We start from the raw sequence: 40,464 nt of genomic DNA, 5'->3' as shown, positions 1-40,464 counted from the left end.
GTCATTGTGTTTGCGTGGGCTGGGTACGGGTGAGTTTGGGGTGTCGGCTGGCTGGCTCGGTGGCCAGTCTTCTGTTCACCGGCCTGTGCCGGCGCTGCGAGCCGGTATTCGCAGCTGCCGCTCGCAGGGCGCAAAACCACCCCCAATCGTCGCATCCCCAACCCGGCAAGGACGTGCGCAAGACAGCCCGACCTAACCCACCTCCTCGTGCCACAGCGCAGTGCCAGGCGCCGGACGGGACTGGGGGCCGACCGCGTCCGTCGGCGCGCCCGGCCCCCAGTCCCGTCCGGCGCCGTCCCCGATCAAACAGCCCGAACGCTGGCGGCCGTCTGCCCGAACAGCAGCTTCTTGCCCTCCTCCGTCACCGCCGGCCGCTTGAACTCGTCGCCGCGCGCATAGGCGCGCACCGTCGCCGGCCGCGCCGCGATCGCGTCGAGCCAGCGCTTGAGATGCGGGAAATCGGCCAGCTCCTGCTGCTGCTGCTTCCAGGGCACGACCCAGGGATAGGCCGCCATGTCGGCGACGGAATAGTCGGCGCCGGCCAGGAATTCGCTCTCGGCCAGGCGCCGGTCCATCACGCCGTAGAGGCGGTTGGTTTCCTTCACATAGCGCTCGATGGCGTAGGGCAGCTTCTCGGGCGCGTACAGGCCGAAATGATGGTTCTGTCCGGCCATCGGCCCGAGCCCGCCCACCTGCCAGAACAGCCACTCCAGCACCGTCTTGCGGCCGCGCACATCGGCCGGCAGAAAGCGCCCGATCTTCTCGGCCAGATAGACCAGGATCGCGCCCGACTCGAACACGGTGATCGGTGCGCCGCCATCGGCCGGCGCGTGATCGACGATGGCCGGCATGCGGTTGTTGGGGCTGAAGGCGAGGAACTCGGGCTTGAACTGGTCGCCCTTGCTGATGTCGACCGGGACGATGGTGTAGTCGAGCCCGGCTTCTTCGAGGAACAGGGTGATCTTGTGGCCGTTGGGTGTCGGCCAGTAGTACAGGTCAATCATCGAGGCGCTCCGTGGTTGCGACCGGCGCGGCAGGCACGCCGGCGCGGGTTTCGGAACGATCGTACTAAAACCCGCGCGACCGCGTGCGCTCAGTGCACGGTGCAGACCATGCAGGGGTCGAAGGAGCGCACCACATGCTGCACGCGCACCGGCACCTCGTCGCCGGGCGCGACCTCCACGCCTTCGAGTGCGGCCTCGAGCGCGCCGGGCGTGCCGGCGGCGTCGCGCGGCGAGAAGTTCCAGGTGGTCGGCGCCACGATCTGCCAGTTGGCGATGCGTCCGCCGCGCAGCTCGGCAAAGTGCAGCAGGCTGCCGCGCGCGGCTTCCATGCGGCCAATGGCGCGGCCGTCGGCGGCGGGCGCATGCGGCGCGTGGAAGGGCTCGCCGGGGCGGATCTGGCGCAGCCAGCCTTCGGCCGCGATGACGATGCGCGCCATCTCGATCAGCCGCGCCAGCACCCGCGTGTACACATTGCCGCCCGAGCGCGCGACTTCGGCGCAGATGAGCGGCTGGCCGTCGACCAGCTGCCGCGCGAGCGCGCCGGTTTCGAGCGTGTGGCCGGCATAGCGCGGCGCCTTGGCCCAGCTGTAGGCGCCGGGCCGGTCGGCATCGGGCAGGGTGCGGGCATCGGCCGGCGCCTGCGCCAGCCGGTCCGACGCGCCGGCATACCAGGCGTGGCTGATGTCCTCGGTGACGGCGGCCGGATCGGGCGCGGTCTGGCGCCAGGGCCGGGGCGCGGTGCTGAGCGGCCGGCCGGGCAGCTGGGCCGCCGGGTCGGTCGGCACATGGTGGGTGTCGAGGAAGCCGGCGCCGAACACCTCGCCGCCGTCGGCGCGCGGATAGGCGCCGAGGCTGAGGTAGCGGCCCGGGCCGGGCCCGAGCGCATCGAGCGCGAGCGCATCGGCCAGCCGCGCGAAGAAGCCGAGATCGCTCGCGCCGGCGCGCGTGGCCAGCAGCGCATCGAGCGCGGCGCGCGAATCGAGCGCAGCCACGGCTTCGAGCGGCGCGCCGAAAGTGGTGGCCTCAAGAAAGCGCCGCAGCTCGCGCACCTGGGCCAGCAGCCGGGTGCGCTCGATGGCATCGACGGCGCGCGTGCTGCCGCCGGGCACGATCGATTGCGTGTGCGGCCACTTGCCGCCGAGCGTGCCGAGCAGCGTGAACCAGCGCTGCCGCGCCGCCAGCGCCGCGCGCGCATGCTCGCCGGCCAGCGCCGCAAAGCGCCGTTCGGCCTCGGCAAACCAGGGCGCGCCGGCGTACACCGGCCGCGCAAAGTCGGGCATGAAGAACAGATAGAAGTGCGACAGGTGATCGGCCAGATTCTCGACCGCGCACATCAGGTTGATGGCATGCAGCCCGTTGGCCGGCGGCTCGATGCCCGCCAGCTGGCCCAGCGCGCGCGCCGCCGCCACGCCCTGCGCCACCGAGCAGATGCCGCAGATGCGCGGCACGATCACCAGCGCATCGGCGGCCTCGCGGCCTTCCAGCATCTGCTCGAAGCCGCGGTACATCGGCGAGTTCACCTCGGCGCGGCGCACCCGGCCGGCGCCGATGTCGAGCCGCACTTCGAGATCGCCCTCGACGCGGTTGAAGGGGCCGAGCACGAGGCGGCGGTCGGGGATGAGGGGCATGAGGACAGCTGCGGCGGGAGGAGGTCGGCCAATACTCGCCCGGGCCGGTGGCGACGGGCAACCCGCTCACTCCATCAGGGGACGCTGGCCGGATCGGGAGTTACAGCGCCCGGGAAGCGTGAACTGCGTCACGCGGCGCAAGAAAGGGAACGGTGAACCTCGCTGGCCCGACCGGCGCGGGTGCATCTGGCGCCGGCGCTCCTCCCCCATCCACCGAGGCCCTTCCATGCCCGTCTTTTCCCCTGCAAAACGCCCGCGCGCGTCGCTCGGACGACAGCTTGTGCCCGTGGCGCTCGCGCTCGCCACCGGCAGCAGCCTTGCCGCGCCAGCCACCGTTGCGGTCGACCCGCCCGTGCTCACCAATGTGCTCGGCACGGCAAGGTCGCCGTCGCTCCAGGCCCGCGCCACCACGCGCGGCCCGCTGAGCGAGCAGGTACTGGATCTGAGCATCGCCTACGGCACCGGCGTGCTGCGCAACCCCGGCGCCACCAGCCCCGCCACGGCCTATCAGACGGTGCATCTGCGCAGCTACCAGGACTTGAACCGCAAGCGCGATGCCAACGCGCCGGTCTTCATCGCGCCGACGATCGAGATGCAGCCGGCGCAGACCGTGCGCATCACGCTGCACAACGACCTGCCCGCCGAGCCGGGCTGCGGCGCCGGCGAGCATCCCGGCGACATCAACACGCCGCACTGCTTCAACAACACCAACCTGCACTCGCACGGCCTGTGGGTGAGCCCCACCGGCAACAGCGACAACGTGCTGCTCAACCTCCGGTCCAACGAGCGGTTCCAGTACGAATACAACGTGCCGGCCGACCATCCCGCCGGCACCTTCTGGTACCACACGCATGTGCACGGCTCGACCGCGCTCCAGGTGTCGAGCGGCATGGCCGGCGCATTGATCGTGCGCGGCAATCGCCAGCCGATCCTGGCCGCGCCGGGCGTCGCGCCGCGCAACGGCGACCTCGACGTGCTGCTCAAGGACCCGAGCGGCAAGCTCGCCTTCGAGCGCGTGGTGCTGCTCCAGCAGATCGCCTACGCCTGCCCGCACGACCCGGCCGACAAGACGCCGGACGCGGCACCGTGGAGCTGGGACTGCAAGCCGGGCCAGACCGGCGAGATCGAGAGCTACAAGGGACCGGTCTCGGGCGGCGTGTCCGCCGATGTCAAGACGACGGAACAGTTCGGCCCCGGCACCTGGGCCCAGTCGGGCCGCTACACCAGCATCAACGGCGTGGTGTGGCCGTGGTTCGAGGGCGCGATCGCCGGCCGGCTCGAACGCTGGCGCGTGATCCACGGCGGCGTGCGCGACTCCATCGGCGTCGAATTCCGCCGCGCCCGGCCCGGCCTGCGCCAGCTGCTCGCCGATCCGGCACGCCTGCCCGACAGCGACAAGCTCATCGCCGACGCCTGCACCGACACGCCGCTGCGCAACCACGCCGCCGCGTCGGACGGCCTGACGATGGCCGCCGCCAGCCCGCGCCTGCGCACGGTGCTGCAACCGGGCTACCGCAGCGACCTGCTCGTCACCTTCCCCGAGGAAGGCGACTACTGCGTGCTCGACATCAAGCCGGCCAACGGCACGGTGGACCGCGTCGACTTCAAGGACCCGGCGCTCAACCCGGTCGATGTGGCGAAGGATCGCCGCGCCGTGCTCGGCTTCGTGCACGTCGGCAAGGCCGCGCCGGGCAGCCTCACCGCCGGCAGCGCTGGCCCCGACGGCGCCGACAAGGACAACGAACGCCGCCTCATCGCCGATTCGCGCCTGCAGGCCCAGCTCATCCGGCTGGCCCGGCTCAACCTCCCCGACCCTGCGGTGCGCAAGGCGGTGATCGACGACATCGAGCACGGCCTGAAGCTCAGCCACTTCATCCCGCACCCCACGGTGACCGATGCCGAAGTGAACGGCCGCAAGAAGGAAAAGCTCGCCTTCCTCATCCAGGGCAAGCAGGACGGCTCCGGCTTCCTGTTCCAGGTCGGCGGCACCAGCACCGATCCCAAGGCGCCGCCCGAGGCCTATGTGCCCACCGCCATCCCGCGCCAGCTCGAACTGGGCACGGCGCAGGAATGGCAGCTGGAGTCGTGGTTCGTGGGCCATCCCTTCCACATCCACGTCAACCCGTTCCAGATCGTCGAGGTGCTCAACCCCGATGGCGTGGACGTGAGCGCGCCCGACACCAGCGACTGCCCCAAGGGCACGCCGTGGCCGGAATGCCCGTCGCCCGCCGCCAACCAGTACGCGGGCCTCAAGGGCGTGTGGAAGGACACGATCTGGCTGGAGAACTCGAACCCGCCGTCGGCCCCGCCCGCCTACAACGCCAATCCGCAGCCGCCCGCCACCGGCGTGTACCGCATCCGCGTGCGCACCCGCTACGAGCGCTACATCGGCGAGTTCGTGCTGCACTGCCACATCCTCGACCACGAGGACCAGGGAATGATGCAGAACGTGAGCATCGGGCTGCCGGGCAGCGCGGCGCCGACCGTGGTCCACGGCCACCACTGACGAGCCGAACCCGCCAGTGACGGCGCCGGATCGCGACAGCGGCCGGCGCCGTTTTTCATGCGGCGCCGCCGCTACTTCAGCGTCGTCTTGCGGATGGCCGGTGCCACCACGCGATGGTCGGCGACGGCGTTCTTCTTGACGCGCGGCGGCGTCGCCGACTTGCTCAGCGAGGCCAGTGCCACGAACCAGGCCTTCGGCATGTCGGTCGGCAGGCCGATGGGAATGCCGGCGATCTTGGGCGTGGTGTCGAAGGCATGGCCGGGGTTCTGGAAGCCCGGCTCGGTGCAGCTGATGCAGGCATAGCCGCCGCGCGTGCAGCTGCCCTGCCCGTTCCACAGCCGCGTGTTGCAGTCGGCGTGCGCCTGGGTGCCCTTGCAGCCCTGGTGTTCCATCATGCAGCCGAGGTCGCCGGGCTTTTCGGCGCTGGCCTTGAACTCGTAGAACTCGTTGCGCGTGCAGCCGTGATGCACGAGCTGGTCGGCGTAAAAGCGCGGCCGCCCGAGCGCATCGAGGTCGCCCGGCGCGAGATCGCCGGCCGCCAGTTGCGCGAGCGTGCCCGTCACCCAGTCGGGATGCGTCGGGCAGCCGGCGATATTCACCACCGGAAACCCCGCCGCCGAGCGCCAGTCGGCGCCGAGCAGGCCGCCGGGCCGCGCGCCCTCGTATTGCAGGCCGCAGGCTTCGGTCGGATTGCTGCCGCTGGCGCTGAAGCCGCCATAGGTGGCGCAGGTGCCGACCGCCACCACATGCCGCGCTAGCGCCGCCAGCTCGCGCAGCCAGTCGGCCATCGGGCGGCCGGTGCCGGCAAGAATGTGGAAGCGGCCCGTGCCGTTGGGGCCGCGCAGCGCCGCGCCTTCCACGCACAGCGCATCGAGCCGGCGGCGGCCGGCGCGGATGTCGTCGAGCAGCGCGATCAGCTCGGCGCCGGTGGCCTGCGACAGCGACGGATGCCAGAGCAGCTCGATGCCGAGATCGGGCCACAGCGCCGCGAAGTCGGGCGTGTCGGCGCACAGCAGCGACATGCTGCAACCACCGCAGCCGCCCGATTGCAGCCACAGCACGGTGAAACGGTCGTTCGTGTCGGCGGCAGCCATCACTTCTCCTCCAGCCCGAAGCGCACGAGCTTCTGCTTGAGCCCCACGCGCGACAGGCCCAGCGCCTTGGCCGCGCGCGTCTTGTTCCAGCGGTGTTGCAGCAGCGCCTCCTTGAGGATGGCGACCTCGATCGCGCCGAGCCGCTCGACCAGCGTGCCGGCCTCGGGCACGCGCATGCCGTCGCTGCCGTCGCGCGCGCTGCCGTTCATTTCGTTGACCGCCTGGCCGCGCAGCAGCTTGGGGCTCAGCGCGTCGGCCGGAATGACGAGGTCGTCGCAGAGCGCCACCGCGCGATAGATCTCGTTGCGCAGCTCACGGATGTTGCCGGGCCAGCCGTAGGTGAGCAGGCAGGCCATCGCCTCGGGCGCAAAGCCGCGCACCGGCTTGGCCAGATCGGTCGCGGCCTGGGCGAGGATGCTTTCGACGATCACGCCGATGTCCATCGTGCGTTCGCGCAGCGCCGGCAGCGTCACCGTCACGCCGGCCAGCCGGTAGTACAGGTCTTCGCGAAAGCGCCCGGCGCGCACCTCGGCTTCGAGATCGCGGTGGGTGGCGGCCAGCACGCGCACATCCACGCGGATGGACTGCGTCGCGCCGACCGGCCGCACTTCGCCCTCCTGCAGCACGCGCAGCAGCTTGACCTGCATGGTCAGCGAGGTGTCGCCGATCTCGTCGAGGAACACCGTGCCGCCGTTGGCGCGCTGGAACAGCCCGACATGATCGGCATGCGCGCCGGTGAAGGCGCCGCGCCGGTGGCCGAACAGCTCGCTTTCGAGCAGCGAGTCGGGAATGGCGGCGCAGTTCTCCATCACGAACGGGTCGGTGGTGCGCGGGCTGGCGTAGTGGATGGCGCGCGCCAGCAGCTCCTTGCCGGTGCCCGATTCGCCCTGGATGAGCACGCTCAGGTCGTAGCGCGCGATCTTCTGCGCGGTCTTGCACACCTCGTCGAGCGGACTGCCGGGGCCGCGCACCAGCCGGTCGAATTCATGATGCAGCGCCACCGCCGCCTGCTTGCCGCGCGCGCGGGCGCGCAGCGCGCTGGCGCCGGCGCGCAGCTCCATGTCGAGCCGGCGCACGTCGCGGTTGAGGCGGCGCGCTTCGAGCGCGTCGGACACTAGCGCCACGAGGTGATCGGGCAGCCAGGGCTTGAGCACGTACTGATAGATGCCGGCCTCGTTGATGCCCGCGATGATGTCCTCGGCATCGGTATGGCCCGAGATGATGACGCGGACGATTTCGGGCCAGCGCTCGCGCACGCCCTTGAGGAAGGCAATGCCGGTGGTGCCGGGCATGCGCTGGTCGCAGAGGATGAGGTCGACCGGCGTGTCGGGATTGCCGATGCGCGCCTCGGATTCCAGTACCTGCAATGCCTCTTCGGCCGAGCCGGCGGTGCGGATGTCGAAGTCGTCCTCGAGCGTGCGGCGGATGGCTTCGACCGAGTGGCGTTCGTCATCGATGACGAGGACTGTGGGCTGGAGCGATGGCATCCGGCGGAGTTTAGTTGTGCCGCGCTGGCGCCGAGGGTGGGGAGCGGATGGGCGGCGCCGACTGGCTGCGGCCCCGCGTTGCGGGGCTTCCCTCGCGGGCCGGTTGCGGCGGGGTCGGCGTGACAACTCGGCCTGCGGCCTCAGACAGTCACGCCTGAGCGCCTGCGGCGCTCCCCCCGCCGCAACCGGCCCGCGAAGCTTGCCAGAAGGCGCCGCCCATCCGCTCCCCACCCTCGGCGCGTCGGGCATCATCCACGCCGGACGAAAATCGTTTATCGAGTCAATATTTTTTTTGAATTACTCAATCGACCCAAAGTTGCAATTGACCAATATACTTTTAGCCACCCACCCCATTTAAATAGAAATGGCACCGCCATCAAACAATTCAATTGCCAACAATTGTCCTTTCATTTTAGTCCCAATTTGGCGCACCACCACTTGAATCCACGCATCCGACTCAAATGCATCGTATACATCATCGTAATGCTCTTCGCCGAATGAGCATACCAACCCCTCACTATCTGGATCGGCATTTCGAAGAATAAATGTCAAGTTATCTTTGTCAAACTCCCGAACTCTGCCAGTCCAATCACGCAGCAGTTTATTGTCAGCCTTACATGCTCGAATAGCAGATGTCACCGCGCTTCGGTCGTCCCGCGTTAAGGTTATCGATTCCCGCCCTATCAAGCGACCACTCAACTCCACCATCTCCACTTGCCCATGCGAGGGCGGCATTAAGTCTTTCAAAACTTCCAACAACTCAATTCCAATTTTTTGCTGCACTGTGGCGGCACCCAGCCAAATTAAAGCAGTTCGTAGCTTTTCAGCCCCATCACTGTAAAGCCCCCAATCCATACCCAACAAATCAGACGCGACCGGGACCCCGAATGAAACCTCGAAACTATTAAAAGCAAAACGCATTGCTGGCAAATCATAAGCCATCCGCAACGATTCGCGTGGACGACCAACGGAGACACTCCCCACGGTCATTTCCAACAATTTCTTTAATGCTGATATTGGCTGCTCAACCGCCCTAGCTATTACACTTGCAGGAACCCGCCCTTCAGCCAAGCCATTACCAATTAATCGACACGAAAGAAGTGGTTCCAAATCGGGCCAAAGCAACACGTTTTTATGTGGCCTAGCCATCTGTGGCACATCATCGAAGGAAAACAATGCCCACGACTGGCAAACTTTGTCATTTTCATTGACGTCAACAGCCCAAACCCATGGCTGACTCAATGCTTCATAGACACTTTTAATTCCAGACTTCAATTGATCAATAATGATATTGCTGGTTGGCACAACCAAAAATCGACGAAGATTACTTTCAAAGTCATCCCCAGATGCATACCACAACTGCATACGCCCATGACTCATCACAGTGAAAATTTGTGGGCCATTAAACTCATACAATATTTCAGCAAGCGTTGACATATCAAAACTATCGCTCGGGCACTCACTCCCATTAACGGCCCAAAGCATTTCCGACCTCACAATCAACTACAACTGCAAACAAAGAATGACGCTGCACATCTTGATATGGCCACCAAGTAATATGAGCAGGACTTTTTCTACTTGGAGTCGGCACAATACGGCCATGCTTTTCAGCATTCAGATAAGCTACCCCGATATAACGCCCCAAATGCGGCAATAATTTCTGCTGATGCAAACAACTTTCAACATCAGGAAAAATTGAGAGCCCATGCCTATTACATGCAGCGGGTCCAACCGCATTTATTGCGCGACCCTTTTCTGCTTGACTAAGGCAGTCATGCGTCGACACAACAGAATCCCTGAATATCATATAAGCAGATACCCCTGCAAGATCACTTTCTGGCGGACAACCATTAGGCAAGCCGTTCAGAAAGATCTTGTTAGCAGCGCCGTCTGAACTTTGCGATTCATCCGACAAACCCATTGAATCCATTCTACCCCCTACAAAACCAGCATAGATTAGTGACACACGCACAGAATGCCCTTGCTATGTGCAATTGAATACTATGACAAAAGCACCCAGTCAATTCCCACATTGATATATATTCAACACGCTATTGCTCCCATTTATTGTTTGGGATTTTTTCATTGCGCTCATAACAATTTTGTTTATTGCACGTATTGGATTATGCGTGCAATATTGAAACCATTTTGGTTCCATTTCAACACCACCATGCCCACCACCCTCACCCTCAAGAACATCCCCGACGAGGTCTACGCCCGTCTCAAGTCGTCGGCCGAGCTGCATCGCCGCAGCCTGAACAGCGAGGTCATCGTCTGTCTTGAGTCGGTGCTGATGCCGGGCCGGCAGTCGCCGGCGGAGCGGCTGGCGCGGGCGCGCGAGCTGCGCGCTGCCTTGCCGGCCGATGCCTTCCGCGCCGCCGACATCGATGCCGCCAAGCGCGAAGGCCGCAAGTGATCGTCGTCGACACCAACGTGCTCGCCTATCTCTACCTGCCCGGCGAGTTCACGGCCGCCGCCGAGGCGCTGCTCGAAAGCGATCCCGACTGGGTGGCGCCGGTGCTGTGGCGCAGCGAGTTCCGCAACATCCTCGCGGGCTATCTGCGGCGCGGCACGCTGTCGTTCGAGCAGGCGGTGGCGCTTCAGCGCGAGGCGGAAAGCCTGCTGGCCGGTGCCGAGCACGAGGTGGAGTCGCGCGCGGTGCTGGCGCTGGTGCGTGACAGCGATTGCACCGCCTACGACTGCGAGTTCATCGCGCTCGCCGAGCAACTCGGCACACGGCTGGTGACGATGGACAAGAAGCTGCTGCGCGCCTTTCCGGCGCGGGCGGTGGCGCTGGGCGCGGTGCAGTAGCTGCGGTGTGGCGGTCGCAGCTCAGGCCGCGCCGCCGCCGCGTGCCGCCTTGCGCAGCTGCTTGAATTCCTCGACCGCCGCGTCGACATCGACCGCGCGCTCGGCGATCTGCCGGTCGATGCGCTCGCCGATGGCCTTGAGCGCTGCGAGTTCGGCCTCGGTCGGCCCCTGCACCGGGATGAAGTAGCCGACCGTCTGCCCGTGGCGCGTGACGGCGACCGGTGCGCCGGCGGCGATGTACTCGGCCAGACCGGCGCGGAATTCGCGGATGCCGACTTGGGTGATTTCCATGGCGAGGCTCGATGGTGGGATTGCGTGGAGTGTGCCGAATTGTGTACACAAATTCAGCCCAGCACCTCCGCCACCACCACCTCCCACCGCTCGCACTTCACCCGCGCCAGATAGCGCGCATCGGTCTGCGCGCGGCTGAACGCGGCAATCGCGCCGACCCGCGCCGCGCGAATCTCGCGCCCGGCATCGAAGCCCGCCGCAATCGCACCGACCTCATTCCCGGCCGCATCGAGCAGCAGGCGCCGCTTGCCGCGCAGCTCCACCGTCAGCGGATCGCCCACGCGCAACGCGGCAATCGCGGCATGCACCGGCGCGCCGTCCTCGGCCTGACCGGCGAAGCCCCAATGCACCTCGGCCGGCTCCAGCAGCCGCCATTCGGGCGCGGGCGCCACGAGCGCGCGGGCCGACAGCGGCGCCCGACGCGCGAGCACGCAGTCGCCGGCGGCGTCGAGCGCGGCATCCCAGGCGTTGGCGGTGACGCCGCCCGCCTCGGGCCGGTTGGCCGCGCCGCCCGCGCGCAGCAGCGTCAGCGTGTGCCGCGCCCGCGTCATCGCCACGTAGAACAGCCGCCGCGCGGCGTCCGCATCGTCGCCGTCGCCCGCGCGCCCCCAGCCGTCGTCGAGCACGACGACATGGTCGAACTCCAGCCCCTTGGCGCCGTGGGCGGTGGTCAGCAGCAGGCCGCGCTGGCGCCGGCGCGCGGCGCGGCCCCAGTCGGCGAGCCATTCGACGACATGGGCCGACGGCAGCAGCGCGGTGCCGGCCTCGTCGGCGAGGTCGTCGAGCGCTTCGCCGAGCCAGTCGCGCCAGACGCTCGGCGGTTCGGCGCCGAGCCAGTCGCGCAGCTCGGGCAGGCTTGCGGCCGAGGTGGCGCGCAGCCGGGCGACGAGCTGGCGCGTCTCGCGCAGGCTCCAGAACGGCGGCGCGGGTTCATCGCCGAGCTGGGCCGCGATGCCGGCGCCGGCGCACAGCGCGCGCAGGCCGTCGAAGCTTTTCCAGTGCCGGGCGATGACGGCGCAGCGGCTCCAGTCCCAGCCGGGGTCGAGCGCGGCGAGGCGCGCGAGCTCGTCGATGGCGGCGGATTGCTGCACGCGCAGCGCGAGCGCGGCTCGGCGGGCGGCCGGCGCGACGGGCTGGGGCGCGACGCCCGCCTCGGCTGCCCCGCCGCCGCTGGCAGCCGCCGCGCCGCGCGCCCCCACGCCGGCCTCGCGCAGCCGGGCCAGCGCCTTGCCCGCGCTGCCGTCGTCGCGCGCGGCCAGCGCCGGCGCCTCGACGGTGACGGCGCGCGCACCCGGCGCCGTGGCATTCCATGCCTGCGCCGCGCCGGTTCTGCCGCCCGGCGCGGTCGCATCCCAGGCCGGCGTTCGGCCCGGCATCGTCGCCTCGCGCAACTGCGCCGCTGCCTGCGCCGCGATCCGCCCCTCCGCCATCGCCAGCGCCGGCACGCAATCCAGCAGCGCCACCCGCCCCTGCCCGACCGTGTCGCGCGCGGCCCAGGCGCCACCGGCCGCCTGCGCCTTGCGCTGGCGGTCGATCCGGATCGGATGCCCGGCCTTCATCCGCGCCGCCGCGCCGGCGATCACCACATTGGCCGCCGCCACGATGTGCGCCGTCGAGCGATGGTTCTCCACCAGGTAGGCCGGCCGCGCCTTGTAGTCGGCCTCGAAGCGCCGGATGAACTCGACCGACGCGCCGTTGAAGCCGTAGATGTTCTGGTCGTCGTCGCCGACCGCGAACAGCGTCAGCCGCCGGTCCTCGTCCTGCTCCTTGCGGCCGGCCAGCGCGGCGATCAGCTCGTACTGCTCGGGGCCGATGTCCTGGTACTCGTCGACCAGAATCCAGCGGAAGCCCGCCAGCAGCCGGTCGCGCGATTCGTCGGCGTCGCCCTCGGGCTGGTCGTCGCCGCGCAGCAGCGCGGTGGCGCGCCGCAGGATGTCGCGGAAGCGCTCGTCGTCGCTGCGGTCGCCGTGGTCCAGGCTCACGCCGGCCAGGCGCATGGCCAGCGCGTGGCAGGTCATCACGGTCACGCCGAGCGCGTCGTCGCCGATCAGCGCGCGCAGCCGGCGCCGGATTTCGGCCGCGGCGTGGCGGTTGTAGGCCAGCGCGATGATGCTGCCGGCCGGCTCGCGCCGCGCCCGCACGAGGAAGGCGATGCGATGCACCAGCACCCGCGTCTTGCCGGCGCCGGGGCCGGCGAGCACCAGCACATTGGTCGCCTCGCGGTCGTCGGCGACGATGCGCTGCTGCTCGGCATTGCGCAGGTCCTCGACGATCTCGCGCCAGGCTTGCGGCGTGGTCTGGCGCTCCAGCTCCTTCTCGCGGCCGGGCAGCCAGCGCTGCACAAAGCCGTCGCGCGGCTGGCTGAAGTAGTCGAGCGCGAGTTGCAGCGCGTCGGTCATCGCCTCCAGGCCGCGCGCCACGTACTCGGCCATCACATGGATTTGCAGCGTCTTCTCGCGGTAGTGCTGGGCCAGCGGCTCGAAGTCGGCGCCCGCGAACCGGCGGCTGCGGTCGCGCTCGACGCGCAGCGTCATCGCGCTGCGGAACACCGCCAGCCCCTTGTTGAGCCGCAGGATGTCCTGCTCATGCAGCCACAGCAGCGCGCGGTCGAGCAGGCGCGGCAGGTCTTTCGACGCGGCCTTGAGCGCGAGGTCGGCATCGAGCGCGGCGAGCAGCTGGCCGAGCGTGGTCGCGGCGAGCCGGTCGTTGCCGCGCGTGCCGGGTGGCAGGCAGGCGATGAGATGTTCGAGCAGCAGGCCGGCGGCGGCGATGCGGCGGCGCGCGATGTCTTCCACCGCCGACCACGGCCGGTTCAGGCGCAGCGACAGGCATTCGCTGTCGAGCCGGCCGAGCGCGATGCTGCCGCGCGCGGCGCCGTCGTCCTCGTCGCGGCCGTCGCCGGCCAGCGCGTCGAGCGTGCGCAGCAGCGCGTCGGGCGCGAGGTCGATGCCGTCGCTGTCGCGCAGGGTCTGGCACAGCCGGCGGATGTGCAGCGGCGCCGAGTCGCCCCGGCCGAGGTCGGGCGCGGCTTCGCGCAGCCGGGCGATGACGGCCAGCTCGGCCGCGCGGGCGCGCTCCAGCCGGTCGCGCGAGGCGTGCTGCACGGCGACGTGAACCCAGGCGGTCAGCGCGGTGTCGTTGCTGGCGATGCCGAGCGCCTCCAGCTCGTGCAGCGCGCGGCGCAGCGCGGCGGTGCTCAGGCCCGCGACGCCGGCCAGGCGGTCGGTGGTCACGCCTTCGTCGGCGCTGGCCTGCATCAGCTCGCTGACGATGGCGAGCAGCGCGCGGCGGCGCTCGGCGAGGTCGGTGGCGGCGTCGATGCGCCGGCGCGCGTCGTCGAGCGTGGCGATGCGCAGCGACGACGGGAAGACTTCGGTGACGTTCTCGTCGCGCAGCAGCAGTTCGGCTTCCTCCAGCCAGGCGAGCGCGGTGCGCAGGCGGGTGTCGTCGGTGCCGTCGTCGCGCTCGAAGATGTCGCGGTCCTCGTAGGCGAGCAGTTCGCCGGCGGTGGCGATGACGGGTGGCGTGGCGTCGGGGGCGGTGTCGGCGCTGGCGGTCGCCGAGGCGGTGGCGCTGGCCTGGGCCGCGCCGGCGGGCGCATGGGCTGCGGCGTCCGCGCCGCCGTCGCCGCGCCTGCGCGCCTCGCCGCGCGCGCTCATGCGGCGCAGCGCGCGCAGCACGGCGGCGATCTCGCGCTGCGTGAGCCGCGAGCGCGCCGACATGCCGAATTGCCGCTCCACATCCTCCACGGCGTAGAGCAGCACGCAGCGCGCGGCCCCGCGATCGCGCCCGGCGCGGCCGGCTTCCTGAAGATAGTTTTCGAGCGAGCCCGGAATGTCGGCATGCACGACGAGCCGCACATCCGGCTTGTCGATGCCCATGCCGAAGGCGTTGGTCGCGGCAATCACGCGCAGCGCGCCGCCCACGAAGGCGTCCTGCACCTGCTGCTTGCGCGACGGCGCGAGGCCGGCGTGGAAGTACTCGGCATCGCAGCCCTGGGCGCGCAGAAAGTCGGTCAGCTCCTCGCAGCGCTTGCGCGTGGCGCAATAGACGATGGCGCCGCCGTCGCTGCCCGGCGGCAGGTCGTGGTTGAGCAGGTCGAGCACCTGGGCGAAGCGCGTCGCCTCGCTGGTCGGCAGCACCGCAAATTGGAGGTTGTCGCGCCGCGCGCCGCCGTCGAACACGTCGAGCGCGATGCCGAGCTTGGCCGCGAAGTAGCCGACGATGTCGGCCACCACGTCGGGCTTGGCGGTGGCGGTCAGGCAGAGCACCGGCGGGATCGGCCCTGCGCCGGCCGATTCGCGGATGAAGCGCGCGACGTAGCGGTAGTCGGGCCGGAAGTCCTGGCCCCATTTGCTCAGGCAATGCGCCTCATCGAGCACCCAAGCGCCGATCTCGCGCTGGGCCACGGTGCGGCGGAACGTGCGGCTGCGCAGCTGCTCGGGCGACACGATGAGGATGCTCACGTCGCCGAGCCGCACGCGGTCGAGCACCTCGACCCGCTCGGGCAGCGTGAGCATGCCGTTGAGCGTGGCGGCGCTGGCGATGCCGCGTGCGCGCAGGCCGTTCATCTGGTCGGCCATCAGCGCCACCAGCGGCGAGATCACCAGCGTGAGCGTGCCGGTGCGCGCATGCCGCGACAGCGCCGGCAGCTGGTAGCAGACCGATTTGCCGGTGCCCGTGGGCAGCACGCCGAGCGCATGGCGGCCGGCCAGTGCGGCCTCGACGATGGCCTGCTGCATCGGGCGGCCGTCGGCCGTGGCGGGCTCGGGGCGGAAACCGGGCATGGCCGGAAACCAGTGCGCGAGCTGGCGCGTGGCGCTGAACTGCTCGCGGCACCAGTCGCAGGCCGGGTCGGCGCAGGCGCTATCGCGCAGTTCGCGCACGCGGGCGGCGCTTTCCGGGAACTGGTGCACGACCCAGGGCGGCAGCACGGAATTGCCGCCGGCGACGGAGAGCCAGCCGAGGGTGTAGGCGAGCGTCCAGCCGGTGCGGGCGAAGGCGGGTTCGGCGAGCGGCGCGGCGACGACGGTGGCATCGACCGCCGCGGCGTGGGCGCCCTCGCCGCCCGGCGCCGCCAGCGATGCGAGCCGCGCGGTCTCGTCCAGCGCCGCGATTTCGGCGAGCCAGCGCGCCGCCGTCGTGCGGCAGCCGGCGCCATCGAGCCGGGCCGCGATGGCGGCGAGCGCGGCCTCCGCATCGGGCCGCAGCTTGCGTCGCGCCCGCGTGAAGAAGCGGTCGAGCGCGCCATTGCCGTCGAGCGTGACCAGCCAGTGGAAGGCCGCCGCCAGATCGGGCGCCTCGGCTTGCAGCGCGGCGAAGGCGGCGTGCTGGTCGTCGAACAGCTCAAGCGCCAGCCGCGCGTCCAGCTCCGGATCGTTGCGGCGCGCGTGTTGCAGGGCGCCGTCCTGGTAGTGCTTGACCAGCCGGTGATACGGATTGCGCGGAAAGGCGAGCGGCCCGAGCCGCAGCGTGTCGAACGGCGGCAGGCGCAGCAGCCGCAGGCCGGGCCGCAGCGCCGCGAGCTGCGGCAGGTCGAAGGCGACGAGGTTGTGGCCAAGCACGAAGCTCGCGCCGTCGGCGAGCGCATCGAGGCCGTCGAGCGCTGCGGGCAGCTCGGCGCCGCTCGCGACCAGGCTGGCGCCGGTATCGGCCCGCAGCGCGGCCAGGCTCAGGAGCCGGCCGGACGTGGGGCTGATTTCAAGATCGAGCGAGACGCAGCGGGGAAGGAAGGCAGGTGATGCAGGCATGGCGCCGGAGTGTGCGGCAAGCGCCGCCCCGGCGCCGAGGCACTAAGGCGCCGCGGGCTTACGCGCCTTCCTCGTCGGGGTCGAGGTTCTTCATCAGCACCCGGCCGTCGGGAAAGACCTGGAAGCGCATGCCCGAATCGCAGTCCTCGAACACCGCGTCCCACAGGCGATAGAAGGTGTAGCTGTCGTCGCCCTTGCCGCCCTGGCCCAGCGGCGGCAGCGTGCCGGTGATGCGCACGTCGTTGCCCTGATCGTCGAAGGCGAGGCCGTTGGCCACGGCCTGGACGATTTCCTTGGGGGCGTCTGCAAGTTGCATGAGGTTCTCCGAGAGAGGTCGGGGACAGGTGCCGCCGATGGAATTGAAGGAAACACGACCAAAACTCCGTGAGCGAAGCAACCTGCGGACCACCGCCGGGCGGCGGGCGATCAGCGGTGCGGTTCGGGCAGCGCCGTCCACGCAAACCGGCAGATCGGCACGCGCGAGCCGTCGGGCGCATCCCACAGGTCGGAGCCGGCATCGCTCGCCCCGAGCGCGCGGTAGAAGGCCTGGGCACGCAGGTTGTCGCGCAGCACCCAGAGGAAGAGTCCGGCGCCGGGCGTCTCGGCCTGGCAGACGCGCGCCGCCGCCTCCATCAGCGCCCGGCCGATGCCCTGGCGCCGGCAGCGCTCGGCGACATGCAGGTTGTCGAGCAGCGCGCCCCAGTGCGCATCGGCGCCGGGCTGGACGCAGACGAAGCCGGCGAGCGCGCCGGACGCTTCATGCGCGAGCAACACGCGGCGCGCGGCCGGCGATTCGCCCAGACGCGCGCGCCAGAGCGCACGGCGGTCGGCCGCCGCATGGTCGGCGAGCCAGTCGGCGCGCAATGCAGCGCGGTAGGCGTCGCGCCAGCTGGCGGTGTGCAGGTCGGCGATGGCGTCGGCATCGGCGGGGCCGGCGGCGCGCAGTCGCATCGGTGCGGTACGCGGGTCAGCCGGCGGCGCCCGCCAGCGTGTCGTCGCCCAGATCGTCGACCTCGGCCACGACCACGCGGTAGCCGTCGAGGTCGCTGCCCTGGGCGGCTTCGGCGGCGCGCTGGGCCGGATGGTTGAGCAGCAGTTCGAGCGCGTCGATGCTCGACCAGTAGAAGACGCGCGAGTCGAGCCCGGTGGCCGGATTGGCCCAGGCCTGCTCGCCGATGAAGCCCGGAATCGCGCGCGCGGCGGCGGCGATGTCGTCTGCAAACGCATGCGGCGAGGTCTGCAAGCCGTGGCCGATGAAGATGAAGGTGGTCGAGTACTTGCTGGGCGCGGGCTCGGCGACGGGCCGCTGGGCGCGCGCGGCGGCGCGCAGGCTGCCGGAGCTGAAGACGGTGGTGGAAGTGGTGGCAAGCGCTTGCATGAAGGCCGGTCCTGGCTGGGAGATGGCGGAGCATCGCGCTGGCGGCCGGCGCCGGAAGTGCGTCCGGTCAACTCGGCGCACCGGGTGTTGCAGCGCCGACGCCCGATGCGCGCGCGCTGTGTTGCCGGTCACGGCGCGCCCGCAGCCGGCGCCGGCGATGGCCCGTACCGGCCCGAATCGTGACGCACGCCCGCGACGACCGGCCGACGGCGCTACTCGCCGTGCCGCCAGGAGCGCCACAGGATGCGCAGCGCCTGGAGCAGCGCCATCAGCAGGCAGCAGCAGGCGCCCACGCCCGCCGCCAGCCCGAGCAGCAACGGCAGCAGCGCGGCGTAATCGCCCTTGTGATTGCCCACAAACATCACGCCCCAGGCCGCCACCAGCCCCAGCAGCACGGCGCCCACCAGCAGCAGGCCGATGACGCGCGGGTCGGGCGGCGGCGCCGGCTGGCCGCGACTGCGCAGGCGCAGCCGGTAGACGGCATAGGGCAGCAGCACGAATGCCGCGATATTGAGCACTTCCTTCACCACGTCCATCGGCGCCATGCCTGTCGTCCCTGTGGGTTCGCCGCTCAGCAGATGCGCGGCAGCGGCTCGCCGCTGAGCCAGTCGACCACGCGCTGGCCGCCCATGCGCGTGCGCATCCGCACGAAGCCGTGGGCGTCTTCCACCACCGTGCCGACGCGCGCGGCCTGGGCGCCGAGCGGATGCGCGCGCAGCGCCGCCAGCGCCGCGTCGGCCGCCTCGGGCGCGACGATGGCGATCAGTTTGCCCTCGTTGGCGAGATAGAGCGCATCGAGGCCGAGCAGCTCGCAGGCGGCGGCGACCTGCGGCTCGAACGGGATCGCGGCCTCGTCCAGCTCGACGCCGCAGCCGCTCTGGCCGGCGATCTCGTTGAGCGTGGTGGCCAGGCCGCCGCGCGTGGGATCGCGCAGCACGCGCACCGCCTCGGCCGGCACGGCGGCGAACAGCGCCTCGACCAGGCCGTTGAGCGCGGCGGTGTCGGAGCGGATCTCGGTCTCGAAGCTCAGCGATTCGCGCTCGGACAGGATGGCGACGCCGTGGTCGCCGATGCTGCCGGACACCAGCACCACATCGCCCGGCCGGGCATTGGCGCCGCCGGTATCGCGCCCGGCCGGCAGCGCGCCGACGCCGGTGGTGGCGATGAACACGCCGTCGCCCTTGCCGCGCTCGACCACCTTGGTATCGCCCGCGACGACCGCCACGCCGGCCTCGCGCGCGGCGGCGGCCATCGACTCTGCGATGCGCTTGAGGTCGGCGAGCGGGAAGCCTTCTTCGAGGATGAAGCTGGCCGTGAGGTAGAGCGGGCGCGCGCCGGTCATCGCCACATCGTTGACGGTGCCGTGCACCGACAGGCAGCCGATGTCGCCGCCCGGAAAGAACAGCGGGCTGATGACATGGCCGTCGGTCGCGACGACGAGGCGCTCGCCGGGCGCGGGCGCCGGCAGCACGGTGCCGTCATTGCCCTGGGCCAGCAGCGGATTGGCGAAGGCCCGCGCGAACACCTCGCCGATGAGCTGGTGGCTGGCGCGGCCGCCGGCGCCGTGGGCCATGTCGATGCGGCCGGTCTTGAGGTCCAGGGGGCGGACGTAGGTGGGCTTCTTCTGGGTCATCGGAGTACAGGGGTTGAGTTGCTGTGCGGGGCTTGCGCTTGGGCGGCGCGGGTGGGGATCGGGGTGGCGGGCCGGCTGGCTGCGCCCGCCTGCTTCGCAGGCGGGTTCCCTCGCGGCACGGGCGGGACGGGGCCGGTCCGCCAACTCGCGGCCTGCGGCCGCTCAAACATGCGGACCTGGGCGCCACAGGCGCCCTCCCCGTCCCGCCCGCGCCGCGAGGCTTGCCAGAAGGCCCGCCACCCCGATCCCCACCCACGCCGCCCGCCCGTTCCCCTCGACGATTGGGGGATCAGGGCTTGTTCGACGAGTCGGCGGCCTTGGCCGCAGACAGATTGGAGCTTGCGGCCGAAGCGAACCGGCCAGACGGAATCGCAGGCGGGCGCCAGCCCGCCAAGCGCCACCGGCCAAACCGTGACGCCGCCTCCGCCCGCCCAATCCCCCTCAGCCCCAAAGCGGTGCTGCTCGGTGCCGGGGGTGGCGGGTGCGGGTCGGGCGGCTTCTGGCGCGCCGGGCGCGGGGCTTGCGGCGGGGTGAACGCCTTCGGCGTTCAGGCGTGCCTGTCTGAGCGGGCAACGCCCGCGAGTTGGCACGCCGCCCCCGCCGCAAGCCCCGCGCCCGGGAACCCGCCTGCCACGCAGGCGGGCGCAACCAGTCGCCGCCCGTACCGCACCGCCCACCCTCGGCACAAAACGAGGCACGCCCTCAAGCGCCACGAAAACGCCCATACGTGTAGTGCGCCGCACAAGCCCCCTCGCTGCTGACCATGCACGACCCCATCGGCGACTCCGGCGTGCACACCGTGCCGAACAGCTTGCAATCCACCGGCCGCTTCACGCCGCGCAAAATCGCGCCGCACTCGCACTGCTTGTGATCCGCCACCGGCTTGTAGCTCAGGTCGTAGCGCGCCTCCGCATCGAACTCCTCGAACTTCGGCCGAATGCGCAGCGCGCTCCACGGCACCTCGCCCAAGCCCCGCCATTCAAAGCTCTCGCGCTTCTCGAACACCTGATCGACCAGCGCCTGCGCGGCCTGGTTGCCGTCGCGGTCGACCGCGCGCACGAACTCGTTCTCGACCACGGCACGGTCCTCGTTCACCTGCCGCACCAGCATCAGCACCGCCTGCATCACGTCGAGCGGCTCGAAGCCGGCGATGACGACCGGCTTGTGATGGCTGGCGGCAAACGGCTCGTAGGGCCGCGAGCCGATCAGGATCGACACATGCGCCGGCCCGACGAAACCGTCGAGCACCACGCCCTCGCCGGCCGCCGCCGAGTCGAGGATGTGGGCGATGGCCGGCGGCGTGAGCACATGGCAGCACAGCACGCTGAAGTTGCGCAGCTCGCGCCTGGCGGCGTCGCGGATGACCAGCGCGGTCGGCGGCGTGGTGGTCTCGAAGCCGATGGCGAAGAACACCACCTCGCGCTCCGGCTCCTTCGCGGCCAGCTCCAGCGCGTCGGCGGCGCTGTAGACCATGCGGATGTCGGCGCCCTGGGCCTTGGCCTTGATGAGCGACATGCCGTTGGAGGCCGGCACGCGCATCGTGTCGCCGTAGGTGCAGAGCGTGACCTTGTGCCGCAGCGCGAGGTCGATGGCCTGATCGACGCGGCCGATCGGCAGCACGCAGACCGGGCAGCCGGGGCCGTGGATCATGCGCACGTTGGCCGGCAGCAGGTCGGTCACGCCGTAGCGCGAGATGGCATGGGTGTGGCCGCCGCAGAACTCCATGAAGGCGTAGTTGCGGTTGGGGTCGGCCTCGCTCGCGAGGCGCGCGGCGACGCGCTGGCCCAGGTCGGCATCGCGGAATTCATCGACGTATTTCATGCGCGGGCTCCGGGTGCGGTGGTGGCGCCGGCAGCCGGCGCGGCGTCGGCCGGTTCGGCATCGGCGAGGCCGGCGCGATTGGCCTCGAAGGCCGAGTCGAGCAGGCCGCCTTCGGCAAAGATCGCCAGCGTCCGTTCGGCTTCTTCCGGGTCGATGCGGCCGATGGCGTAGCCGACATGGACGATGACGTAATCGCCCGCGACCGCATCGGGCACGAGGGCGATGGAAATGCGCTTGCGCACGCCGCCGAGGTCGACGACGGCCTGCTCGGAGTCGACCGAGATGACGCGGGCGGGGATGGCGAGGCACATGTTTGAAGCTCCGTGATGCTGTGCGTGAAGCCGGCCGAAGCGGGCGGGTGGTGCGGGATTGCAGTGTGCCGGGCGCGCGCCCCCGACTGCGATGAACGACGCCTGAGCGCCGACCGCGCGACTCAGGCCGAGCCGCCGGGCAGCAGATCGCGGCAGGCCAGCATCTGGCGCGCGACCCAGGCCTGGCCGAGCGCAAGGCCCGAATCGCCGAGGCCGGCCCGGGCCGAATCGATCACCTCATGGCCGGCCTCGGCGAGGCGTCGGCCCAGGTCGACGCGCAGCAGGCGGTTGAAGAAGCAGCCGCCCGACAGCGCGATCAGGCTCAGCCCCTGACGCTGCGCGGCGGCGCCGGCCCAGTCGGCGAGGCCGGCGGCCAGCGTGGCATGGAAGGCGGCGGCCCAGCTCGCGACCAGCGCTGACGGCGCCGGCGCGGCGGCGGCGTCTGGCGCAGGCAGCACCGGTGCCGGCGCACTGCCATCCGGCCCGCGCCCGGCGTCGATGCCGTCGAGCAGCGCCTGCGCGAACGGCCGCAGGTCGAGCGCGACGAAGCAGCTGCCGGCGCCGGCCGGCCCTTCGACCAGCTGCCAGCCGTCGGCCAGCGCGCAATCGGCCAGCGCCAGCCCGCTGCGCTCCAGATGGGCGCGCGCCGCCGCTTCGAGCGCGATGGCGGCTTCGGCTTCCTCGGTCTGGCGGTCGCTCAGGCCGAGCAGGCCGGCGATGGCGTCGAACCAGCGACCGGCGCCGGTGGCGCGCGGGCAGTTGAAGTCGCGCGCCAGCAGGGTGGCGACGGTACGCGCGGCGGTCGCGCCGACGCGCGGCGCGAGGCGCGGCACGATCTGGTCGGCGCGGCCGAGCGCATGCAGCAGCGCGGCGGCCATGCGCCAGGGCTCGCGCGCGGCCACGTCGGCGCCGGGCAGCGCCAGCGGATGCAGCGCGCCCAGGCGCAGCCAGTCGTCGCGCTCCACCAGCAGCAGCTCGCCGCCCCAGGCGCCGCCGTCGCTGCCCAGGCCCACGCCGTCGAGCGCCAGACCGATGGCCGGGCCGTCGCTGCGGTACTCGGCCAGCGCCGCGCCGATGTGGGCATGGTGATGCTGCACCGCGACCGGCGGCACGCCGAGCCGGTCGGCGATGCGCAGCGCGAGCTGGCTGCTGAAGAAGTCGGGATGCAGGTCGTGCGCGATCACGCCGATCTCGATGCCGGCGCGCTCGGCCTCGGCCAGCAGCGCCTCGGCCGAGGCTTCGAGCGCTTCGCAGGCGGCGGGATCGCCGAGGTCGCCGTGCAGCGCCGACCAGCGCTGGCCGGCGTCGCTCACCAGACAGATGCGGTTCTTGAGCCAGGCGCCGAAAGCGAGGCAGGCAGCCTGCCCGGCCAGCGACGGCGCCGGACTCATGCGGCCTTGCCGAGCTGGGCGCGCAGCGCGGCGAGTTCGGCTTCGATGGCGGCAAGGCGGTCACGCACGGCGGTGGCGGCCGGAGCGTGGTCATGCGCGTGGTCATGGCCGTGGTCATGGCCGTGGTCGTGGCTGTGCGCATGGTCGTGCGCATGCGAATGCGCGTGGGCATGCGGCTGGCCATCGCCGTGGTCGTGCGCGTGGTCATGCTCGTGGTCGTGCTCGTGCTCGTACTCGTGCGCATGCCCATGGTCGTGCGCGCTGCCGGTCGCATGCGCCAGCTCATGCGCGAGCCACGCGGCCCAGGCCTCCATGCCCTCGCCGGTGCGCGCCGACACCTGCAGCACCTCGATGCGCGGATTGACGCGGCGCGCATGCGCGATCGCCTGCGCCACGTCGAAGTCGAGATGCGGCAGCAGATCGGTCTTGTTCAGCAGCATCAGGCTGGCCGCCGCGAACATGTCGGGGTACTTGATCGGCTTGTCCTCGCCCTCGGTCACGCTGAGGATCGCGACCTTGGCGCGCTCGCCAAGGTCCCACATCGCCGGGCAGACGAGGTTGCCGACGTTCTCGATGAACAGCAGTCCGCCGTCATGCAGCGGCAGCCGCGCGAACGCGGCCTCAACCATTTCGGCGTCGAGGTGGCAGCCCTTGCCGGTGTTGACCTGGATCGCTGGCGCGCCGGTCGCGCGGATGCGGTCGGCATCGTTGGCGGTCTGCTGATCGCCCTCGATCACGGCCACGGCCAGCGCCGGTTGCGTGCGGCGCAGATGCTCGATGGTGGCGCAGAGCAGCGTGGTCTTGCCCGAGCCGGGGCTGGACACGAGGTTGAGCGCGAGCACGCCATGCGCCGCGAAATGCTGGCGGTTGCGCGCGGCGACCGCATTGTTGGCGCCGAGCACATCCAGCTCCAGCTTGATCGCGCGCTCCTGGCTCATGCCCGGCACCGACACCCGCGCCGAGCCGGCGCCGTAGTGCAGATCGCCGCTGGCCGCGTCGGCATGGACGTGGTCGTGCGCATGGCCGTGACCGTGGTCGTGCGAATGCGCATGGCCGTGATCGTGCTCATGCGCCGCGCCGGTCTTCCCCGGCTCCCCGCTCGAACATCCGCAAACGACGCACATGGCTTACTCCTCGGTGGTGATGGCGGGCGGCGCCGCGTCGCGGACGATCAGGTCCGTCACGCGCAGCTCGGTGCCGCCGGTGGGTTGCAGGCGATGGCTGCCGCAGTTCGGGCAGGCATCGAGGCGCGACGCGATGGCCACGCTGCTGTCGCAGCCGAGGCACCAGGCGCGCGCCGGTTCTTCTTCGATGACGATGGTGGCGCCGTCGAGCACGGTGCCGGGCGCGAGGCCGTCGAGCGCGAAGCGCAGCGCGCGCACTTCCACGCCGGCCAGCACGCCGACGCCGAGCGTGAGCCGCGTGACGCTCGCAAAACCCTCGCGCGCCTGCGCATCCTCGACGATGGTCAGGATGCCGCCGGCCAGACTCACTTCATGCATCGGCGTCCTCCACGACATAGGCCACGCAGGGGTCGAAGGCGGCGGCCAGCAGCGCGCAATCGCGCGCCGCCACGGTGGCGTCGGGTGCCAGCAGCGCCAGCGCCCGCGCCGCTGCGCCTTCGGGATGAAAGTTCCATTCGGTCGGCGAGACGATGTCGTAGGCCAGCACGCGGCCGGCGCTGTCGGTCTCGGCGATGTGGGCGAGCACGCCGCGCGCGGTCTCGACCCAGGCCACGCCGATGCCGGGCGCGACCGCATGGCCGGCCGCCGCGAGCAGGCCGGGCGCGGCCGCGAGCCGGGCGATCTCCTCCAGCTTGGCGAGGATGCGGTCGAAGGCGCTTACGCCCGGCGGCGCGCCGACGTCGTGGCCGCCGGCGGCGCGGGCATGGCTGGCGCGGGCGCGGTTGGCCTGGGCGTGGGCGCCGTCGGCGCGGGTCCAGCAGCCGGTTTCGCGCGGGCCGCCGCGCCACTGCGCCTCGGGCAGCTGGCGCGCGTCGCGCCAGTCGCCGAGCCAGTGCGCGAGCGCGGTGGCATCGACGCTGGCCGGCAGCGCCGGGTCGGCATCGCAGGCCAGTTCGTCGGCGCGGTCGCGGCAGGCGGCGAGCCAGCGCGCCGGGCCGGTGGCGCCACGGTCGAGCCAGTCGCGCAGGCGGCCGGCGCGGTCGGACGCGATGCGGTCGAGCCAGTGGTCGGGCGCCACGCCGAACACATGCTGCGCGAGCCAGCCGCGCAGCAGCCGGGCCTGCTCGGCGCTGTCGGCGCCGGCCTGCTGGCGCCACAGGTCGCGCAGCGGCCCGAGCGTGTCGGCGGTGATGTCGGATTCGGCGCCGAGCAGGCGCGGCCAGTCGAGCCAGACGCGGCGCAGATGTTCGCGCTGGGCTTGCAGGCCGAGCGCGCTGCGCTGGGCGCCGTTGGCGCTGGCCGCCTCGCCGCGCGCCGCATCGAGCGCGAGCCGGGCGGCCAGCTCATGCGCGCCGCCGCACAGCGCATGCAGCTGGCCGAGCAGGCGCGGCACCAGATCGACGCCCAGGCCGCGCAGCAGCGAGCGCGCCACCGCCGGCCGGGTGCTGACGATGTTGGGCAGCGGCGCGCCGGGGCGCAGCCGCAGTTCGCCGGCCGGGTCGCCGCGCGGGCTCATCGGAATTCCCCGCGCAGGAAGGCGCGGCGCGCCGGGCGCGGCTCGGTGGCGCCACGGGCGGCAGGGCCGGTGCCGGCCGGCGCCCCGGGCACTTCGGCAGCGGCTTCGGCGGCTGCGGGCGCGAGCTGGCGCAGCACTTCCTCGGCCACCGCGACCGCTGCCGCCTGCCCGTCGAAGTCGAACATCGGCGAGAACAGCGAGCAGGCTTCATGCGCGCCGGCAGTCGCATCCGCGCCGCCGATGAAGGCGTAGTCGGCATCGCCGAGCCGGTGCATGCGCGTGGCGCCGGGCGCGGCGATGCAGGCGGCGGCGTCGGGCAGCCAGACCAGATTCATCGACCACGGCGTGATGAGGATGCCGAGCAGGCCGGCATCGGCGTCGGGCTGCGAAGCCGCGCCGCCGCCCGCCACGCGCACGCGCGCCGCGAAGCCCACCGCCTGCACGCGCAGCGCGACGTTGACCACCGGCATGCCGAGCATCCGCGTGGCGGCAATCGCCGCGTAGGCGGCTTCGAGCCGCGCCACGCGCGCGTCGGCCGGCGCTGGCGCATTCATGCGTCGATCACCATGAACTGCTCGGCCTCGCCGTCGCAGCGCGGGCAGCGCCAGTGCGCGGGCAGATCGGAAAAGGCGGTGCCGGCCGGCACCTGCCACACCTCGTCGCCGAGCGCCGGGTCGTAGACCCACCAGCAGATCTTGCATTCGAGCTTCGTCGCCGGATCGAGCCGGGCACGGTCGCCGAGATAGCTGCCCTCGAAGCGCGGCTGGTCGTGGAAGGCCATGTCAGCTGCCACCGCCGCAAAGCCACTCGACGACTTCGCCGAGGCGTTCGTCGGAGTCGGCCAGATCCTCGGCGGCGGCGAGCGCGGCCTCGGGCATGGCGGTGATTTCGAGCGTGTCGAGAATCACCGCGTCCTGCGAGTTGTAGTACGTGACCCGCCACAGCCCCGGCCACAGCGTGCTGCCGATGCGGCAGTTGCCGTAGCCGCGCGACAGCAGCACCAGCGCGCCGGCGCCCACGCGCTCATCCAGAAACGCGCGGTCGGCCGGGTTGAGCGGCAGCAGCGTCATGTTGATGACGTGGGCCAGCGTGCCGGCGCGGTGCAGCAGCAGCTGGTCGGCCAGCTCGGCCAGGATCGACGGCGCGTTCATCAAATGGCCGCGATACATCGGCGCCGGCTCGGCATTGAGCGTGGCCACGGCCGCGCGGTCGAGCGGCGCGGCTTCGCGCAGCGCGGCCGGGATGGCGCCCAGCTCGATCCAGTCGCTGCCGTCGTCGCCGAGCACGCGCCACACGCCGGCAAACACCGATTCCTGCACGCGCAGGCCGATGACATCGCCGGCCGGCTCGCGCCGCGCGCTGACCTCGCCTTCGCCGAGCACCTGATTGACCAGCGCGCGGTTGGCGGCGTCGAGCCCGGCCAGTTCGATGCGGCGGGTGCTGTCGGCCGGCGCGCCGCCGGCGATCGCCGCGAGCAGCTCGGTCATGCCGGCGCGGGTCGCGCGCAGCACCTCGTGGGCGGCGGACAGGCCGGCGACTTCCTCGGGCTCGGGCAGCGCGGGCGGCTGGTAGGTGTCCATGCCGCGCGGCATTTCCAGGTAGTCGAGCACGTCGTCTTCCTGCTGCGAGCCGGGGCCGATCACGCGGACGGGAATGGGGATGGACTTGAAGATGTCGTTCATGGCGGGCTCGGTTGGCTTGCGTTCGGGCGAAGGAGATTGGCGCTCAATGGCAGGCGCTGGCGCCGAGCACCGGGATGCCGATGCCGGGCGCGCGGCCCGGCGCGGTGGCGATCAGGCGGCGCGCCTCGTCGGCGAATTCGCTCCAGTCGAGCATGCCGCCGATCACGCCCTGCCAGCCGCCGTCGCGCACGAACACCACCGACGGCCGCTTGAGCGCGCCCTGCTTCTCGGCCACGGCGCGCTCGCTGGCCAGGCCCACGACGCCGATGCGGAACATGGCCTCGGGCGCGACGCCGGCTTCGGCCGCGAGCACGCGGCGCACCTCGGGCAGCACCACCGCCACGTCGAGGCATTCGGGATAGCGGATCGGATCGCCCCAGACGAACAGCACCGCCTGCCCGGGCTGGGCGAGGAAGTCGGCCAGCGTGTCGGCCTCGACCCAGACGGTCGCGGGCTCGGCGGCGAGCCGGTCGATCAGGCGCGGAACGGTCGGCGCATCGGCGTCGGCGGGCGGGGCGAGGAAGTCGTGCATGGCGGGCTTTCGGTACGGCGGATTCGGGGGCGCGGGAGGCGCGGATTCAACGGGCAAGGGGCGCGCGGGCGCGGCTCAGGCGGCCTTCTTGGCCGCGCCGCCGGTCAGCGCGGCGAGCGCATCGGCGCTCATGGCCGACGGCAGCGCAAAGCCCGGATCGGCGCCGGCCGGTCCGAACTGGTCGGTCAGCGCCGCCGCCAGCAGATCGAGCGTGGCATTCACCTCGGCCGCGCGACCGGCGTCGATGATCTCGATGGCCGAGTCGATGAACACCAGCACCCAGTCGCCGGGCGCGACCGCCCCCACCAGCGCGATGTTCACCTCGCGCAATTCGCCGCGGCCCAGGCATTGCGCGAGGCGCTCGCCGGCGCTCACCACCTGCATCGGAATTCCCATGCACATCGTCGTTCTCCTTCAGGCGCGCGCCGGCATGAAGCGGGCGTCGCCGGTGCGGCAGGCGTCTTCCTCGCTCGGGCGCTCGGCCTCGTAGCGGTCCATGCGCAGATGCGGCAGCGTCACCGCTTCCTGCTCGCTGAGCGGCGTGGTGCGCGGCGCAAAGCCCACGCCCCATTCGCGCAGCAGCGCGAGGCCGCGCTCGATGGCCTCGGGCAGCGTCGCCTTGATGCTCGGCCGCAGGCTGCCGCCGTAGTCCTCCAGCTGTTCGGGCTGGCAGCCCACCAGCGCCACATTGGCCGGAAAGCGCCCGGTGAACTGGGCCAGCGCCAGCACTTCCTGGAAGCCGGTCTGGTGCAGGCTCATCTTCTTGGCGCCCATGTAGGCCGGCACCTCGTCGTCGCGCGCGACCATCAGCGTGCCCGGCGCATAGCCCCAGTCGATCGCGTCGAAGATCAGCAGCGCATCGGCCGACTGGACGTGATGGATCAGGTACAGCCCCTGGGTCCCGCCGTCGATGATCTCGACCTCCGGGCCAAACTCGTATTCCTGCTGGATGCGCTCGACGCAGCGCACGCCAAAGCCCTCGTCGGCCCACAGCACATTGCCGATGCCCAGGATGACGACGCGACGCGCGCTGTCACCACTGGCGTGACAGCCGGCGCCGGACGGATTGGCAGGCAAGCTCGACATGAAAGATTCTCCGGAAATGCGGGTTTGATGCGGTCGGGCGGAAAGGCTCAGGCCGGGGCGCGCGGCGCGTGGCGGTGAACGCCGGCCTCGGCAAGCGCCACCATCGGCGGCGCCGGCGGCTCGGTCATCCGCCGCGCCCGGCGCGACAGCAGCGCCGCGCCACCGTCGGCGCGCAGCCGCTCCCAGGCCACGAAGCTGTCCCAGGCCGATTGCAGCGCCAGCCAGAACGCCGCATCGGCGCCGAAGTGCAGCGCGCAGCGGATGGCGGTGTCGGGCGTGATGCCGCGCCGCCCCTGCACCACCTCGTGCAGCCGCCGGCGCGACACGCCGAGGCAGCGTGCCGCCTCGGACTGGCTGATGCCGAGCGGCACCAGAAACATGCGATTGAGAAACCGCCCCGGATGCACCGGTCGCCGCAGCGGCACGCCGCCCGGTCGCTCGACCGGGGGCGCGCGCCGCAGCGCCTGCGAAGCCGGGGCGGCAGCCATGCCGGAACCGCTCAGTCCTTGAAGGTGCGGTAGCCCGACACCATCGTGCTGATGACGCTCTGGCGGCCCATGATGTCTTCGCGCACCGCTGCATACACATGCATGATGATGAAGAACACGATGAGCCACATGCCGACGTGATGCCAGGTATGCACGTCCTGCGACTGGCCCATCAGCGGGATGACCCAGCCAAAGGCCCGGTCGGCCCACGAGCCCGCCTGCGCACCCTCGCCGTACATCGCGAAGCCGGTGCAGATCATGAAGACGGCGGTCGTGAGGAAGAGCGAGAACATCATCAGCCGCGCCAGCGGGTTGTGGCCCACATAGCGGTTGGGCCGCTTGCTGAGGAAGTGGTACCACTTGAACATGGACCACACCTCGCTCCAGTAGGCCTTGCTGAACACCGGAATGGTGAACAGCTCGCGCGCATGGTGGTTGCCCACGATGGCCCAGTAGGCCCGCACCGCGAGGCCGATCGCCATCGTGTAGCCGGCAATGAAATGCGCGGCGCGGATATAGCCCATCACGAACACGTTGGTCGCCTCGCCCGGCATCGTCGGCAGCGGACTGCCGATGAAATAGCCGGTGATGCACAGCACCGTGATGGCGAGCACATTGACCCAGTGCCAGATGCGCACCGGCGCCTCGTACACATAGACCGACTTGATGCTCTTGCCACTCGTCACCGCATTTTCGTCGGTGCCGGTGGCCGCGGCCTTGTCGTCGTAAGTCGTCGCCTTGGCGTTCATCGCAGGCTCCTCAGCGGACCTTCACCGTCGTCAATTCCTTGCCGTCCGGGCTCATCACATGGGTCGAGCAGGCCAGGCAGGGATCGAAGGAATGCAGCGTGCGAAGAATCTCGACCGGCTGCTCGGGGTTGACCATCGGCGTGCCGAGCAGCGACGCCTCGAAGGCACCGATCTGGCCCTTGTGATCGCGCGGGCCGCCGTTCCAGGTGGACGGCACGACGCACTGGTAGTTCTCGATCTTGCCGTCCTTGATCTTGATCCAGTGGCCGAGCGCGCCGCGCGGCGCGGCGACCGTGCCCACGCCCTTGGCTTCCTTCGGCCAGGTGGACGGATCCCACTTGTCGACATTGGCCGTGGCGGTGTCGCCGTTGCGGATGTTGTTGACCAGCGAATGCCAGTCGTCGAGCAGCATCTCGCCGCAGTACTGGCCTTCGAGCGAACGCGCGAGCGTGCGGCCGATGGTGGTCGGCAGCAGCTGCTTGAGCGTGTACTCGGTCTCGGGCAGGCCCAGCGCCTTGGGGATGTCCTTGTTGATCATGCGGGCCGAGAACTCGATCTGCTCCTTGGGGCGCAGCACGTTCTGGTTGCCCTTGGCCGCATGGGCGTAGGCGAGGATGTAGCGCGCCAGCGGCCCCACTTCCATCGCATGACCGCGCCAGCGCGGCGCCTTGATCCACGAGTACTTGGCGTTCTCGTCGATCTGCTCGATGTTGGTCTTGCTGCCCTTGGCCTTGTCGCCGAGCACGTAGTTGGGCTTGGTCTCGCCGTCCCAGGGATGCAGGCCCTTGGTCTCGTCGGCGTACTCGTACCAGCTGTGCGAGACGAATTCCTGCACCTGCTCCGGATCGCGCGGATCGACCGGCAGGATCTCGTCCCAGTTGCCGTTGATGATGGCGCCGCCCGGCAGCTGCTGGGTGCTGTGGTCGTAGGCCACCTTTTCATAGGTGCCGTAGTCGAACACGTTGGTGGCCGACAGGCCGCCGCCGTAGAGCCAGCCGGCGTTCTTGTAGATGGTGCCGATCGCAAGCACGTCGGGGATGTAGACGTTCTTGTTGAACTCGATCATCTCGTCGATGCGCGCCTTCACGAAGTTGAGGCGCTCCATGTTGATCGGCGCGCCGGCCGCGCCGTCGCCATCGAGATTGATCGCGCAAGGCACGCCACCCACCAGATAGTTGGGGTGCGGATTCTTGCCGCCGAAGATGGTGTGGACCTTGACCCACTCCTTCTGCAGGTCGAGCGCTTCGAGGTAGTGCGTGACCGCCATCAGATTGGCTTCGGCCGGCAGCGCATAGGCCTTGCTGCCCCAGTAGCCGTTCATGAAGGGCCCAAGCTGGCCGCTTTCGACGAACTTCTTGAGCCGGTTCTGCACATCGCGGAAATAGCCCGGCGACGACAGCGGATGGCTCGGCGACACCAGCTGCTGAAGCTCCGAAGTCTTCTTGGGGTCGGCCTTGAGCGCGTTGACCACATCGACCCAGTCGAGCGCATGCAGGTGATAGAAGTGCACCGCATGGTCATGCACCTGCAGCGTCTTGGCCATCATCTCGCGGATGAGATGGGCGTTCGGCGGAATGCGGATCTGCAATGCATCTTCGACCGCGCGCACCGAGGTGAGCGCATGGCAGCCGGTACACACGCCGCAGATGCGCTCGACGAAGGCCCAGGCGTCGCGCGGATCGCGGCCGCGCAAAATCACTTCGAGCCCGCGCCACATCGTCCCGGTGCTGACGGCGTTGCGGATGATGTTGTTGCTGTCGACGTTCACTTCGCAGCGCATGTGGCCTTCGATGCGCGTCACCGGGTCGACGACGATGCGCCGGCCGGTGTCTTCGAGCTTGAAGCCTTGAGTTTCGTATCCCATGTCTTTTTCCCTGTCGGCCGGAGGTCAGCGCGCTTCGTTCTTTTCTTCGGCCCGCGCTTCGGCCTTCTTGTCGGCCGCGCGCTTGAGCGCGCTGGCCGCCGCATGCACGGCCACCACGGCGCCCGAGGCTGCCGCCAGCGTTCCGCCGATCTTGTCGGCATTGGCTTCCACGCCGAACTGCTTGATGGTGGTCAGGCGGTCGTAGAACGATCCCTTGTCCCAGAAGCCGTCTTCCGAGCAGCCGATGCAGCCGTGGCCGGCCTTGATCGGGAAGCTCGTGCCCTCGTTCCACATGGTCGTGGAGCAGGCGTTGTAGGTGGTCGGGCCCTTGCAGCCGACCTTGTAGAGGCAGTAGCCGCGGCGCGCGAACTCGTCGTCATAGCTCTCGACGAACTGGCCCGCGTCGAAGTGCGGCCGGCGGTAGCACTTGTCGTGGATGCGCTGGCTGTAGAACATCTTCGGCCGGCCCTGGCGGTCCAGCTCGGGAATGCGGTCGAAGGTGAGCATGTAGGTGATGACGCCCGTCATCACCTCGGCGATCGGCGGGCAGCCCGGCACCTTGATGATCGGCTTGTCATGGATCACCTGATGCACCGGCGTGGCCTGCGTCGGGTTGGGCTTGGCGGCCTGCACGCAGCCCCAGCTCGCGCACGAGCCCCAGCTGATGATGGCCTTGGCGTCCTTGGCCACATGCTTGAGCTGATCGACGAAGGGCTTGCCGCCGATGATGCAGCTCATGCCGTCCTGGTTGAGCGGCGGGTTGCCCTCGACGGCGAGGATGTAGTTGCCCTTGTACTTGGTCATCACCTCTTCGAGGATCGCCTCGGCCTGGTGGCCGGCGGCGGCCATCAGCGTGTCGTCGTAGTCGAGCGAGATCATCGACAGCACGGCGTCCTTCGCCAGCGGATGCGCCGAGCGGATGAAGGACTCGGAGCAGCAGGTGCACTCCAGCCCGTGCAGCCACAGCACCGGAGTGCGCGGCTTGGTTTCCATCGCATGCGCGATCTTGGGCACGAACGCCGGCCCGAGGCCGAGCGAGGTTGCCGTGAGCGAACAGAACTTCATGAAGCTGCGCCGGGTGATGCCCTGGCGCCGCATGACTTCGTAGAAGGTTTCCACCGTCTTTTTCTCCTGGGGTCGCGCCGCCGTGCGGTCTTCTCGATCAGACCGTTTACCCCCGCTGGACCGGGCCGCCGCGTTGAATTCCTCAAGGGCAATAAGCGGACCAGTTCTCATTCACATCGCGGGTGAACGCCAAGCCATTGAGAAAAAACGGGAATTTTTCGCGCGCACAAATTTTTCGGGGGTTAACCCCGAAAGTGTTGCAAAGCGTCAATCGATCATGAGGTGATCGGTTTTTCGCGCATGCGATCAGCGTGTTGTCACCCGCCGGCGTGTCGCGGCGGCACAGTTCGCGTCGGTGCGATGTTTGCGAGCAGCGCAGCCAGTGACACAACAAGACCAACGTCAGACGCCACCCATGCCCGACCTGCCCTTGCCCGCCCCCGCCCGGCCGCTGATGCCGCCCGACCATCCCGAGCGCCGCACGCTCAACGACGAAATCCACGCCCGGCCGACCGCGCGCATCCGCCATCCGGCGCTGGTCACGCATATCGCGGTGCTCAACGCCGGCATCGCGCCCGAGGTGGAGCACGCCCATCTGCGCAAATTGTTCGAATCCATCGGCGCGCGCTTCTCGCTCGACGAGCCGCATTTCATGCGCGCCAACACCGAGAACTTCACGCTCAAGTGGGAGCGCCACGGCGAGTTCTCGCGCTACTCGATCACCCAGCCGATCGCGCAGGACGCGGTCTGGGGCGCCGACGAGCCCGAGCTGTCGCATCTGGTGCGCGCGCCGGCCGACTGGCTGCGTTCCATTCCGGGACAGACGCTGACCGCGATCCACATCGTGCTGCTGCGCGCCGACCCCGACGCGCCGCCCGAAGAAGAGATCGAGCGCGCGCGCGCCTTTCTGGGCACGGCGCGGCTGTGCGGCGCCTGGCTGCGCGGCGGCACGTCGCGGGCGCGGGTCTATGCCAACTTCACCATCCGCGCCGACGGCTTCACGCGCTTTCTGGTGATGGGCGACCGGCTGCAGGAGGGCAAGGCCGGCCGCATCACCGCCGGGCTGGTAGAGATGGAGACCTACCGCGTGATGGCGCTGATCGGCTTTGCGCCGGCGCGCCGGCTGGGCGGACGGCTGGCGGCGTCCGAGCATCAGCTCGCCGAGCTGACCCAGGCCATCCACAAGCCCGAGCGCGACGACGTCGGCCTGCTCGGCGAGCTGATGCGGCTGGCCGGCGAGAACGAGATGGTGATCGCCGACCACACCACGCGCTTCTCGGCATCCAAGGCCTATTACGGCATCGTCCAGCAGCGCCTGGCCGACCTGTTCGACGAGCCGGTCGCGCATCTGATGGGCATCGGCCCCTTCGTGCAGCGCCGCCTGATGCCCGCGATGGCCACCATCGACGCGACCGTGCACCGCATGAACCAGCTGTCGGAGCGGGTCTCGCGCACCAGCGCGCTGCTGCGCACCCGGGTCGAGATCCAGACCGAGCTGCAGAACCAGGATCTGCTGCGCTCGCTCGGCAACGGCCAGCGCATGCAGCTGCACCTGCAGCAGACCGTCGAGGGGCTGTCGATCGCCGCCATCACCTATTACGCCAGCTCGCTCGTGCATCACATGGCCGAAGCGCTGCACGACGGCGGCCTGCATGTGTCGCCCGAGCTGGTCACGGGCGCATCGATCCCGCTGATTGCCGGCGTGGTCTGGTGGACCACGCGGCGGCTGAAAAGCCATCTCGCGCAGGTCATCGAGTAACGCCCGCGGGCGCAAGCGCCGTGATCGCTTGGCGCCGCCGGCTGCAAGCGGCGTGATCGCTGCGGCGCGCGCCATCGCGCAACTCGGTCACAACGCCGGCCGATCCGGCCATTTGCGCAATGCGCGCGCAATTGTGCGCACCGACAAACGCCGAATGCCCGACCATCGCGCCGCCGCGCCGCGCCGCATCCGGGCATGACGCGGCACCAAAACCCACAACGACAGGAACGAACGACCATGTCCCGCTTCGCCTTCCAGCCGCTTGCGCTCGCCGCGCTCGCGCTCTGCCTCGTCGCCGGCCCGGCCGCCCGCGCCGCCGACCTGCCGGTCGCCGAGGCCGCCGCCGTCACCCAGGCCACGACGGCCCAGACCACCGGCATCGCCACGCTGTTCGCGCGCTTCAACGCGCTGTTCGCCAGCGCCGTGCCGGCCGCCAACGACGCCACCCTGCTCGACCTGTTCGCGGCCGACCTGCTCGACGGCGGCGACACCCGCGCCACCGTCCTCAGCGCCAATGGCGTGCTCAGCGCCGACAACGTCGGCATCACGCTCACGCTCAACAAGATCGTCAGCGTCGCCGCCGACGGCAAGACGCTGCTCGCCAGCTTCATCATCAAGGCGCCCGACAGCACGGTGCTCGAACGGCCCGAGATGCAGTTCATCCTCGGCGACGACGGCAAGTGGCGCTTCTGGGGCGACCGCCGCCCGGCCTATGTCGAGCCGCATGCGATCAACAAGCGCTTCCGGCCCAATACCGCCAGCGCCTGGAGCTTTGCGCGGATGGTCGAGTTCTGGATCGACAACGGCGCGCCCGCCACCGTCGCCTATGTGCGCATCAGCGGCCCCGGCCTGCCGGCGTCGCAGACCTTTGCCCATCTGGGCACCGTGGCCGGCATCGTGCTGGGCCGCACCGTCACCGGCGGCAATTTCAATGTGCTGACCACCGGGCTGGTCAGCAGCAACTCCACCTGGATTCCGGAGTGCTCGAACAGCAGCGGCACGCAATGCGTCGACCTGAGCCTGATGAAGGCCAGCTCGCGCTACACCCTGGTGTTCTATGGCCCGACCTACAAGAAGGTCGGCGCCACCACCACGCTGGGTCTGCATTCGGTGCCCTACAGCAACGCCCAGGCCCAGACCAACCAGACGCGCTGGTTCGCCACGCCCAAGACCTTCAAGCCGGCGCTGGCGGGCAGCTTCGTCAGCGGCTCGACCGTGGCGCTGACCTGGACCCTGCCGACCGACGCCACCAAGACCATGGGCGGCGTCGGCGTCAACGCCGGCAACGGCGACACCAGCGTCAACGTCTGGAAGAACGTGGCGGCGCGCGCCACCAGCCTCACCTTCGGCAAGTGGACCTCGGCCAATCCGCCCAGCTGGGGCAGCGTGTGGCTGCATGTGGACGGCGCCGACGGCCACCAGTTCATCAGCAACCAGAACTGGCCGTACTGAAGCCCGCCTGAGCCGGCGCGCGGGAAATCCCGCTCCGCCGGCTGGCATGCAACGTGTATGAAGAAATGCCGATTCTTCATCCGCCGCCTGCCGCCATGGACCTTCCGCTCTCCGCCAGCCTGCCGCTCGCCCTCGCCTTCGGCGCCCTGCTCGGCGCCCGTCACGGCATGGATGCCGACCATCTGGCGGCCATCGACGGGCTGGTGCGGCTGCATGCGCGCGCCGGCCGGCACGGGCTGGCGCGGCTGGCCGGCGCGCTGTTCTCGCTCGGGCATGGCGCGGTGGTGCTGGCGGCGGCGCTGGCCTGCATCCGCACCGGCGGCCTGCATCTGCCCGACTGGCTCGACCGTGCCGGCAGCCTGTTCTCCATCGCCTGCCTGGGCCTGATCGGCGCCTTCAATCTCAAGGCGGCGCTGGTCGGCGATGCGCCGGTGAGCGGCTGGCGCGGCCGGCTGGTGCAGCGCGCGCCGGTGTTTGGCCGGGCCTGGGGCGGACTGCTGCTGGGCATGCTGTTCGCGATCTCGTTCGACACGCTGACGCTGGCGCTGTGGTTCGGCACGGTGGGCCTGGAGCGCGGCTCGGCCGCTGCCGGCGCCGGACTGGCGCTGGCCTTCACCGCCGGCATGTGCGCCACCGACTGCGCGAGCGGCTGGTGGATCAGCCGGCTGCTGCGCGGCCATCTGGCGCCCGGCTCGGGCGCGGCGCGCTGGGTGCCGGCCATCGTCGGCGCGGGCGCGCTGGCGGTCGCCGGCCTCGGCCTCGCGCGCCAGCTCAGCGTCAGCGCCGATGCGCTGGTGGAAGGCCGCGAATTCCTGCTCGGCCTCGGCTTTCTCCTCGCCAGCGGCAGTGCGCTCTGGTGGACCCGGCGTGTCGGAAGCCGGCGTAGCGCGGCTGTCTGATTTCTTCCGACGCCGCTTTTCCCGAAGGCCGATCTAAGCATCGGACTATCGGGTAAACCCTAGGCTCAAGTTCACGCACTTCTCACATTGCGGAACAACACCGGCTTAGACCGGCAGTTCGCCGCATCACCCGGATGCGGGTTGCGGTCGGTCAAGGTCGGCGGACGCCGACAGCCGCGCCCTCCATTTCCCCCCGCCCGCGCCTTCCGCTGCCCTGCCTCCGCGCTTCCGCGGATTCCTAGCCGGAATGCGGAACGCTGTCCTAGACCGCCGCGCCCGGCCCGCCCGCCGATTCAGCTTCCCCCCATTGCCGCCCGCTAACCCGGACAAGGACCGGCCGCCACTGCGCACGCCGGCCTGCGTCACGACTCACGTCTCACCGGGGGGCCACCATGGCAGCCAAGATTCCGTTTTCTCCTTCGATCATTGCCGCCTCGATCGCGATGGCAAGCCTGTTGTCCGCCTGTGGCGGCGGTGGTGTCGAATCACCCGTCGCAGCCGCCGGCAGCGCCGCCACGGCCGCCGCCGTGACCACGCCGGTCGCCACGCCGCGCGACGGCGCGGTGACCACGCCCGCGATCACCACCGCCGGCGGCCTGGCCAGCGAATCCGCCAGCACCGGCGGCAACCAGGCCGTGGCCGGCAGCAGCCCGGACGACAGCGCCGCCGGCGTCGGCCGCGCCACCGCGGCGGCGGCCATCGCCAGCACGCTGTCGGCCACGCCGGTCAAGCTGGTGGCCAGCAGCGATGCCGGCACCCTGGCCGCCGGCGCGCTCTGGCTGCCGATGAAGGAATACGACCTCACCGTCACGCCGGGCACCGCGCTCGACCTGAGCGGCCCGCTCCAGGGCTATAGCGCGCGCGGCATGTGCATGAACTGGGTGCTGGAAAGCATGTCGCCGCTCGGCAGCGCGACCGCCGCCACCACCTATGTCAACGAGATCAAGCGGCGCGGCTACAACCTGGTGCGGCTGCACGGCATCGACGCCGCGCTGATGCAGTCGGGCACGGTCGACGCCAACATCAACGCCGGCCAGCTCGACTCGCTGTTCCGCCTGATCGCCGAGCTGGGCAAGCAGGGCATCGGCTACACGATGGATGCGCAGTCGTACAAGACCGGCTGGGTCAACAACACCGCCGTCAACGCCAAGTCGCGCATCCATTACGACCCGCGCTACCAGGCCGCGTGGAAGAAGGCGGTCGACCGCATCTTCGACACGGTCAATCCCTACAACGGCGTGACCATCGCCAAGGATCCCAACCTCAAGGTCATCGTCGGCATCAACGAAGGCTCGATCGCCATGGTGGCCGGCGTGTCGGGCGGCAAGTTCGACGATGGCCTGAAGCCCGGCTTCAACGCCTGGCTGATGAAGAAGTACGGCAGCGTCGAGGCCTTCCGGGCGGCCTGGAGCGCCGTGGCGCTGGCCGCCGGCGAAGACCCGTCGCTCGGCGGCGTGGCGCTGCCGCTGCGCAGCGCCGGCAAGACCAGGCGCGAAGACGACTTCGGCCGCTTCATGGCCGAGACCGAGATGGCCACCGCCAGCTGGATGCGCGACTACCTCGCGGCCAAGGGCGCGGTCGGCAAGTTCAGCAATGCCAATTCCTGCCAGAGCTGGGGCGACACGCTGGCGCGCAGCCAGGGCGACGCCATCACCTTCAACAACTATCACGACCATCCGAGCGGCGACGGCGTGGGCAGCAGCATCGTCAACAACAGCGCCTTCGACACGATGGGCGCCTATCTGCGCGGCGCGGCCGGGCTGCGCTATCACGGCCGCAACTTCTACGCGACCGAGTTCTCGCAGCCGTTCTGGAACAAGTACCGCTATGAATCGGGCGCGATGAGCGGCGCGTTTGCCGCCCACCAGGGCTGGAACGGGCTGTGCAGCTTCGGCCACCAGCTCGACGCCACCGCCTACCAGAACCCGCCGAAGTGGGACCACCTGGGCCAGATCCGCAGCTTCTTCAACTGGGGCGATCCGATCCTGACCGCCAGCGACCGCATCGCCGCCTTCCTGTACCGGCGCGGCGACGTGTGGCCGGCGCGCTTCACCGTGGCCTACACCGCGCGGCCCGACAAGATGCTCGACTACCGCTGGGGCGCGAGCTGGATGATGAGCTGGACGCCGGCGGTGGCGAACATGTCCTTCATCAGCAAGATCGCCCAGATCACGCCCGACCAGACCGACGGCAACCGCAACTGGACCGGCAGCGGCACGGCGCCCAACTTCATCAAGGAGCCGCTGCTGACCAACGACGAGCTGACGCCCACGCCGCGCGCCGCCTTCGCCGGCTATGCCGCCGGCGATGCGCAGTGGTACGAGACCGCCGCCCGGGTGCGCGAGGCCGGCATGCTCTATCCCAACAACCAGACCGACGCGGTCAACGGCCTGGTCCAGTCCGACACCAACCAGACGATCTGGGACTTCAGGAACCGCGCGCTGCGCGTGGTCACGCCCAAGACCGAGGTGCTGACCTTCGACTCGACCGTGGTGCAGGGCAATGTGCTGTCGATCGGCCGCTTCACGCCGGGCGCGACGGTGGCGGCGATCGCGCTCGACAACGATCAGGCGCTGACCGCCACCAGCCGCATCCTGCTCACGCATGTGACCGACGCGCGCAACACCAACATGAAGTTCACCGACTCGACCGCCAAGACGCTGGCGGCCTGGGGCACGCTGCCGGTGCTGATGCGCGGCTCGGTCATCGAGGCGCGGCTGGCGATCTCGGGCAACTGGACGCTGTATGCGCTGGATGCCCGCGGCAACCGGGTCGAGACGCGGCCGGTGACGGTGGATGGCAACGGGGTGTCGTTCAAGCTCGACAACACCATCGGCGGGAAGGGGCCGGCGGTTTATTACGAGCTGGTGCGGCAGTGAGTTTTGCCTGCGGCGTTGGCTTGCTGGTTGATGCCGCAGGGCTGGCGCGGGCCGGGGTGGCGGACGGGCGCCGGCTGGTTGCGCCCTCCCGCGTTGCGGGAGGGTTCCCTCGCACCGGGACTGCCGACGGGCCGGTCCGCCAACTCGGGGGCTTCGCCCCCTCAGACATGCGGACCTGAATGCCTGCGGCATTCACCCGCCGGCAGCCCCGGCGCGAGGCGCCACCAGAAGGCGCCCGTCCGCCACCCCGGCCCGCGCCAGCCC

General features: G+C 70.2%; 36 protein-coding genes. 7 read left to right on the top strand and 29 right to left on the bottom strand.

The genetic code is table 11. The features are described 5' to 3' along the window. Nucleotides 1–302: 302 nt before the first annotated feature. On the bottom strand, nucleotides 303–1,004 hold the full coding sequence (locus tag B9P64_RS20935) for a glutathione binding-like protein (RefSeq protein ID WP_085318003.1): 702 nt from the start codon (nucleotides 1,002–1,004) through the stop codon (nucleotides 303–305). An 89-nt stretch (nucleotides 1,005–1,093) separates the two neighbouring features. Further along, the gene (locus B9P64_RS20930) at nucleotides 1,094–2,632 is read right to left on the bottom strand and encodes a nickel-dependent hydrogenase large subunit (RefSeq protein ID WP_085318002.1); all 1,539 of its coding nucleotides are present in this window, start codon (nucleotides 2,630–2,632) and stop codon (nucleotides 1,094–1,096) included. Between the two features lie 226 nt (nucleotides 2,633–2,858). On the opposite strand from B9P64_RS20930, the gene B9P64_RS20925 reads away from it, so the two are divergent. After that, a complete protein-coding gene (locus B9P64_RS20925; protein ID WP_085318001.1) occupies nucleotides 2,859–5,138 on the top strand; it encodes a multicopper oxidase family protein in 2,280 nt (759 codons plus the stop codon). A gap of 71 nt (nucleotides 5,139–5,209) precedes the next feature. Here the strand turns inward: B9P64_RS20925 and B9P64_RS20920 are convergent, their stop codons facing one another. From B9P64_RS20920 to B9P64_RS24680, 4 genes are all read right to left on the bottom strand, one after another. Further along, nucleotides 5,210–6,232, bottom strand: a complete 1,023-nt coding sequence (locus B9P64_RS20920) for a hydrogenase small subunit (protein WP_085318000.1) — start codon at nucleotides 6,230–6,232, stop codon at nucleotides 5,210–5,212. Continuing rightward, nucleotides 6,232–7,719 carry a sigma-54-dependent transcriptional regulator gene (locus tag B9P64_RS20915; RefSeq protein WP_085318053.1) on the bottom strand — a complete coding sequence of 496 codons (1,488 nt, stop codon included), beginning with the start codon at nucleotides 7,717–7,719 and terminating at the stop codon, nucleotides 6,232–6,234. Before B9P64_RS20915 ends, B9P64_RS20920 begins: the two co-directional genes overlap by 1 nt. A 354-nt stretch (nucleotides 7,720–8,073) precedes the next feature. Further along, nucleotides 8,074–9,204 carry a hypothetical protein gene (locus B9P64_RS24685; RefSeq protein ID WP_139826442.1) on the bottom strand — a complete coding sequence of 377 codons (1,131 nt, stop codon included), beginning with the start codon at nucleotides 9,202–9,204 and terminating at the stop codon, nucleotides 8,074–8,076. Continuing rightward, the gene (locus B9P64_RS24680) at nucleotides 9,188–9,640 is read right to left on the bottom strand and encodes a hypothetical protein (protein ID WP_139826441.1); all 453 of its coding nucleotides are present in this window, start codon (nucleotides 9,638–9,640) and stop codon (nucleotides 9,188–9,190) included. Before B9P64_RS24680 ends, B9P64_RS24685 begins: the two co-directional genes overlap by 17 nt. 249 nt (nucleotides 9,641–9,889) lie before the next feature. Between B9P64_RS24680 and B9P64_RS20910 the strand changes: the two genes are divergently transcribed. Further along, nucleotides 9,890–10,135: a FitA-like ribbon-helix-helix domain-containing protein gene (locus B9P64_RS20910; RefSeq protein WP_085318052.1), complete on the top strand. Its 246-nt coding sequence runs from the start codon at nucleotides 9,890–9,892 to the stop codon at nucleotides 10,133–10,135. Continuing rightward, complete coding sequence (locus B9P64_RS20905) at nucleotides 10,132–10,530, top strand: type II toxin-antitoxin system VapC family toxin (protein ID WP_085318051.1); 399 nt, start codon at nucleotides 10,132–10,134, stop codon at nucleotides 10,528–10,530. Before B9P64_RS20910 ends, B9P64_RS20905 begins: the two co-directional genes overlap by 4 nt. Before the next feature lie 21 nt (nucleotides 10,531–10,551). Here B9P64_RS20905 and B9P64_RS20900 read toward each other — a convergent pair whose 3' ends face one another. From B9P64_RS20900 to B9P64_RS20790, 23 genes are all read right to left on the bottom strand, one after another. Then, on the bottom strand, nucleotides 10,552–10,821 hold the full coding sequence (locus B9P64_RS20900) for a type II toxin-antitoxin system Phd/YefM family antitoxin (RefSeq protein ID WP_085318050.1): 270 nt from the start codon (nucleotides 10,819–10,821) through the stop codon (nucleotides 10,552–10,554). A gap of 53 nt (nucleotides 10,822–10,874) precedes the next feature. Further along, nucleotides 10,875–16,571 (bottom strand): RecQ family ATP-dependent DNA helicase, encoded by a 5,697-nt coding sequence (locus B9P64_RS20895; RefSeq protein ID WP_085318049.1) that lies wholly within the window; start codon nucleotides 16,569–16,571, stop codon nucleotides 10,875–10,877. A 58-nt stretch (nucleotides 16,572–16,629) separates the two neighbouring features. Next, complete coding sequence (locus B9P64_RS20890; protein WP_085318048.1) at nucleotides 16,630–16,887, bottom strand: hypothetical protein; 258 nt, start codon at nucleotides 16,885–16,887, stop codon at nucleotides 16,630–16,632. A gap of 110 nt (nucleotides 16,888–16,997) precedes the next feature. Beyond that, nucleotides 16,998–17,522 (bottom strand): GNAT family N-acetyltransferase, encoded by a 525-nt coding sequence (locus B9P64_RS20885; RefSeq protein WP_085318047.1) that lies wholly within the window; start codon nucleotides 17,520–17,522, stop codon nucleotides 16,998–17,000. Between the two features lie 16 nt (nucleotides 17,523–17,538). After that, nucleotides 17,539–17,949, bottom strand: a complete 411-nt coding sequence (locus B9P64_RS20880) for a hypothetical protein (protein WP_085318046.1) — start codon at nucleotides 17,947–17,949, stop codon at nucleotides 17,539–17,541. Between the two features lie 212 nt (nucleotides 17,950–18,161). Continuing rightward, a complete protein-coding gene (locus B9P64_RS20875; RefSeq protein ID WP_085318045.1) occupies nucleotides 18,162–18,494 on the bottom strand; it encodes a hypothetical protein in 333 nt (110 codons plus the stop codon). Nucleotides 18,495–18,520: 26 nt separating this feature from the next. Next, nucleotides 18,521–19,582, bottom strand: a complete 1,062-nt coding sequence (gene hypE / locus B9P64_RS20870; protein WP_085318044.1) for a hydrogenase expression/formation protein HypE — start codon at nucleotides 19,580–19,582, stop codon at nucleotides 18,521–18,523. A 702-nt stretch (nucleotides 19,583–20,284) separates the two neighbouring features. After that, nucleotides 20,285–21,403: a hydrogenase formation protein HypD gene (gene hypD / locus B9P64_RS20865; RefSeq protein ID WP_085318043.1), complete on the bottom strand. Its 1,119-nt coding sequence runs from the start codon at nucleotides 21,401–21,403 to the stop codon at nucleotides 20,285–20,287. Then, complete coding sequence (locus tag B9P64_RS20860; RefSeq protein WP_085318042.1) at nucleotides 21,400–21,714, bottom strand: HypC/HybG/HupF family hydrogenase formation chaperone; 315 nt, start codon at nucleotides 21,712–21,714, stop codon at nucleotides 21,400–21,402. Before B9P64_RS20860 ends, hypD begins: the two co-directional genes overlap by 4 nt. 122 nt (nucleotides 21,715–21,836) lie before the next feature. Continuing rightward, the gene (locus B9P64_RS20855; protein WP_085318041.1) at nucleotides 21,837–23,105 is read right to left on the bottom strand and encodes a Kae1-like domain-containing protein; all 1,269 of its coding nucleotides are present in this window, start codon (nucleotides 23,103–23,105) and stop codon (nucleotides 21,837–21,839) included. After that, a complete protein-coding gene (gene hypB, locus B9P64_RS20850; RefSeq protein ID WP_085318040.1) occupies nucleotides 23,102–24,229 on the bottom strand; it encodes a hydrogenase nickel incorporation protein HypB in 1,128 nt (375 codons plus the stop codon). Before hypB ends, B9P64_RS20855 begins: the two co-directional genes overlap by 4 nt. A gap of 3 nt (nucleotides 24,230–24,232) precedes the next feature. Beyond that, entirely contained in the window at nucleotides 24,233–24,607 is a 375-nt protein-coding gene (gene hypA / locus B9P64_RS20845; protein WP_085318039.1) for a hydrogenase maturation nickel metallochaperone HypA, read from the bottom strand. After that, entirely contained in the window at nucleotides 24,600–25,745 is a 1,146-nt protein-coding gene (locus B9P64_RS20840) for a hypothetical protein (RefSeq protein WP_085318038.1), read from the bottom strand. The genes hypA and B9P64_RS20840 overlap by 8 nt, the downstream gene beginning before the upstream one ends. After that, nucleotides 25,742–26,299: a [NiFe]-hydrogenase assembly chaperone HybE gene (gene hybE, locus B9P64_RS20835; RefSeq protein ID WP_085318037.1), complete on the bottom strand. Its 558-nt coding sequence runs from the start codon at nucleotides 26,297–26,299 to the stop codon at nucleotides 25,742–25,744. The genes B9P64_RS20840 and hybE overlap by 4 nt, the downstream gene beginning before the upstream one ends. Continuing rightward, entirely contained in the window at nucleotides 26,296–26,526 is a 231-nt protein-coding gene (locus tag B9P64_RS20830; protein WP_085318036.1) for a rubredoxin, read from the bottom strand. The genes hybE and B9P64_RS20830 overlap by 4 nt, the downstream gene beginning before the upstream one ends. Nucleotide 26,527: 1 nt before the next feature. After that, entirely contained in the window at nucleotides 26,528–27,427 is a 900-nt protein-coding gene (locus tag B9P64_RS20825) for a hydrogenase expression/formation protein (protein ID WP_085318035.1), read from the bottom strand. A 43-nt stretch (nucleotides 27,428–27,470) separates the two neighbouring features. Then, nucleotides 27,471–27,959, bottom strand: a complete 489-nt coding sequence (locus B9P64_RS20820) for a thioredoxin domain-containing protein (RefSeq protein WP_085318034.1) — start codon at nucleotides 27,957–27,959, stop codon at nucleotides 27,471–27,473. 75 nt (nucleotides 27,960–28,034) lie between these two features. Beyond that, a complete protein-coding gene (locus B9P64_RS20815; RefSeq protein WP_085318033.1) occupies nucleotides 28,035–28,361 on the bottom strand; it encodes a HypC/HybG/HupF family hydrogenase formation chaperone in 327 nt (108 codons plus the stop codon). Between the two features lie 12 nt (nucleotides 28,362–28,373). Continuing rightward, nucleotides 28,374–29,045, bottom strand: coding sequence for a HyaD/HybD family hydrogenase maturation endopeptidase (locus tag B9P64_RS20810; RefSeq protein ID WP_085318032.1), 672 nt, complete (start codon nucleotides 29,043–29,045; stop codon nucleotides 28,374–28,376). A gap of 47 nt (nucleotides 29,046–29,092) precedes the next feature. Further along, nucleotides 29,093–29,533 carry a HigA family addiction module antitoxin gene (locus tag B9P64_RS20805; RefSeq protein ID WP_085318031.1) on the bottom strand — a complete coding sequence of 147 codons (441 nt, stop codon included), beginning with the start codon at nucleotides 29,531–29,533 and terminating at the stop codon, nucleotides 29,093–29,095. An 11-nt stretch (nucleotides 29,534–29,544) separates the two neighbouring features. After that, a complete protein-coding gene (gene cybH, locus B9P64_RS20800) occupies nucleotides 29,545–30,282 on the bottom strand; it encodes a Ni/Fe-hydrogenase, b-type cytochrome subunit (RefSeq protein ID WP_085318030.1) in 738 nt (245 codons plus the stop codon). 10 nt (nucleotides 30,283–30,292) lie between these two features. Further along, entirely contained in the window at nucleotides 30,293–32,146 is a 1,854-nt protein-coding gene (locus tag B9P64_RS20795) for a nickel-dependent hydrogenase large subunit (protein ID WP_085318029.1), read from the bottom strand. 24 nt (nucleotides 32,147–32,170) lie between these two features. Further along, entirely contained in the window at nucleotides 32,171–33,265 is a 1,095-nt protein-coding gene (locus tag B9P64_RS20790) for a hydrogenase small subunit (protein WP_085318028.1), read from the bottom strand. 361 nt (nucleotides 33,266–33,626) lie between these two features. Here B9P64_RS20790 and B9P64_RS20785 point away from each other — a divergent pair, with 361 nt between their 5' ends. The 4 genes from B9P64_RS20785 to B9P64_RS20770 all read left to right on the top strand — a co-directional run bounded on the left by B9P64_RS20785 (nucleotide 33,627) and on the right by B9P64_RS20770 (nucleotide 40,200). After that, complete coding sequence (locus tag B9P64_RS20785) at nucleotides 33,627–34,970, top strand: DUF3422 family protein (protein ID WP_085318027.1); 1,344 nt, start codon at nucleotides 33,627–33,629, stop codon at nucleotides 34,968–34,970. 237 nt (nucleotides 34,971–35,207) lie between these two features. Continuing rightward, nucleotides 35,208–36,422 (top strand): hypothetical protein, encoded by a 1,215-nt coding sequence (locus B9P64_RS20780; RefSeq protein WP_085318026.1) that lies wholly within the window; start codon nucleotides 35,208–35,210, stop codon nucleotides 36,420–36,422. Between the two features lie 95 nt (nucleotides 36,423–36,517). Next, nucleotides 36,518–37,321 (top strand): HoxN/HupN/NixA family nickel/cobalt transporter, encoded by an 804-nt coding sequence (locus tag B9P64_RS20775; RefSeq protein WP_085318025.1) that lies wholly within the window; start codon nucleotides 36,518–36,520, stop codon nucleotides 37,319–37,321. Between the two features lie 392 nt (nucleotides 37,322–37,713). After that, nucleotides 37,714–40,200 carry a hypothetical protein gene (locus tag B9P64_RS20770; protein ID WP_139826439.1) on the top strand — a complete coding sequence of 829 codons (2,487 nt, stop codon included), beginning with the start codon at nucleotides 37,714–37,716 and terminating at the stop codon, nucleotides 40,198–40,200. Nucleotides 40,201–40,464 lie beyond the last annotated feature (264 nt).

The organism is Derxia lacustris (assembly GCF_002105195.1).
GTDB classification, from domain to species: Bacteria; Pseudomonadota; Gammaproteobacteria; order Burkholderiales; family Burkholderiaceae_E; genus Derxia; species Derxia lacustris.
This window is presented reverse-complemented; position numbering and strand designations above follow the sequence as displayed.

Coding starts and splice junctions, on each gene's coding strand:
- B9P64_RS20810 (WP_085318032.1), bottom strand. CDS start 29,045: ATGTCGAGCTTGCCTGCCAATCCGTCCGGCGCCGGCTGTCACGCCAGT.
- B9P64_RS20925 (WP_085318001.1), top strand. CDS start 2,859: ATGCCCGTCTTTTCCCCTGCAAAACGCCCGCGCGCGTCGCTCGGACGA.
- hypD (WP_085318043.1), bottom strand. CDS start 21,403: ATGAAATACGTCGATGAATTCCGCGATGCCGACCTGGGCCAGCGCGTC.
- hypB (WP_085318040.1), bottom strand. CDS start 24,229: ATGTGCGTCGTTTGCGGATGTTCGAGCGGGGAGCCGGGGAAGACCGGC.
- cybH (WP_085318030.1), bottom strand. CDS start 30,282: ATGAACGCCAAGGCGACGACTTACGACGACAAGGCCGCGGCCACCGGC.
- B9P64_RS20805 (WP_085318031.1), bottom strand. CDS start 29,533: ATGGCTGCCGCCCCGGCTTCGCAGGCGCTGCGGCGCGCGCCCCCGGTC.
- B9P64_RS20855 (WP_085318041.1), bottom strand. CDS start 23,105: ATGAGTCCGGCGCCGTCGCTGGCCGGGCAGGCTGCCTGCCTCGCTTTC.
- B9P64_RS20915 (WP_085318053.1), bottom strand. CDS start 7,719: ATGCCATCGCTCCAGCCCACAGTCCTCGTCATCGATGACGAACGCCAC.
- B9P64_RS20930 (WP_085318002.1), bottom strand. CDS start 2,632: ATGCCCCTCATCCCCGACCGCCGCCTCGTGCTCGGCCCCTTCAACCGC.
- B9P64_RS20830 (WP_085318036.1), bottom strand. CDS start 26,526: ATGGCCTTCCACGACCAGCCGCGCTTCGAGGGCAGCTATCTCGGCGAC.
- B9P64_RS20780 (WP_085318026.1), top strand. CDS start 35,208: ATGTCCCGCTTCGCCTTCCAGCCGCTTGCGCTCGCCGCGCTCGCGCTC.
- B9P64_RS20885 (WP_085318047.1), bottom strand. CDS start 17,522: ATGCGACTGCGCGCCGCCGGCCCCGCCGATGCCGACGCCATCGCCGAC.
- B9P64_RS20795 (WP_085318029.1), bottom strand. CDS start 32,146: ATGGGATACGAAACTCAAGGCTTCAAGCTCGAAGACACCGGCCGGCGC.
- B9P64_RS20825 (WP_085318035.1), bottom strand. CDS start 27,427: ATGAACGACATCTTCAAGTCCATCCCCATTCCCGTCCGCGTGATCGGC.
- B9P64_RS24680 (WP_139826441.1), bottom strand. CDS start 9,640: ATGGGTTTGTCGGATGAATCGCAAAGTTCAGACGGCGCTGCTAACAAG.
- hypE (WP_085318044.1), bottom strand. CDS start 19,582: ATGACCCAGAAGAAGCCCACCTACGTCCGCCCCCTGGACCTCAAGACC.
- B9P64_RS20890 (WP_085318048.1), bottom strand. CDS start 16,887: ATGCAACTTGCAGACGCCCCCAAGGAAATCGTCCAGGCCGTGGCCAAC.
- hybE (WP_085318037.1), bottom strand. CDS start 26,299: ATGAATGCGCCAGCGCCGGCCGACGCGCGCGTGGCGCGGCTCGAAGCC.
- B9P64_RS20920 (WP_085318000.1), bottom strand. CDS start 6,232: ATGGCTGCCGCCGACACGAACGACCGTTTCACCGTGCTGTGGCTGCAA.
- B9P64_RS20875 (WP_085318045.1), bottom strand. CDS start 18,494: ATGGCGCCGATGGACGTGGTGAAGGAAGTGCTCAATATCGCGGCATTC.
- B9P64_RS20910 (WP_085318052.1), top strand. CDS start 9,890: ATGCCCACCACCCTCACCCTCAAGAACATCCCCGACGAGGTCTACGCC.
- B9P64_RS20895 (WP_085318049.1), bottom strand. CDS start 16,571: ATGCCTGCATCACCTGCCTTCCTTCCCCGCTGCGTCTCGCTCGATCTT.
- B9P64_RS20785 (WP_085318027.1), top strand. CDS start 33,627: ATGCCCGACCTGCCCTTGCCCGCCCCCGCCCGGCCGCTGATGCCGCCC.
- B9P64_RS20860 (WP_085318042.1), bottom strand. CDS start 21,714: ATGTGCCTCGCCATCCCCGCCCGCGTCATCTCGGTCGACTCCGAGCAG.
- B9P64_RS20815 (WP_085318033.1), bottom strand. CDS start 28,361: ATGTGCATGGGAATTCCGATGCAGGTGGTGAGCGCCGGCGAGCGCCTC.
- B9P64_RS20900 (WP_085318050.1), bottom strand. CDS start 10,821: ATGGAAATCACCCAAGTCGGCATCCGCGAATTCCGCGCCGGTCTGGCC.
- B9P64_RS20935 (WP_085318003.1), bottom strand. CDS start 1,004: ATGATTGACCTGTACTACTGGCCGACACCCAACGGCCACAAGATCACC.
- B9P64_RS20820 (WP_085318034.1), bottom strand. CDS start 27,959: ATGCACGACTTCCTCGCCCCGCCCGCCGACGCCGATGCGCCGACCGTT.
- B9P64_RS20840 (WP_085318038.1), bottom strand. CDS start 25,745: ATGAGCCCGCGCGGCGACCCGGCCGGCGAACTGCGGCTGCGCCCCGGC.
- B9P64_RS20775 (WP_085318025.1), top strand. CDS start 36,518: ATGGACCTTCCGCTCTCCGCCAGCCTGCCGCTCGCCCTCGCCTTCGGC.
- hypA (WP_085318039.1), bottom strand. CDS start 24,607: ATGCATGAAGTGAGTCTGGCCGGCGGCATCCTGACCATCGTCGAGGAT.
- B9P64_RS24685 (WP_139826442.1), bottom strand. CDS start 9,204: ATGCTTTGGGCCGTTAATGGGAGTGAGTGCCCGAGCGATAGTTTTGAT.
- B9P64_RS20770 (WP_139826439.1), top strand. CDS start 37,714: ATGGCAGCCAAGATTCCGTTTTCTCCTTCGATCATTGCCGCCTCGATC.
- B9P64_RS20880 (WP_085318046.1), bottom strand. CDS start 17,949: ATGCAAGCGCTTGCCACCACTTCCACCACCGTCTTCAGCTCCGGCAGC.